The 57,671-nt window shown below is 32.3% G+C and carries 42 protein-coding genes and 1 pseudogene (2 of these 43 running past the window's edge); 14 read left to right on the top strand and 29 right to left on the bottom strand.

Features of this window, described 5'->3' with window-relative positions; genetic code table 11:
- From ACXAG4_RS10595 to ACXAG4_RS10560, 8 genes and pseudogenes are all read right to left on the bottom strand, one after another.
- A pseudogene (locus ACXAG4_RS10595) lies at window positions 1–167 on the bottom strand (YifB family Mg chelatase-like AAA ATPase) (its annotated part extends 1,411 nt beyond the left edge of the window); the annotation flags it as partial.
- Window positions 168–338: 171 nt separating this feature from the next.
- Window positions 339–1,601: an alginate export family protein gene (locus ACXAG4_RS10590; RefSeq protein WP_475296061.1), complete on the bottom strand. Its 1,263-nt coding sequence runs from the start codon at window positions 1,599–1,601 to the stop codon at window positions 339–341.
- Window positions 1,602–1,736: 135 nt separating this feature from the next.
- The gene (locus tag ACXAG4_RS10585; protein ID WP_475296060.1) at window positions 1,737–2,567 is read right to left on the bottom strand and encodes an ABC transporter ATP-binding protein; all 831 of its coding nucleotides are present in this window, start codon (window positions 2,565–2,567) and stop codon (window positions 1,737–1,739) included.
- Window positions 2,568–2,577: 10 nt separating this feature from the next.
- Complete coding sequence (locus ACXAG4_RS10580; protein ID WP_475296059.1) at window positions 2,578–3,420, bottom strand: ABC transporter ATP-binding protein; 843 nt, start codon at window positions 3,418–3,420, stop codon at window positions 2,578–2,580.
- Between the two features lie 180 nt (window positions 3,421–3,600).
- Complete coding sequence (locus tag ACXAG4_RS10575) at window positions 3,601–4,707, bottom strand: ABC transporter permease (RefSeq protein WP_475296058.1); 1,107 nt, start codon at window positions 4,705–4,707, stop codon at window positions 3,601–3,603.
- Between the two features lie 138 nt (window positions 4,708–4,845).
- Window positions 4,846–6,231 carry a CmpA/NrtA family ABC transporter substrate-binding protein gene (locus ACXAG4_RS10570; RefSeq protein ID WP_475296057.1) on the bottom strand — a complete coding sequence of 462 codons (1,386 nt, stop codon included), beginning with the start codon at window positions 6,229–6,231 and terminating at the stop codon, window positions 4,846–4,848.
- Between the two features lie 229 nt (window positions 6,232–6,460).
- Window positions 6,461–6,880, bottom strand: a complete 420-nt coding sequence (locus tag ACXAG4_RS10565; protein ID WP_475296056.1) for a globin domain-containing protein — start codon at window positions 6,878–6,880, stop codon at window positions 6,461–6,463.
- A 100-nt stretch (window positions 6,881–6,980) separates the two neighbouring features.
- Entirely contained in the window at window positions 6,981–7,685 is a 705-nt protein-coding gene (locus ACXAG4_RS10560) for a Crp/Fnr family transcriptional regulator (RefSeq protein ID WP_475296055.1), read from the bottom strand.
- A gap of 238 nt (window positions 7,686–7,923) precedes the next feature.
- On the opposite strand from ACXAG4_RS10560, the gene ACXAG4_RS10555 reads away from it, so the two are divergent.
- The 9 genes from ACXAG4_RS10555 to moaA are packed head-to-tail and all read left to right on the top strand — an operon-like array spanning window position 7,924 to window position 13,865.
- Window positions 7,924–9,102 carry a molybdopterin molybdotransferase MoeA gene (locus tag ACXAG4_RS10555; protein WP_475296054.1) on the top strand — a complete coding sequence of 393 codons (1,179 nt, stop codon included), beginning with the start codon at window positions 7,924–7,926 and terminating at the stop codon, window positions 9,100–9,102.
- A gap of 10 nt (window positions 9,103–9,112) precedes the next feature.
- Complete coding sequence (locus ACXAG4_RS10550) at window positions 9,113–9,451, top strand: winged helix-turn-helix domain-containing protein (RefSeq protein WP_475296053.1); 339 nt, start codon at window positions 9,113–9,115, stop codon at window positions 9,449–9,451.
- Between the two features lie 24 nt (window positions 9,452–9,475).
- Entirely contained in the window at window positions 9,476–10,216 is a 741-nt protein-coding gene (locus ACXAG4_RS10545; RefSeq protein WP_475296052.1) for a sulfite exporter TauE/SafE family protein, read from the top strand.
- A 1-nt stretch (window position 10,217) separates the two neighbouring features.
- Window positions 10,218–10,802 (top strand): molybdenum cofactor guanylyltransferase, encoded by a 585-nt coding sequence (mobA, locus tag ACXAG4_RS10540; RefSeq protein ID WP_475296051.1) that lies wholly within the window; start codon window positions 10,218–10,220, stop codon window positions 10,800–10,802.
- Entirely contained in the window at window positions 10,786–11,019 is a 234-nt protein-coding gene (locus tag ACXAG4_RS10535) for a MoaD/ThiS family protein (RefSeq protein ID WP_475296050.1), read from the top strand. The genes mobA and ACXAG4_RS10535 overlap by 17 nt, the downstream gene beginning before the upstream one ends.
- Window positions 11,020–11,063: 44 nt before the next feature.
- A complete protein-coding gene (locus ACXAG4_RS10530; RefSeq protein WP_475296049.1) occupies window positions 11,064–11,507 on the top strand; it encodes a molybdenum cofactor biosynthesis protein MoaE in 444 nt (147 codons plus the stop codon).
- A 26-nt stretch (window positions 11,508–11,533) separates the two neighbouring features.
- Window positions 11,534–11,881 (top strand): four helix bundle protein, encoded by a 348-nt coding sequence (locus ACXAG4_RS10525; protein ID WP_475296048.1) that lies wholly within the window; start codon window positions 11,534–11,536, stop codon window positions 11,879–11,881.
- Between the two features lie 35 nt (window positions 11,882–11,916).
- Window positions 11,917–12,828 (top strand): bifunctional molybdenum cofactor biosynthesis protein MoaC/MoaB, encoded by a 912-nt coding sequence (gene moaCB, locus ACXAG4_RS10520; protein ID WP_475296047.1) that lies wholly within the window; start codon window positions 11,917–11,919, stop codon window positions 12,826–12,828.
- 29 nt (window positions 12,829–12,857) lie between these two features.
- The gene (moaA, locus tag ACXAG4_RS10515; protein WP_475296046.1) at window positions 12,858–13,865 is read left to right on the top strand and encodes a GTP 3',8-cyclase MoaA; all 1,008 of its coding nucleotides are present in this window, start codon (window positions 12,858–12,860) and stop codon (window positions 13,863–13,865) included.
- 12 nt (window positions 13,866–13,877) lie between these two features.
- On the opposite strand, the gene ACXAG4_RS10510 is transcribed toward moaA, so the two are convergent.
- From ACXAG4_RS10510 to ACXAG4_RS10495, 4 genes are all read right to left on the bottom strand, one after another.
- On the bottom strand, window positions 13,878–14,249 hold the full coding sequence (locus tag ACXAG4_RS10510; protein WP_475296045.1) for an Hsp20/alpha crystallin family protein: 372 nt from the start codon (window positions 14,247–14,249) through the stop codon (window positions 13,878–13,880).
- A 214-nt stretch (window positions 14,250–14,463) separates the two neighbouring features.
- Window positions 14,464–14,856, bottom strand: a complete 393-nt coding sequence (locus tag ACXAG4_RS10505; RefSeq protein WP_475296044.1) for a hypothetical protein — start codon at window positions 14,854–14,856, stop codon at window positions 14,464–14,466.
- A gap of 269 nt (window positions 14,857–15,125) precedes the next feature.
- Window positions 15,126–15,617 carry a glycosyltransferase gene (locus ACXAG4_RS10500; protein ID WP_475296043.1) on the bottom strand — a complete coding sequence of 164 codons (492 nt, stop codon included), beginning with the start codon at window positions 15,615–15,617 and terminating at the stop codon, window positions 15,126–15,128.
- Window positions 15,618–15,631: 14 nt separating this feature from the next.
- Entirely contained in the window at window positions 15,632–16,825 is a 1,194-nt protein-coding gene (locus ACXAG4_RS10495) for a response regulator (RefSeq protein ID WP_475296042.1), read from the bottom strand.
- A gap of 131 nt (window positions 16,826–16,956) precedes the next feature.
- Here ACXAG4_RS10495 and ACXAG4_RS10490 point away from each other — a divergent pair, with 131 nt between their 5' ends.
- From ACXAG4_RS10490 to ACXAG4_RS10480, 3 genes are read left to right on the top strand one after another with little or no spacing between them, the layout of a single operon-like run.
- Window positions 16,957–20,049, top strand: a complete 3,093-nt coding sequence (locus ACXAG4_RS10490) for a hypothetical protein (protein ID WP_475296041.1) — start codon at window positions 16,957–16,959, stop codon at window positions 20,047–20,049.
- A 1-nt stretch (window position 20,050) separates the two neighbouring features.
- A complete protein-coding gene (locus ACXAG4_RS10485; RefSeq protein ID WP_475296040.1) occupies window positions 20,051–21,286 on the top strand; it encodes a hypothetical protein in 1,236 nt (411 codons plus the stop codon).
- Window positions 21,276–22,832: a glycoside hydrolase family 2 TIM barrel-domain containing protein gene (locus tag ACXAG4_RS10480; RefSeq protein ID WP_475296039.1), complete on the top strand. Its 1,557-nt coding sequence runs from the start codon at window positions 21,276–21,278 to the stop codon at window positions 22,830–22,832. Before ACXAG4_RS10485 ends, ACXAG4_RS10480 begins: the two co-directional genes overlap by 11 nt.
- 224 nt (window positions 22,833–23,056) lie before the next feature.
- Here ACXAG4_RS10480 and ACXAG4_RS10475 read toward each other — a convergent pair whose 3' ends face one another.
- From ACXAG4_RS10475 to ACXAG4_RS10450, 6 genes are all read right to left on the bottom strand, one after another.
- Window positions 23,057–24,283, bottom strand: coding sequence for a glycoside hydrolase family 88 protein (locus ACXAG4_RS10475; protein WP_475296038.1), 1,227 nt, complete (start codon window positions 24,281–24,283; stop codon window positions 23,057–23,059).
- Between the two features lie 92 nt (window positions 24,284–24,375).
- Window positions 24,376–27,675, bottom strand: a complete 3,300-nt coding sequence (locus ACXAG4_RS10470) for a DUF5107 domain-containing protein (RefSeq protein ID WP_475296037.1) — start codon at window positions 27,673–27,675, stop codon at window positions 24,376–24,378.
- A gap of 252 nt (window positions 27,676–27,927) precedes the next feature.
- On the bottom strand, window positions 27,928–29,835 hold the full coding sequence (locus ACXAG4_RS10465; protein ID WP_475296036.1) for a glycoside hydrolase family 97 protein: 1,908 nt from the start codon (window positions 29,833–29,835) through the stop codon (window positions 27,928–27,930).
- Window positions 29,836–29,877: 42 nt separating this feature from the next.
- Entirely contained in the window at window positions 29,878–30,666 is a 789-nt protein-coding gene (locus ACXAG4_RS10460) for an SDR family NAD(P)-dependent oxidoreductase (protein WP_475296035.1), read from the bottom strand.
- Window positions 30,667–30,840: 174 nt separating this feature from the next.
- Complete coding sequence (locus ACXAG4_RS10455) at window positions 30,841–32,001, bottom strand: mandelate racemase/muconate lactonizing enzyme family protein (protein ID WP_475296034.1); 1,161 nt, start codon at window positions 31,999–32,001, stop codon at window positions 30,841–30,843.
- A 19-nt stretch (window positions 32,002–32,020) separates the two neighbouring features.
- Window positions 32,021–32,662 carry an RraA family protein gene (locus ACXAG4_RS10450; protein ID WP_475296033.1) on the bottom strand — a complete coding sequence of 214 codons (642 nt, stop codon included), beginning with the start codon at window positions 32,660–32,662 and terminating at the stop codon, window positions 32,021–32,023.
- 187 nt (window positions 32,663–32,849) lie between these two features.
- Here ACXAG4_RS10450 and ACXAG4_RS10445 point away from each other — a divergent pair, with 187 nt between their 5' ends.
- Complete coding sequence (locus ACXAG4_RS10445) at window positions 32,850–33,728, top strand: AraC family transcriptional regulator (protein ID WP_475296032.1); 879 nt, start codon at window positions 32,850–32,852, stop codon at window positions 33,726–33,728.
- Between the two features lie 17 nt (window positions 33,729–33,745).
- On the opposite strand, the gene ACXAG4_RS10440 is transcribed toward ACXAG4_RS10445, so the two are convergent.
- The 6 genes from ACXAG4_RS10440 to ACXAG4_RS10415 all read right to left on the bottom strand — a co-directional run bounded on the left by ACXAG4_RS10440 (window position 33,746) and on the right by ACXAG4_RS10415 (window position 45,073).
- Window positions 33,746–35,995, bottom strand: a complete 2,250-nt coding sequence (locus ACXAG4_RS10440) for a right-handed parallel beta-helix repeat-containing protein (RefSeq protein ID WP_475296031.1) — start codon at window positions 35,993–35,995, stop codon at window positions 33,746–33,748.
- 16 nt (window positions 35,996–36,011) lie between these two features.
- Window positions 36,012–37,112, bottom strand: a complete 1,101-nt coding sequence (locus ACXAG4_RS10435; RefSeq protein ID WP_475296030.1) for an alpha-L-fucosidase — start codon at window positions 37,110–37,112, stop codon at window positions 36,012–36,014.
- Window positions 37,113–37,222: 110 nt separating this feature from the next.
- On the bottom strand, window positions 37,223–38,506 hold the full coding sequence (locus ACXAG4_RS10430; protein WP_475296029.1) for a DUF6786 family protein: 1,284 nt from the start codon (window positions 38,504–38,506) through the stop codon (window positions 37,223–37,225).
- A gap of 183 nt (window positions 38,507–38,689) precedes the next feature.
- Window positions 38,690–40,963: a right-handed parallel beta-helix repeat-containing protein gene (locus ACXAG4_RS10425; RefSeq protein WP_475296028.1), complete on the bottom strand. Its 2,274-nt coding sequence runs from the start codon at window positions 40,961–40,963 to the stop codon at window positions 38,690–38,692.
- 190 nt (window positions 40,964–41,153) lie between these two features.
- Complete coding sequence (locus tag ACXAG4_RS10420; protein WP_475296027.1) at window positions 41,154–42,617, bottom strand: alpha-L-fucosidase; 1,464 nt, start codon at window positions 42,615–42,617, stop codon at window positions 41,154–41,156.
- Between the two features lie 32 nt (window positions 42,618–42,649).
- Entirely contained in the window at window positions 42,650–45,073 is a 2,424-nt protein-coding gene (locus ACXAG4_RS10415) for a glycoside hydrolase family 3 N-terminal domain-containing protein (protein ID WP_475296026.1), read from the bottom strand.
- Window positions 45,074–45,625: 552 nt separating this feature from the next.
- Between ACXAG4_RS10415 and ACXAG4_RS10410 the strand changes: the two genes are divergently transcribed.
- On the top strand, window positions 45,626–49,732 hold the full coding sequence (locus ACXAG4_RS10410; RefSeq protein ID WP_475296025.1) for a two-component regulator propeller domain-containing protein: 4,107 nt from the start codon (window positions 45,626–45,628) through the stop codon (window positions 49,730–49,732).
- Window positions 49,733–49,952: 220 nt separating this feature from the next.
- Here the strand turns inward: ACXAG4_RS10410 and ACXAG4_RS10405 are convergent, their stop codons facing one another.
- The 5 genes in view from ACXAG4_RS10405 to ACXAG4_RS10385 are tightly spaced (at most 25 nt apart) and all read right to left on the bottom strand, a layout consistent with a single transcriptional unit that may run on beyond the window.
- Entirely contained in the window at window positions 49,953–50,870 is a 918-nt protein-coding gene (locus ACXAG4_RS10405) for a DUF1735 domain-containing protein (RefSeq protein WP_475296024.1), read from the bottom strand.
- A gap of 25 nt (window positions 50,871–50,895) precedes the next feature.
- Window positions 50,896–52,599, bottom strand: coding sequence for a RagB/SusD family nutrient uptake outer membrane protein (locus ACXAG4_RS10400; RefSeq protein ID WP_475296023.1), 1,704 nt, complete (start codon window positions 52,597–52,599; stop codon window positions 50,896–50,898).
- A 13-nt stretch (window positions 52,600–52,612) separates the two neighbouring features.
- Window positions 52,613–55,594: a SusC/RagA family TonB-linked outer membrane protein gene (locus tag ACXAG4_RS10395; RefSeq protein WP_475296022.1), complete on the bottom strand. Its 2,982-nt coding sequence runs from the start codon at window positions 55,592–55,594 to the stop codon at window positions 52,613–52,615.
- 25 nt (window positions 55,595–55,619) lie between these two features.
- Window positions 55,620–57,404 (bottom strand): RagB/SusD family nutrient uptake outer membrane protein, encoded by a 1,785-nt coding sequence (locus tag ACXAG4_RS10390; protein ID WP_475296020.1) that lies wholly within the window; start codon window positions 57,402–57,404, stop codon window positions 55,620–55,622.
- Window positions 57,405–57,414: 10 nt separating this feature from the next.
- Window positions 57,415–57,671 carry the 3' portion of a SusC/RagA family TonB-linked outer membrane protein gene (locus tag ACXAG4_RS10385; RefSeq protein ID WP_475296019.1) on the bottom strand. The gene runs 2,908 nt beyond the window's last position, so 257 of the gene's 3,165 nt are visible here — the last part of the coding sequence; the start codon falls outside the window, past its right edge; it ends in the stop codon at window positions 57,415–57,417.

Below are 57,671 nucleotides of genomic sequence, written 5' to 3'. Positions count from 1 at the left end.
TCTTTTATGGCATTATCTGGCAAACCTACTAAATGATAACCAATACCAGAATCTACATTTACCTCAACGGTAATTGTGGTAGCTTCAACACCAAAAACGGCACTACCAAAAACTTTTTTAAGCATATTCGTTCTTTTCTGCTTAAATGTAAGAAATGTAGTTTTATTTTGAAATGAATTTAGTAGCTGTAATTAAACTTTTTTACCATAAAACAAAAAAAACAGTTTATATATATTTAGATTTCTAATTTATAACATAAAAAGTCTCACTGAAAAGTGAGACTTTTAAAATGAAATAGTCATGATTAACCTGAAAAATATCAGATTATATTTTCAATTTTAATTACCTGTATTTAAGAACTTAGGCTTAATAACTAACATAGCCCATGCCCAGTTTTGTCCGCTTGCAGCAGCATCTTCACTTATTCCTTTTAACTCATACATACCATCTGCGGCAAACATGTGTGAGTACCCCATTACCAAAGCGTATCCTTTAAAGGCTTTTTTGTATACAATATCAATTTCAGTTCCTAAAGCTTTATCGCCATTAGGTAATTCTTGCTCTCCGCTAAAATTAAGTGCTTTAACTAATAAGCTAGATTTGTTTCCTAAATCAAAATTAGCACTCACGTGAATATCAGATAAACCAATTGAATTGGCATGGTTACCTACATAAAAGTAATCCATAAAACCATTAAACTTGTGGTTTGTACCATATAACGGGAAGAATGCTTCAGTTTCAGCAGTATCAGCTTTATCACCACTAATTATTTCAATACCAGCACCAAGTGTTACTTTATCAGACGCTTTATAAGTGGCATCTAAACCAAGTAAAAACGCTGTTTTTCTATCATCACCAAACTGTAAATAACCATTACCAGCAAGACCAAAACTACCTGCTTTATAAGTTAAATGCGTACCAAATGTTTGCATATTATTTACACCATCAGGAGCGCTAGCATCGTCAAATTTTTGAAAACCATTATTTAATAATAATAAGCTACCTGTAAATTTTTCCCAAGCCTGTTTCATATATAACATTTGCATGGTTTTATATGAAAAAAAACCTGAAGTATTATAGCCTGTACCTACAGATACAAAACCGGTTGGATTAGAATAGTCTTGATTGAAAGCCAAAGCAAAATCTAACATAAATTTACCTTTTTTATGCTTTATCATGGCTGCATCATGGTTACGCCCTTGTTGTGCCCAATCTAAACCGCCTAAAATTCTTTGATCATCATATGATAATACTTGACGACCAATTTTAGTAGACCAACTTTCGGCTAATTTAATTTCAGCCCAAGCTTCAAAAACTGCAAATGAATTGTTTTGATCCCAAGGTAATATTTGACGGTTTTCACCCCAAACCATAACATCTTGCAAGCTTAAATACACTTTATAAGCATCGGTAGTCCAACCAGCATTTAAACGCGCTCTTGTTGAAATTCCAAAACCAGCATCGGCATCATCTGCAATTAAGTTTCCAAATCCGTGGCGGTATTCTGTACGTGGTCTAAACTCACCGTCTAATGTAAATTGCGCTTGTGCAAACTGTATTGCTAAGGCAAAAACTGCTAATAATGCGTATTGGTTTTTCATATTGTTAAATTTTAATTTTAGCATTTTTAATTGTTGTTTTTTGTAGTTATTTTTAATTAATTGGTAAGCAAATATACTTACGTACAAGCGGTTGAATTATGATAAAACTCATGTTTAAAACCACTTTATGTTTTTTTAATGCTCTAAAAAATCTATTAAATGTTTTCTGTATTTGTAGTAATCGTTGTGTTCTAAAACTGCTTTACGCGTGCGTGGGCGTTCAAAATCTATACTAAGCACATCGCCAATTTTAGCACGTGGTCCGCTAGTCATCATCACCACTCTGTCTGCTAAAAATATAGCTTCATCAACATCATGTGTAATCATAACCGCCGTAATTTTTTCTTTATTCCAAATTTCAATTAAAATATCCTGTAATTCTCCTCTGGTTAGAGAATCTAACATTCCAAAAGGCTCATCTAACAGTAATACTTTAGGCTTAATGGCAAATGCACGAGCAATACCAACGCGTTGTTGCATACCTTGCGATAAATCTGCTGCTTTTTTATGAAATGAATCTTCTAAACCTACTTTTTGAAGGTAATACTTAGCAATATCATTACGTTGCGCTTTTGTAGCATGCGGAAATACTTGGTTTACACCCAACAAAACATTTTGAAGTGATGTCATCCAAGGCATTAAACTTGGTGCCTGAAAAATAACTCCTCTATCTGGTCCTGGCCCTTTTATGTGCTTTCCTAAAACTGAAATATTACCACCTGAAATTTCGTTTAAACCCGCTATCATAGATAACATGGTAGTTTTACCACAACCTGAATGCCCAATAATGGTAACAAACTCTTCTTTTCTTATTTGAAGGTTTAGGTTTTCTAAAACCACATAATCACCTTTTGGCGTTGGGTATACTTTTTTTAAGTTTTTTAAATCTAACATGACATCATTTGATGGAAAAATGCCATTTTCAACATAACTTTTTTGTGCTGTATTTGTTGTAATTGTACTCATAATGTTCATGTTATTTAAATTGGTTCACAAAATCTTTAGGCGCTAAGTCTGGTAAAGCATAGGCTGTATTTGCTTCGGCCTTACGTTCATTACCTATATCCATTAAATATTCAATAATGGCGTTACGAGTTTGCTTAAAGTTTTCATTATCATTTAAAGCGGTTTTATCACGTGGGCGTTCAATATCAATTTTAAACTCTGGCCCTAAAGTGGCGTTTGGCCCTGGGCGTAACGGAATAATTCTATCGGCCATATAAATACCTTCATCAACATCATTAGTTATAAGTAGTGCGGTACGCTTATCTTTTCCCCAAATGTTTAAAATTTCATCTTGTAAATTACCCCTAGTTAAAGCATCTAAAGCACCTAAAGGTTCATCCATAATAATCATTTCGGGCTTCATAGCTAAAGCTCTAGCAACGGCAACACGCTGGCGCATACCACCCGATAGCTCTCTTGGCAATTTGTTAATAGCAGGTGTTAAACTTACCATATCAACATAATTTGCTACCATTTGGTTTAATTCTTTTTTTGGTGTTTTTGGAAACGCTTCTTTTACTGCCATAAACACGTTTTGCCCTACTGTTAACCATGGTAATAATGAGTAATTTTGAAAAATTACACCTCTTTCGTGGCTTGTTCCTACTACAGGTTCTCCTTTAAATAAAACCTCACCTCTTGTGGGTTGTAGCAAACCGTTTATTAAGTTTACTAATGTTGTTTTACCACTTCCTGTAAAGCCAACAATAGCCACAAACTCGCCTTCTTCAATAGAAAGGTTGATGTTAGAAAGCACTTCATCTTCGCCTTCAGTATATGTTTTGTGTACGTTATTTAATTCTAAATATGCCATTTTCGTTTTTGTTTTTATGGTGTTCCCCAAGGGTCGGGCTTTCTGCTATATCTTTTTTTTTTGTTTTCGCTACGTTTTTCTCATGCTTCGCAAAACACTCAAACTGACATAAAAAAGGATGCCGCTTCAATCCCTAACACATATTAAACTTCTGTCTTCATTCTTTGTTATTTTGTTATTTTAAATAGCATCTGTTTTAACGAAAGACACTGAGTTTTGAATGGTTAACATTAACCTATCTAACAAAAAACCAATAATACCAATAACAAACATGGCTACAATAATTTTGGCATTAGAATCATTAGCGCCATTTTGAAATTCTTCCCAAACAAAAGTTCCTAAACCAGGACTTTGTGCTAATAATTCAATAGCAATTAACACCATCCAACCTACAGAGATTGTAATTTTTAATCCAGTAAAAATTAATGGTAACGATGATGGTAAAATAACTTTAAATATTTTTTGAAACGTACCTAACTTCAATACTTTAGCTACATTAATATAATCTTTATCAACCGATGAAACACCCATGGCTGTATTTACTAATGTTGCCCACATTGAACATAAACCAACACTAATAAATGAAATAGTGAATGAGCTATCTTCACTAGAATCTATTAATAATGTTTTCACAATCATAAAAACTAATAAGTACCAAACTACTGGCGATACAGGTTTAAAAATTTGAATAAACCAGTTAAAAGCACTTTTTAATGTAGGACTCAAGCCAATAAAAATACCTAATGGCACAGCAATTACTAAAGCAAGTAAAAAGCCTGCAAATACAGTTTTTAAACTTCTAAAAATTTGATCAACAAACGATGGACGCCCAGTATAAACAATAGGTTCTTTGCCTTCAGCTATACGTTTTTCATTTAAAGCTGCTGTTTTTTCTTTAAAAGCGGCTTTATCTGCGCTAATAGCACTGTGGTCTTTTAGGAGTGATTTATAAGAATCCCAAACCTGTGCTGGTGAAGGTAAAGAGTTAGGTTGACATGTTACATTGCCTGATGCAATACAAGCCGCTTCAGCATCAGCTGCTGCTTGCCCGCGCTCTTCTAAGGCTTTATTTATTTTAAAATCTGCTTCAATATTATACAGTGCTTTTGCACCCATATGCCACAACCCAACAAATAATAATATGGATACAATTGGCACTATTACTTTGCGCAAAAAGCTTTTAAAATCTTCTTTATCTAATTTACCTGTAAACAAATCTTTAAGCGTGGTTAAAAAACCTAAGCCCATAAATTTTGTTACTTTCCCTAATGTTATACTTTGTTTCATGACTACGTTTGTTACTATTTATTCTATTTCATATTTTTTAAATACCGTTTTACTAAATGAAGTATGAGAAACCTCACGGTTTTGTTTATGAGATTTCTCATGAAACTTCACACTAGGAACGACATAAAAAAATTAATCTTAATCTTTATTACCTATTTTAAAGCTATTTATGTATGCTATTGGATCTTTAGCATCATAAGCGTTACCATCTATAAAATCTGTTGTTGATGGTTTGTAACCATCTGTTTCAGGAATATCAGCAGCAGGAATATTACCTTCGGCTACTAACAATTCGGCAGCTTTTTTCCAGATATCTGGTCTGTAAATATCTTTTATAGTTTCTGCGTACCATTCAGCTGGTTTGGCTTCAGGAATTTGCCCCCAACGTCTCATTTGAGTTAAAAACCAAATACCATCAGAGTAAAATGGGTAGGTTGCGTTGTATTTGTAGAATACGTTAAAATCTGGCATTGAACGCTTATCGCCTTTTTCAAACTCAAAAGTACCCGTCATTGAGTTAGCTAAAACAGCTTCATCTGCGCCTACGTATTGCGACATAGATAATATTTTAACAGCTTCGGCTCTATTTCCTGGTTCGTCTAACCATTTACCAGCTCTAATTAATGCTTTTGTTACAGCAATAGCAGTATTAGGATTTTCATCTACAAACTTTTTAGTCATAACAAAAACCTTTTCTGGGTTGTTTTTCCAAATGTCGTAATTAGTAGTTACAGGTACACCAATACCTTTAAATACCGCTTGTTGATTCCAAGGTTCACCAACACAATACCCGTAAATAGTTCCTGCCTCTAAAGTAGCTGGCATTTGTGGTGGTGGTGTTACAGAAAGTAAAACCTCGGCATCAATTTGCCCTTGTACATTTTCAGCAGTGTACATACCCGGGTGAATGCCTGCTGCGGCTAACCAATATCTAATTTCATAGTTATGTGTAGATACTGGAAAAACCATTCCCATTTTAAAAGCTTTACCGGCATTTTTATAATCTGTAATTACAGGTTTTAAGGCGTCGGCTTTTATAGGATGTATAGGTTTACCATCGGCATCTTTTGGTACATTAGCTTTCATTTTGCTCCAAACATCATTTGAAACTGTTATACCGTTACCATTTAAATCCATTGAAAAAGGCGTGACTAATTCTGCTTGACGCCCAAAACCTGCGCCTGCAGCAATTGGCTGACCTGCTAACATGTGTGAACCATCTAATTGACCATCAATAACACGATCTAAAACGTTTTTCCAGTTAGATTGTGCCTCAACAGACACAAATAAACCTTCATCTTCAAAAAAGCCTTTTTCTTTTGCAATGGCTAATGGCGCCATATCTGTTAGCTTTATAAAACCAAAAGTTAATTGAGGCTTTTCAATTTCTAATTGTTTTGTTTTAGAAACTTCGGCAGCTGCTTTTTCTACTTCAGCTTCTTTCTTTTTTTCTTTTCCTCCGCAGGCAAATAATAAAACCGCTACCGGTAGTAAAAGAATTGTTTTTTTGATTAGTGTTTTCATATTAGAGATGTTAATTAATTTTCTAAGTATTTATACTTAATTTTAAAACAAATATATAAGTAGTTTATAATACTTAGCATGATAAACACCATAGATAAAACACTTTTTCATCCACAAAAAAACCTGCCGTTTGGCAGGTTTAAAAAGCAACTAACTAATCTTTAAATCTTTAAAATGTGCTTTTTAGAAAAATTCTTTAGATATACTTCTACAAAAATTACGTATTTACTTAGTTTTTATACGCTGCTTTAATCATAAAATTAGCTACTGTTGTATAAGTTTGCTCCCAAGCATGTTGTACTTCACTTGTAAAATCTTCTTTTAAGTCTTCTTTTAAAGTAGCCATTAATGCTTCACCTATTATATTGTAATGAAATGCTTCTACTTTATATTCTAAATGCCTTTTTGCTAAATCTTCTAATGCTGGTTTTAAAGTATCTAAATCTTTCAAGCTGGTTATAGCTACCCCTAACATAGACATTAATTTACTACTTTGCTGTTGCATATCTGAATCATTTGTTGGGAATAATGCTTTTAAAGGCGGATCTAACTGAAATAATTTATTATAAAACAATTGAGATACAGCCAAAGCATTAGGACTTACTTTTTTAAACGATTCTTGCACTAAAGTGATTGTTTTTGTTTCCATAACCTTTGCATTTGCAACAAAGCTAAAACGGTTTTAATGCAAATACTATAGACTGCGGCAGGTAAAAAGCTGTTTTTACACCATGTTTTGTGAATAAACACTAACTACCTAAAAAGAAATTATGATCGCTAATCTCTTTTTTAAGCACGTTAACATCAACAATACCAACCTTTTTACCGCTGGCAACAATGAGTCCTTCTTTTTTTAAAGCTGAAAAAACTCTAATAACTTGTTCTTCTGAAGTGCCGGCATAATCGGCATATTCTTTTCTACTTAACGGTAAATTTAAAAAGTCTTTTAACGTACCAAACTTTCGGTATATATATAATAAAGTATCTACCACACGCTCTCTAACCGTCATTTGTGAAAGTGATTTTACTTTAGATTCGCTTCTATTTAACTCATTGGCGTAAAAAAGCATCATATCATAAGTAAAGTCTGGATTGTCTTTAAGTGCATTTTGTAAATCGTCTTTTGAAAAGTAGCATAAATCTGCATTTTGCAGAGCAATTGCACCAATAGAATAATATTCTTCAGTACCAAAACCTCTATGCCCAATAATTTCACCAGCTTTAGCAAACCTTACTATTTGCTCTTTGCCGTTAATACCCGTTCTAAAAACTTTAACTGTTCCTTTTAAAATGAAAAACAAACCATTAACTGGCGCGCCTTCAATTATAAACTGCTGCCCTTTTTTACAGAATATTTCGCTTTTATTGTTTAAAAAATCTGAATTTTCTAATACCGAAGTATTCCTACTTATTAAGCAGTTTTTGTTTTCACAATTTGTACAGGCTACTTTCATTTAGTTGGATTTCTTTAAATTATTGGCAAGAATGTATAAATATACAACTCAAACAAATATACGTAACAATACTTAGTTTTATGTTTTCACATCAATTTTTATGAGTATCACAAAAAATAAATACTTTTTTTTAAAGATGAGAATTATACGCCTTTAAAAATTCACAATAATCATGAAAATAAATAATGATGTTAGCTTTCTTAATCGTTATATTTGTAAAAACATAACGAAATACATAATGATTACCATATTAGAAGCTATTTCTACTGCAAAAAAACACACAACAAAACTTGTTAAATCAACAATAAAACCTGTTGAAAAAGCCAATGGATATTTGCTTTTTGAAGACATAAAATCACCTATAAACATGCCTCCTTTTAGGCAATCTGCCATGGATGGTTATGCTATAAACTTACACGAAAGCTTAACATACACTTTAACAGGTGAAATAAAAGCGGGTGACAACCACATACCGGTATTAAAACCCGGTGAAGCTGTTAGAATTTTCACTGGCGCCCCTGTACCAGATACTGCCAATGCAGTTATGATGCAAGAAAAAGTGGTAGCAAATGATACTAAAATTGAACTTGCACACAAAATTGATTTAGAACAAAACATCCGCCCTTTAGGAGAACAAGTTAGACAAGGAGACGTTGCCTTAAAAAAAGGCACTAAACTTACGCCTGCTGGCATTGGCTACCTGTTATCATTAGGTATTACAGAAGTTACCGTTTATAAAAAGCCTACTATTGCCATTGTAACTACTGGTAACGAACTTATAGAACCAGGACAAACACTAACTCACGGAAAAATTTATGAAAGCAACTCTAAAATGCTTTTAAGTGCATTATATAGCTTAAAGTTTTATGACATTACACTTTATAAAGTTGAAGATAATTATAAGCAAACTGTAAGCACTTTAACATCTGCCGTAAAAACTCATGATTTAGTATTAATTACTGGAGGTATTTCGGTTGGCGATTATGATTTTGTTGGAAAAGCACTAAAAGAAATACAAGTTAAAGAAGTGTTTTATAAAGTGAAACAAAAACCTGGCAAACCATTATTTTTTGGTAAAAAAGAAAACACATCTGTTTTTGCTTTACCCGGAAATCCTGCTGCAGCCCTGTCTTGTTTTTACGTGTATGTTTACATTGTTTTACAAAAAATGATGGGTTTTGATACTGATGAATTACCTAGAATTAAAGCAACATCTACTTCAAAATTTATAAAAAAAGGCGACAGACCGCAGTTTTTAAAAGCTATTTTTAATGATGGAAACGTTACACTTTTAGAAGGACAAAACTCATCAATGCTACAAACTTTTGCGCTTTCAAACGCCTTAGTTTTTATTCCAGAAAGTATTGTTGAAGTAAATATTGGTGATAACGTAGAAACTATTTTGCTACCCGTTTAAACTAGTAAATATGAGCTATAAAATTAAAAGCAGAATTTGGATTGAAGCTAATAATAACGTGTTATTAGGCGAAGGACGTGTGCATTTATTAAAAGCCATTCATAAAACAGGGTCTTTATCTAAAGCTGCAAAAAGTTTAAATATTTCCTATAAAAAAGCATGGACCCTTTTAGATTCAGTAAACAAATCTGCTAAAAAGCCTGTAACCATAAACAGCATTGGTGGCAAAGGCGGTGGCGGAGCAAAATTGACAGAATATGGAGAAGCCCTTGTAAATGCTTTTGATGAAATTAATAAAAATTGTTGGGCGTTTTTAGATGAGCAGCTAAAAAAGGTAACTAATTTATAAGTGATTAAATACTTAAAAATTAACATGCTACAAACAGAAAACATATATCTATTTTTACTCATACTTCCAATAGTATCATTTTTATATGCTAGCGTTGGTCATGGTGGTGCTAGTGGTTACTTAGCTTTAATGGCTCTATTTTCATTTGCGCCCGAAACCATGAAACCTACCGCCCTATTACTCAATTTATTTGTTGCTGGCATATCATTTTACTACTACTATAAAGAAGGATATTTTAATAAAAGGCTATTCATTTCGTTTGCTGCAGCCTCCATTCCACTAGCTTTTTTAGGTGGTACCATTGAAATTGATGCTTCAGTTTACAAAAAAATATTAGCCATTTTACTCATTTTTGCCATTTTAAAAATGCTGAATGTTTTTGGTAAAGAAAGTAGCACTGTTAAACAAGTTAAACTTTATCAAGGACTTGTTGTTGGCGGTATTATTGGCTTCTTTTCTGGGCTTATTGGTATTGGTGGTGGCATAATTTTAAGTCCCGTTATCCTACTCTTACATTGGGGTAAAATGAAAGAAGCAGCCGCAGTATCGGCGCTTTTTATTTGGGTAAATTCTGCTTCCGGATTAATTGGTCAAATTAGTAGCGGTGTGGTTCTAGAAAAAACATCTTTTATATTGGTTGCCATTGCCATAATTGGCGGTATTTTAGGTGGTTACTACGGAAGTAAAAAACTAAATAACAATAGTTTACGATATATTTTAGCCTTTGTTTTAATTATAGCCTGTGTTAAACTATTTCTTACTTAAAATGAAACAACAAAACAACATAACGGGTATAATTTTAGCTGGTGGAAAAAGCGCTAGAATGGGTACAGACAAAGGTTTTGTAACATTCAACAACAAACAATTTGTTCAATATAGCATAGACGCCTTAAAGCCTTTAGTTTCAAATATTTTAATTGTTACAGACAATAAAAACTACAACGTGTTTGGTTATCAATTAGTTGCAGATACTTTTAAAAACCAAGGACCTGTTGCTGGTATTTATTCAGGACTTACAACTTCAAAAACTGAAAATAATTTAATACTAAGTTGTGATATTCCGTTGATAAAAACTGAAATTCTCAAAAAACTCATTTCTGTAATTGATAATGATTCTGAAGTTATTCAAGTTGAAAGCAACGGCAAAACAATGCCATTAATTGCGCTTTATAAAAAAAGTACTGCAACAACTTTTAAAAACGCTTTATTAAATGACGAAAGACGCTTAAGACACGTGCTTAAAACACTAAAAACCAAACATATAAAATTAGAAGAAGCTTCACAAAAAGCTACTGTAAATATAAACACAAAAGAAGACCTAAAAACTATTCAAAATGATTATAACTATTAAATATTTTGGACAAATAGCCGAGGTTACAAAAACCAACGAAGAAACCCTTGAGGTTAATGGCTCTCAAATTTCTGATGTTTTACAACTGTTACACAAAAAATATAACTTACTTAAAACCAAAGATTTCAAAATAGCGCAAAACAAAAAATTAGTGCCTTTAAACACACCACTAAATGGCACTGAAATAGCTTTATTACCTCCTTTTTCTGGCGGATAATTTATTATAAAAAAAGGTTTTCAAGTAAAAATAAAAAAAATAAAATGAGCGATAAAAAAATAAAAAACGTATTTAAACAAGGAGCTATTTCTTCTGAATTTATAGGAAATTCAATTTATAAACACCAAACAAAAACTAGCATTGGAGCACACAACATATTTTTAGGACAAGTACGCGCCGATGATATTGAAGGTAAAGTAGTTTCGGCCATTGAATATACAGCCTATGAAGATATGGCCAATAAAAAATTTCATGAAATTAGAGAAACTGCTTTTAAAAAATTCAACTTAACATGCATGCACATTTATCACAGTTTAGGCACTGTTAAAGCTGGTGAAATTTGTCTGTTTGTTTTTGTATCATCACCAAGAAGAAAAGAGGTTTTTAAGGCTTTAGAATTTATTGTTGAAGCTATTAAAGCAGATGTTCCTGTTTTTGGAAAAGAAATTTTTGAAGATAAAACACATCAATGGAAAGTTAATAATTGATTATTGACTAATTATTATTTATTACTATGAAGGAGGCTTTAAAAAAAAGAACCAAAACTTTTGCTCATAATTGTATTAAAATTACCGGGTTATTTCCAAATAATTATTTAGCTAATCACATAAAAGCTCAGTTAATTAGATGCTCAACATCAGTGGCAGCAAATTACAGAGCTACTTGCATTGCACAATCGAAGCCTAGTTTCATTTCTAAAATAAGTATTGTTATTGAAGAAGTTGATGAATCAAATTTTTGGCTTGAATTTGCTTTAGATGAAAGCTTAATTCCAAAGGATAAAATAGAATTTCTTTTAAAAAAATCTAGTGAATTAACTGCAATCTTTATGGCTTCAAGAAAGACAGCAAGCAAGAAATAATCAATTTTAAATAATAAATAATCAATCTGAAAAATATGGTAGATATTACATTTAAAAACACAACATTAAGAACTGCCATTGCTCAGGCGGTAGTTGTTGTTAGCAAACCTGAAACTATTGAGGCTATTAAAAATGATACGGTACCCAAAGGCAACGTGTTTGCTATGAGTAAAGCAGCAGGATTGTTGGGTGTAAAACGTACACCTGATATTTTACCAGATTGCCATCCGCTACCCATTGAATTTACAGGCGTTGAATACAAAATTAACGGACTAGAAATAACCGTACTTTTTACCGTAAAAACCATTTATAAAACCGGCGTTGAAGTTGAAGCTATGCATGGTGCTAGTGTGGTGGCTTTAAACATGTACGATATGCTAAAACCAATAGATAAAGGCATTGAAATACACGCTATAAAACTTCTAAAAAAGAAAGGTGGAAAATCTGATTTTAAAGACACTTTTAGAAACAATTTAACTGCAGCTGTTGTTGTTTGCAGTGATAGTATTTCGGCAGGAAACAAAGAAGACAGAGCAGGAAAAGCCATCATTGAAAAACTAAAATCTTGCAAGGTGTCAATTTCAGAATACGTTATAATTCCTGATGAGATTAAAGCTATACAAAACAAAGTTAAAACCTATGAAAACGAAGGTATAGACATGGTTATTTATACAGGTGGCACAGGGCTTTCTGAAAGAGATAATACACCCGAAGCTTTACTGCCATTATTAGACAGAAGAATTCCTGGTATTGAAGAAGCCATTAGAAATTTTGGGCAACAACGTATGCCATTTGCAATGCTTTCTCGTAGTGTTGCTGGCACAATAAATAACACCTTAGTTTTGGCGTTACCAGGTTCTACAAACGGCGCCAAAGAATCTATGGATGCTATTTTTCCTTCGGTATTACATGTATTTAGAATATTAAAAGGCGCCAGACATGATTAATTTTTAATATTGATTTTGAAAAATTTAATATGACCAAAAATTCAAAAATATTACAAGATTCCTTTGGTAGAATGCATACCTATTTGCGTATTTCATTAACCGAAAGGTGTAATTTACGCTGCACCTATTGTATGCCTGCAGAAGGTGTACAATTATCTCCAAAAAGTCATTTAATGACCTATGAAGAAGTTTTTGAAATAGCAAAAACCTTTGTTGACAATGGTGTTACAAAAATTAGACTAACAGGTGGCGAACCCTTTGTTAGAAAAGATATACCCGTAATTTTAGAAAAATTAGCATCACTACCCGTTGAGCTATCAATTACTTCAAACGCTGTGATTATTGATAAGTTTATTGATGTTTTAAAAGCTAATAACATATATAAAATAAATGTTAGTTTAGATTCTTTAAACAAAGAAAAATTTAGCCACATAACCCTTAGAAATCAGTTTGAAAAAGTTTACAACAACATTCATCTTTTAGTTGAACAAGGTTTTACCGTTAAAGTAAATGCTGTTTTAATTAAAGGTTTTAATGATAATGAAATTATTGATTTTATTGAATTCACCAAAGATTTACCTATTTCTATAAGGTTTATTGAATTTATGCCTTTTGATGGTAATAAATGGGATTTAAGTAAAATGGTATCATATGCCGAGGTTATGCAAAACGTAAACAACACCTACAAAAATAACGATCTTATAAAACTTAAAGATGCCGCTAATGATACTGCTAAAAACTATAAAATAAAAGGTTACAAAGGTAGTTTTGCCATTATAAGCTCTGTAACCAACCCGTTTTGCGATAGCTGTAATAGGCTACGCTTAACTGCTAACGGACAAATAAAAAACTGTTTGTTTTCAGCAAAAGAATCAGATTTACTTACAACGCTACGCAGTGGTAAAACTATTGAACCTATTATAAAAAAAGCGGTTCTTGCAAAACTTAAAGTTCGTGGCGGAATGGATACCCTTAAAAAACTACAAGAACCGCAATTACACGGTAAAAACAGAAGTATGATTACTATTGGTGGATAATTCTTAATTATCTCATTTCTTATACAAATTAAAACTTAAAGTTTCGTTATTATAATCTACCGAAATTTCATTTTTAATAGACTTTTTTGGTAAAGGAATATGCATTTTAAACAAAGCAGAAGGATAACAATACGCATGCTTTTTGCTATTAGATGTTTGTGTTTTTAATGTCTCTTTTTGTGTGGTAACAACCAAATCTTTTTTTGTAACATAAAACCTAAAATCGTCTTTAATGTATCCGGGAATTTTAAGTTTATACTGAAAACCAAAATCTGTTTCTAATACGTTTAATGGGTTTTTAGTTTGTTGTTTTGTGTTGTGAATGGTAATGGAACTTTTTCTTTTTTGTGGTTTTTGAATTGTTAAACTAGATGCAGGTGTCATAATTGTTAGGAATTACAGGTTTTTTGTGCGTTTTATAGAAAATAGAATAGAAAAGGATATCTATCTAGCTGAAGATCAAGACTAAATATAACACAAAAAACACACAAATACAATTACTCAACCAAATTTCATGAAAAAACTATCCGCCCAATATAAATGCATAAGTGCAAAAATAATGAACGGATAGCAAAATAAAACGCTATTAATTAGGCTGCTATACTACCATATAATTCTTAATGATATGGTCATAAACCGCTTGTTCTTTTTGATATTCTTTAATTCTTAAGAAATAAGTAGATCCATGAAATGAAATCCTTCTTAAACTATTTAAAACTGGTAAATCTTTAATATTAGTTCCGTTAATTTCTATGCCATGATTTAACAGGAACGCTACTTCATCGGCATGACTAATACCACTTTCATCAGCCAAAAATCTTGTTTGTTTCTCTCTTAAAGCTGTTTTTTTAGCATGCTTATCTTTAAAAAAATTCTTTATATTTTCTAATAAATTATTGTCCACAAAATCAAATTCTAAATTCTCTAAATATTCTTTAATGCCCACTGACATTTTTACATCGCCTGTATCTGTTGCAAAGTTCTTTTTCATAGCATTTTATTATTTACGTTTTATATTACAAAGATACAGTACAACAAAGGGCTGCCTTTATGTTTTTAGGTGAATGAAACTAATGTGTAGACGAGCTGTTAAAAACTAAGGAAAATACGTTTGAGCATGCATTTCATCGATTATTGAAAATGAAACTGGAATGCTTATAATAGTAAAAAAAAAAGAGGCCTCACATTTTTGTAAGGCCTCAGTGGTTGTCAATTGATTTAAAAAAATCAACTTACCAATAAACAAAAAACACCATGCTATTAATTCTCTATTTGATTAAAACTATAATCATTAACTTTTATATGTAATACATTTAGGTATTGTAACACTGAAAAAATATTTTTTACTGTAACCCTTGTATTTTGATTGCTTTTTAACACGCTTAAATTATGCATTATAACGCGTTGTTTATTTTTATTTAAAGCTGCTAATATTTTATTTAAATGCTGTATATTACTTAAATTATTCACATTTATATAACCTATATGCTTTAAAGTACCTGTATTTAACAAATACCTTGCGCCTGCTTTATTTGCTGCTTCTAGAGCTTGCTTTTTCTTTATATCAACAACTGTTATTTGAGACTCAAACACATCTTTTAAATCTAACAGTTTTTCTAAAGTTGCATCTTCACTTCCGTTATTTACTAAGCACAACTCAAAACTATTTGCTATACTTAATAAGTCATTAAAAAATGAATTATTTAAGTTGGTTTCGTTGTTATTAAAAATAATTATTACACCTATTTTCATTTCCTCTTTTTAAATTAAGAGTGCATCGTAGTGTATTCAACTTGTTGGTTTTTATATTTTTTTAAGTTTTTTTTACGGTACACCCAAGCTATTTGCCCTAACTGCATTACTATTTTAATTGAATCTTTCATTGATAGCTTTGATCCATCGGCATGTATCCAACGTTTTAAAGGTTGTTCGCATATTAGGCTTTTTGCCTTTTCAGTACCAAAATAGCCTGCCATTCTTTTAAATATTTCTACATCAAAAATCCATTGCGTTACAAATTTTTCTTTGAATGAAATTTGAATAACATCTTTACTAAAAATTTTGGCGCCACATTGCGTGTCTTTAAAATTCATACCTAAAATTTTTCTTATTATATAGTTAATGGTCATACTAATAATTTTACGAGCAGATTCTTTGGTAATGTTTGCTCCCATTCTACTAATTCTAGAGCCACTAACTATTTTAAAGTTTGAATTCTCAATGGTTGTTACTAAATCATCAAAATCTGATAAATCTGTAGACAAATCGGCATCAAGAAAACCTATATAATCTAAATCTTCTTTTTTAGCCATATGTAACATGCCTAGTCTAACCGCTTCGGCTTTACCACCATTTTTTTCACAATCATACACGGTAATAAAATCTTCTCGCCCTTTGCGTAGGTTGTTTAAAACTTCTAACGTACCATCTTTACTTCCGTCATTAACAAAACACAAATGGTAACCTGTGTGTTTTTGTATATAATCTGTAAATTCTTTACTTAATAAACGTTCTTCTTCATTATAACAAGGTATTACTACCCCAACACAACGTTGTTGTATTACTGCGTTTGACGAAACATTATTAGCCACCACAACATCTGGTTGCCCTATTAAACGTTTTATTCTTGCTGTAATTTCGTTTAAACTTAAAGGCTTTTTCATGTAATCACTTATACCTAAATCAAAACCTTCAGTTATAATATCATCTTGCGTATTACCTGATAATACCATAATTTGAGTATCAGGATTTTTAGAACTTCTTATGTATTTTACAATTTCTAAACCAGAAACATAAGGCATATTTATATCAACAATTACTAGGTCTGGATTAAAAGAATCAAAGGTAGAAAGCCCTTTTTTGGCTTCGGTTTCTATCTTTACATCATAACCTAATTCTTTTAATCTTTTTTCTAGTGGTAGTAGCACTAGTTGCTGATCATCAATTGCTAAAATTTTCATGACTTGGGGGTTTTGTTGTTTACGGTGTAAAAATACTATGCGAAGTCTCAGAAAAATTTTAATTTAGCTAAAGTCTAGATTTAGTTTAGACGAATGACCGATTTGTGTAGATAAACAAAATTTTATTACTATTGAAAACCGAAAAAACCAATACGCTTTTAATTCTTGCTTTAATTGTAGGTATTGCGTTTCATGGGTCGGCAATCTTTTTTACTTTAGAATATACTTACGACGCTTTAATACATTTATTTTTTGCTGATAGCTACGCCGATAGTTGGTTTGACCCTTGGGAATACCGATGGTACACGGGGTTTACAGTACAATCTTACCCGCCATTAGTGCACCAGTCAATTGCCTTATTATCATATATTGGCGGCCTTAAATTTGGAATGTACACAGTAGCCTTGGTAGGTATTGTACTCTTTATTACGGGTGCTTATAGGTATACTTTATTAATGACTGGTAGCCGCCGAATTGCTGGTTACGGCTCTGTTTTAGCCGTGTTTTCATCTACTTTTGTTGAAACACTTCATATTTTTGGTCAATTACCCAGCATTGTAGCCCTATCTGTATTAATGCACTCTATGGTAGAAATTTACCTATATATAAAAACAGGTAAACTAAAATACTTTTTAACATCGGTTTCAATGCTGGCTGTTACTGTTACTTGCCACCATGTTACGCCTATTTTTGGTATGGTTTTCTTTTTAGCGCCACTTATTGGTATGGTAGTAATGGATGCCTCTAGAGAACAAGTAAACTCATATAAAGAGCTCACTTTTAAAGTATTTTGGCGTACTACACTTAAACACTTTTGGCGTATTGCCACCTTTGGCGGTAGCGGTTTGTTTTTAATTATATTTTGTATTTTTCCATATTGGTACAACTCAAAACGTAACCCCATTACTCAGGTACCAATACCACATGGCTCTAGAGATAATTTTTTAGAAGTAACCTCTTCGGGCTTAGTATTTTTTATGATTCCTTGGGGTGTATTACTCTTTATTCTACCCTACTTTTTTTATAGATATTATAGTAAACGTTACCTTTTCTTTGGTTTGTCATTCACTATGCTAACCATTTTAGGAACTGGCGGTACTACTCCTGTACCTTTAATGCTTTTAGGCGAAACCGCTTTTAATATTTTAACTTTAGATAGATTTACGCTTTGGGCAACCATTATGGCTTTGCCTATTTTTGCCGAATTTGGTTATCGTATGGTTGAAGGCGATTTAAAAACCTTGGTGCAAAAAAAGTTTGGTGAAGTTTATCATAGAGTATTGGGTGGTTTAATTGCAGGCGGCATGCTTTTTATGGTGCTATTCACCATGACTTTGGGCTACTTTAGGCCATCGCAACCGGCACAAATTAATATGCTACCTATTGTTAACTTTTTAGGCGCCGATTCTCACGACTCTTGGCGGTATTTACCTTTAGGCTTTGGCGATCAAATGGCGTGGTTATCTGCCCAAACTAATGCTATGACAGTAGATGGAAACTACCATTCTGCAAGACGCCTACCCGAACTTACCACACGTGCCATTGAACGTATTGAAAACTCAAAATTTAGAGGTGTTGAAGGCATAGGCTCTTTACAACAATTTTTAACCGTTCCCGAAAAATATAATTTAAAATACATTTTTTCAAACGATAAGTTTTATGATCCTATTTTATACTACTGCGGTTGGCAACGGTTGCAACAATTAGAAAATGGTATTATGGTTTGGGAAAAACTTAATGTGGCGCCAATACCACAAATAATGCCTAAACAAGATGTTCCAACTGTTATGAAAATTATGTGGGGCATTATTCCTATTTCAACTGTGTTGATTGCCTTTTTTATTAACATTCAAATGATTTGGATTCGCCTATTAAAATCTAAAAAAGTTGAAAAATCGCCGTTTAAATCTTTTGAACTTCAGTATAAAAAATTCCCATATAAACTTTTAATATTCTCGCATTTTTGGGCCGTTATTGTATTAGCATGCATTGGTTATGGCATGTATTTGTTTTACGTAAAAAACACCACACAACTATCTCCTAAAAATGTTTTAACCGCTTATTATGACGCCTTAGATTTTAAAGAGTTTAACCGCGCCCACTCTTATTTAGATCCCGATAGCAATGTTACCATTGCGCAATATATGCTTGAAGTATCTGTAACCGATGGTATTTTAAGCTCGTATGCAAAAATGGATTCTCTTGGTATTGAAGTGTTTGATGTTACTAAAAATAGTGCCAAAGCTAAAGTTGCAACAAACTGGATAACGCCTTTAGAAAAAGTACAGCACACCAATTACCACGAACTTGTTAAACAAAAAGGCAAATGGTATATTAAACCTTCAAAATTTGATAATGATATTCCTCCAGATCAATTATTTACACAAAACACAACCACTTTTTACAACCACGGAAGACGCAAAATAACCACGCAAGAAACCTACCATGAAGATGTGTTAAAACAACCTGTTTTAGAAATTCTGACGGCTAAATTAGTTAAAAATAAAGGGCAATACAGTATTATTGGCGAGCTTCAAAATGTAGATAACTCTCCTGCCGATGTTGTTATAAAAGCCACTTTGTACAATGATAACAATAAAGAATTGGCAAATTACAACGCTAAACACCATATTAAGCACAAATTAATGCCAAAAGAAACCACAACTTTTAAAATTAATTTTGAAGGTATTGCGTGGTCATCAACTAAAGATACCATACCACCAACGTTTAATCCTGATGAGTTTACACCATTAAATTTTGAAGAACAGCCCACAAAGTTTAACCTTCAATCTGCCGGAAATACTGCCAATACGGATTTATATAAACAAGTAGCCTTACAAAGTTTAGAATTTACAAACCAAGGCATTAATGGTGTTTTGTTTAATCATGGCGTGCAAGAAGTTACTATTCCGCAATTAATTGTATCGTATTACAATGAAAATGCCGAATTACTTTGGGTAGACCACAAGTTTATTCCAGAAGGCGTGCGTATTCAACGCAAACAATTTTTTAATTATAAACCTGTAAGTTTAGATAGTTTAACCGTAATTAATAGTAGTTTAGAAAACTGCTACGTTAACGGCTTACCCAATAAAGCAGTGGCCGAAAAAGTACTGCCACAAAGAATTTATGACCATGGCCCTAGCCAAATGCAACCATACAAAGGCAATGGTTATGCTTTTATAAAATTTGAAATTAACAGTTATATTGGCAACCCAAAATAGTATGAAATTAGGTTTTATTATAGCGCTATTTTTGTGTATTGGTTGTTCTTCAAAAGAAGAACAATTAACTGAAAGTGTGCAAAATCCTGAAGTTTCATTACAAACAACTCAAACAAACTTTATTGCAGGAAATCCCATTAATTTAAAATTTAAAACTTCAAATAATAAAGCACCATTAAAACTTCAACTTAAAAATGCTTTTGGTAATGTTATTATAAAAAAAGACACTACCAATACAGCATTTGTTTCTTTTAACATTCCGAAGAATTACTGCCGATTAGCAGGTAATTTACATTGGAAATTATTACACCAAAACACAATACTTCAAAAAGGTAAATTATTTATTGAAACCAATAAAAAAAACAAAACGCATGTAGAAACCTATTTTGGGCCACGAAGTATAACTGCAGGCTATGATGACTACTCTATGCTAACCATTGCACCAACCGATATTTATGACAACCCAGTTGATGACGGCACGCCAGTAACTGTAAAATATCAGTTTCAAAAAAATATAAACCAAACTAACATTAAAACAAACAATTTTATTGCCTGGTACAACGTAAGGTCTACTACAAAATCGGGCAGAATTTTAGTAACTTCAGAAAGTAACGGTACAACATCAAAAGAATTAACAACTATTGTATTTCCTTCAAACGCTAAGAACTTTAAAATTTCGGCAGTAAGCGCCCATAATTATGCCGATGGTAATCAAATTGTAACATTTAAATCTGATATTATAAAAGATAAATACGGTAATATTGTTAGTGATGGCACCTTAGTAAATTTCGTTATAAAAGATGAAAAAGGTGCTTATTTAAATACCGTTGGCACCACAATTAGTGGTATAGCCGAAGCTAGAACGCTTCACCCAGATGATGCTGCTAAATGGACTATTAAAGCCTTTATAACAGGCGCCGCTGAAAGCAACACTATACATTTTAATTTTGAAGCAGCTATAAAAGATTTTCCCGTACATTTTTATGAAAATAACAGAAAACTAGTTATTGGCCCTTTTAAAAGCTTTATGAAACAGTTGGTACCCGATGGTATTTTAGTACAAATTGATATTTACAATAAAAACGGTAACTTTATTGAAACGAAAAAAACAACAACTAAAAATGGAGTAAGTAGTTTGTTTTTTGAAACACAATTTTTACCCAATAACACGTATGTTTTTAAAATAAAAGCAGCAGGTATTACTAAAGAATACTCAAAAACTTTACATGGCAATTAAATTAAACAAAACACTTTACAGAACTGTTTTAATAGCAACATTTGTTGCTGTAAATGCCCTTATTATTGCGGGTATTGGATCTATTTTAGCCTTTATGAATACTGGTGCAGACCGCACATCTATGCTTCACTTAGAAGTACCCATGGCCGATGTTTACAAACCAAACTTAACTTGGATTGACACCATAAACCCTGGCAGACCCATGGATAAACAAGCTTTGGGTGAAATTACAAATGATTATATGAATGCGTGGCATGTTAGAAATATTGCTTACAAAAAAAATGACCCTTACGGCGTTAATGATTTTTACACCGATAGCGCTAGAGTTAGAATTTTTGAAAACATACACCTTAACAAAGCCAATAACAATTGGTACAAAAGAACCACTTTAAAACACAATACAGATTTAGATTTTTACAGTGCCGATGGTACCATGGTTGTGTTTAAAGATTATGGCGTTGAACAATACCAAGAAATTTATGAAAATGAAAATTTAATTTTAAGCGAAAAAGACACAACAAGCTACCAAGTAATGATGTTGTTAGAAGATGGTTTTTGGCGTATAAGGCATTTAAAAGAAATACCAACACCAACAACCGATACAACACAAACAGAACATAGAAATATTGCTAAAAAGTTAGCTAAAACAAAACATATTAAAGGCCTAAATTATTACCCAAAAGATTCTCCTTGGGACACGTTTGGAAAAAAATTTAACGACAGTATTATTAATGCCGATTTTAAAATAATTAATAAAATGGGATTAAATACTATTAGAATTTTTATTCAATATGAAGATTTTGGTAAAAATAATGTTGAACCCAAAAAACTAGAGCTTCTAAAACAGTTATTAGATATTGCACAAAATAACAAAATAGATGTATTAATTACTTTGTTTGATTTTTATGGTGATTATGATGTATCTAACTGGACACTAACACATAGGCATGCTGAAGCTATTGTTAATGCCGTAAAAAATCATCCGGCGTTATTAGGTTGGGATATTAAAAACGAACCCGATTTAGATTTTGATTCTAGAGGAAAACAACGCGTTTTAGCTTGGTTAGAACAAATGCTAATTAATATAAAACAATGGGACAAAACACATCCTGTTACCATAGGTTGGTCTGCCCCAGAAGCTGCTACAAATCTATTACCTCATGTAGATTTTGTATCATACCACTACTACCGCAATATTGATGATTTTTTAGTGGCACATAATACTTTAGCAAAAAGCATTAATAACAAACCTTTAGTTTTACAAGAATACGGTGTTTCATCATACAAAGGATTATGGAATCCGTTTGGAAATAATGATGAAGACCAAGCTGAGTTTCATAAAAAAACTCAAAACATTTTTAAAGAAGAAAACATACAGTTTATGTTTTGGACACTTTATGACTTTAATAAAATACCAAAGGAAGTCGTGGGCAGACTTCCTTGGCGTAAAAAAGTGCAAGAGCACTTTGGTTGCATTGATAAAGATGGAAACCTTAAACCATCTTTCCAACATTTAACGACACTATCACAAAAAGTGAATAAATAAAATTTACAGAGGGTTATACTTATTTAAATCTAAAACTTTTTTAATGATTTGGAAATTGGTATATAATAAATAAATTTCAACTATTTTTTAAAACTTCATAAAAAAATAAGAGTTTTACTTTTAAGTATGATTTTTTTTTAACTCTAGAGATTAACCCATTAGAAAGTTATATACGCTTCAAGTTGCCCCATATTTTTTTTAAAATTTCATGTACTTTTTATCCATTAGTTTTCAGAAGCTATCATTATCCTATCATCAAGTCTTTTTTTTCGGTTTAAAGCTTCTAAAAAATAATAATCTGCATAAACAATTGGTTTATTTATTTCAGAGTTTTTTGGCCAATTTCCGGTAGACTGTAATAACAGAAATCCAAATTCATCACCAACATTATTTAAATATTTTTTATTTGATAAAGACTTCAAAATAGCGTCTGCATTCATTAAATAATCTTTACCAAATTCAGAATATCCAGCGAGCTCATATAAACCAGAAGCAATTATAGCTGCTGCTGAAGCATCTCTTGGCTCATTTGGAAGGTTAGGAGCATTAAAATCCCAATAAGGTACTTTATCTTCTGGTAAGTTTTTATGAGTTATTATAAAATTTGCAATACGCTGAGCTTGTTCAAGGTAGGCTTCATCCTTTGTTTCACGATACATTACGGTAAACCCATATAAACCCCAAGCCTGCCCACGAGACCAAGCCGTTTCATTAGCGTAACCTTGGTTTGTTACTTTTTTTAAAACCTCACCCGTTTCTGGTGAATAATCTACAACATGATAGGAAGAATTATCGGGTCTGAAATGATTCTTCAAGGTAGTATTAGCATGCTCTATTGCAATATTTTTAAACTTTGAATCTCCTGTTTCACGACTTGCCCACAACAATAACTCTAAATTCATCATGTTATCAATTATTACCGGAAAAGTATACAAACTATTACTATGGTCCCAAGAACGTATGCATTTTACTTTATTATCATAACGGCTTGCCAACGATTTAGCTGCTTCAATAAGAACATCTCTGTAAACAGGGTTGCCCGTTACTTTATAACCATGCCCATAGCTATTATACATCATAAAACCTACATCATGGGTTCCTTTATTAAACTGTTCGTTTTCTAAATAGGCGGTATATTCTTTAGCTCTTTTTTTCCATATAGGATTATTTGTTAAATCATACATCATCCAAAGCTCTCCAGGAAAAAAACCACTAGTCCAATCGCTTGAAGGCACCATAACAATGTTTTTTTGATGTACTGATCTTGGAAACACCTTATTACCCTGTTTATGTTTTACAACAACCTCGTAATGATACTCTAATTGCTTTTCAATATTTTGAATAATAGGTTTTAGTTTAAATTGATTAATGGACTTATTTTTGCAACTAAATGTAAAAACAAAAAATAGTAGCATTATTGGCAATACTGGTTTGTTTTTAAGGTGAATCATAGTAATTTAATTTTGTAAACCATTTGGAGGTAGTGAAAAAGGAATATCATTATTATAAAAAGTATTAACTTCTAATTTTATATTTCACAATATCAATAATTAAGTTCTTCTTTTAAAAATTTAGTATTAACACCTCCTAAGTGATGGTTTTCAATGTCCCTGAGCAAATCGAAATACTTATTAGACTTAGCATCATTTTTACCTTTATATCCTAGCGCCATCATGTAATAACAATGTACTTTATTCTTTAGGTTTAAATTTTCCTCCCACACCATTAAATCGGGTAAGGAAACAGCAAAATAATCAACTTTAACAGTATCGTTTAAATGTTTTTTTCCAAACGCCACTAATTTATCAAATCTAGCATGAGCCTCTGTTGTTTTTCCAAGTTTCAATAATGCTAAACCTTGGTAATAAATAGTGTCTGGTTGTTGGTCGTTATAAAACCAAGCTATGGCAGGCTCACTCAATCCTTTGGATGCTTTTATCCAGTATTGCTTAGCTTTATTATCTACTCCTTTAGCTTCATAGGCGCAACCTAGCCAATAATCAATTTCGTTTTCTTGGGCTCCATCTAATTTTCCTTCTCCCAAATTGTGTGGAAATTTTTTTGAATTTTCTAATAAATCAATGGCTTTATCGTAGTATTTATTATATAGGGCTTCTTTTGCTAGTTGCACCAAAATAGTTACATAAGCCGTTGTTACTTTACCTTCTCCTCCTTCCCATGGATGAAAAATTCTTTTACCAATGTCTTCATATGCTTTTTGAAAATTTCCTTTTAAAATATTTAAGTACACCCACTCTATATATAGGTCATCACGTTTGTCTTTCAATGTTAGGTTTTCATTATAAAAATTAAACCTATAATCTATGGATTTGTTTATTCTTTTATACAATTGATCTAACTCCATAAACACCCTAGCATCATTTGTGTTTAAACCAAAAGCGTTTTCCATAAATTTTACAGCTTTATCAGGGCTATTTTGCTTATTAAAATAGGCTAATGCCAAATTTCTATAAACGGTAGCAAAAGAATTGTCATTTGAAGCTGAAAGCTCCCAACAATGTATTGCATCTTGATATTGCTTTGAATTATACCAGAGATTTCCTAAATAATACGGTGCTTTGGCACAATTAGGTACTAACTCAATAGCCTTAGTTAGTGCGTGGATGGCTTCCAGTCTATTTGGAAAACAATAGTCTGGAATACACGTTTCTGCTTTTAGAACCTCTTCTGTAGCCTTTGCTTCTGCCCCATTTAAACTTAAAAACCATGCTTTAAAGTACCTAGCCATAGGGTATACCTCATTTTGTTGAGCTATTCCTAAATTGATTAGTTGGATTGCTTCTTCGTAAATTCCAGCATCTGCATAATCTAAAGAAATTTCTATATAGTTCTGGATATCACCTCGACTTAGCTCTATTAAAGTCTCTTTCGCCTTTTCATCTCCTAATAAAAACTTCTCAAAATAAATTCCGTAATTGAAAGTATCAATATTCAAAGAATCTTCAATAAGACTTTTAGCTTCTGCATCCCTTCCTAATTTTCTTAATATTGCTACTTTTAGATGTCTTGCTTTTTGATGGTTCCAATTGCGCACTAAAGATCTTTGTATTGTATCTAAAGCCAAATTCCAGTCTTTTCTTTTAGCATCAATCAAGGCTATTTGAAAATATCCTGCATCCATATAGGCTGCATTCCATACAGATTTATAAAAGGCATCATAAGCCTCAGTTTCTTTTCCTTGATGTAGCAAAGAAAGCCCTAAGTTAAACAATGGCTCTCCATCGTATGGATTTGGATTTCTTAAGGTTTGTCGTTCATAAGCTTTTTTAAAATAAGCTTCTGACTCTTTAAATTTCCCGTTTCTTAACAACCATAATCCCATGGCGTTATTACAACGTATATCGGCTGGGTCCCTTTTTAAAGCTTCTTCATAATAAGGTACCGGACTGTAAGTTGCATGTCTATATTGCTCTAAATGCTGTCCATTTAAGTAGAGTTCTTCATTTGTCTCGATCTCATGAGGGTCTTTGGCTGCTTTGGCTGCTTCAGGAATTTCATTTTCATTCTCTTTTGGAACTCTCCAGTTTATTAATGTTCTTCCTTCTTCTGAAATAATAAAAACCTCAAAATCCGAATTCTCATAATGCACACCTAGATCAAGCTCTCTTGAATAACTAACTCCCGGCGAAAAATCAAACTGCTCCTCAAACAACACCTCCCCATTGTTGGCAACTTTTATAGTTGCATTGGAAAAAACACCCGTGGCGTATCCTTTAATCAATACCTTACCTTTTACAATATCAAGGTTTACCATGGCATCTTTTGATGCGTTTTTTACAACACCAATGTCTTGATATGGCATAAAATATTGGGTAAATTCTTTTTGTTCGTAAGGCATTAACCATGTAAAATCTGGTTGATTATCTGTATATACACCACACATTAGTTCTATGTAAGGCCCGTTTTCATCAGTTAAATTCCTGTCCCATGCTTTACCAAAGTCACCATTTCCCCATGTCCATTGTTTTTTTCCGGGAGACACATGATGATTTGCTACGTGCAATAATCCTCCTTTGGTATCATGTTCATAACCACCAACAAAATTATACTCTGATTTTATAGCCATGTAAGATGTAGGAACAGGTATGTTTTTATACCTAGAGATATCTGTACCTGGTGAATAATCAAATTTATAATAGGTGCCTTTTGCAATTGGAAATTCAGAAACATCTCGCTTCCCGTGATCAAATACTGCATTTACATCTGGTGGAAATACAGATTGATAATTGTCATTAACTGCTACAGCAGGATTAGCCCACCATAAAAACGTTTGAGGCTGAGCGGTACGGTTATATAATTTAACGTTTATTTCTAAATAAGATTTGTCTGGATACAACCTAAACCCAGCCATACCTTTGGTTCTTGACATACGCTCAATTTCATTACACCATACTGTTTTACTTCCATCCTCGTGTGTTTCAATATTGAAATCAACAGGGCTATACGTACTAGGACGGTGATGTTGAGGCCAATTAAACTCAATTCCACCTGAAATCCAAGGGCCAGTAAGACCTACTAATGCGGGTTTTATCACCTCGTTATGGTAAACAAAATGGCGGTTTTTAATTTTATCATAGGCCATTTGTACTCGTCCACCAAGCTCTGGAAGAATCATTATTTTTACAAAGTTATTTTCTAAGTAACATGCGTTCCATTCTTTATCTACTTTTGTATCACTAATTTTTTCAATAACTGGAAATGGATAGACTTTTCCACTACTTCCTTGATAGATTCTTTTTTCTAAGAAAATTGGATTTTTTTCTGCCTCTCCAATTTCATATGTAGGTATAATTACTTTTTCAGTCCAAGCGTTTACTTTCATTTCATTTTAGATTTTATTTTTCAAAAAAAAATTCTATTTCCTTTTTTGAAGAAGTAAAATTACTGTATCACTTAAAAGCACACGCCTATAAAGATTCCATTTAAGGGTGAGAAATTGTTCACGGCTGATAAAACAACACTTCTATTTCCAGTATATTCTAAGTTTAAAAGGAGATTGCATTAATTAAAAAAACATCTAAACAAAACTGTTTAGATGTTTTTTTTGGGATACTATTATATAAAAAAATCTATGTTAGTTAATTTTTTTAATATGAATAGCTAAACCATTATTTTTGAAAATGTCTCGAGTAATTTCAGATTTGTTATTCACGTTTAATTTTTCAACCCCAACCCTAGTTACCGTGTTCACAGACTCATCATCATAATAAATTGTAGCTTCATACTCTACACCACGGTCTAAAAAGTTTAAAGGTATTGTTAAAAACCTATCTGTAGTACCGTTAACTGTACCTATAAACCAATCATCGCCCGATTTTCTCGCAATGGTTCCTAAAACGCCCACTTCTGAGTGAATTACTTTGGTTTTATCCCATACAGTAGGCAAGTTATCAAAAAACTCTAACTCTGGTACTTCTTCAATAATAGATTTAGAACCTCCAGCGCCGCCACTATTTCCTGCAGTTACAGGCCTATCATACCAATACAGCCACAATAATGGACTATACAAGCACACACTTTTGGCTAATTGTGATGCATGAGATCCCATTTCGTCTACACGCGGTGCAAAATAACAAATGGTGTTATCTCCTGCCCCGGCAATCATTCGCGTAAACATTGTTTTAAGGGTATGCTCATTTGATGGTGTTTCTTCATCTCCTCTTATACCTTCTTGTGTCATGAGGTTAGGGTAAGTACGTGTATAACCAACAGGACGGTAATCATCATGAATACTTAATACCATTTTATGTTCTGCTGCTTTTCTTACAGCTTCATGCATCCAACTAGACCATTTTTGGTCTCCGGTTCTAACAAAACCATATTTAATACCCTTTATCCCCCAGTTTTGGTATAAGTCTAATATCTCATCAAGTTGTTTTTCCAACTGATTTCTATTCACATAGACTAGAATATCAATACCTTTTTCTTTACCATAGCGTATTACTTCTTCCATGTTCAAAGGTCCCGTTGACCTTTTAGGGTCTACCGTTACCGTAGAAGCATCTGCTTCTTCTGTAAATTCATCGCCATACCATCCTGCACTTTCTATAACGTATTGTAAGTTATGCTCTACTGCAAAGTCAATGTAAGCCTTTGCTCCTTTTGTGGTTAATGTTAAATCACGAATTACTTTACCTGGCTTTAGCCATGTTGTATCTTCAATTTTATTGGGTTCATTTAAGTTCAATATCAAGTAATTATTCTCTAAAATATCCCCTGCACTTTTTCCTGCCATAACAAATCTCCATGGAGTAGAAAAAGCCCCTTTTTCAACCACCTCACTCTCTATTGACACCCCTATTGCTCCTGATTCATTTTTTGAAAACAGCTTCATTCTAGCATAGTCAATTTGAGCCGCTTCACCAATGGCTAAATAAAGTGATTCTGATTTTTCAATCAACAATGGGCGTTCACTAGGGTCTTCCAGTTCAGATACCATTACCTTGGAAATTGTTCCTTGCGATAAGCGCGAAGCCCATGTATAATCGTCTGGGTTTACCGTAAATTCGGTTAGCTCCTCCTCGATGACAATTTGTTCTTCTCTTAAAAAATTATACCTAAAAGCAACTCCTTCGTTATAAGCCCTGAACTGAACTTGTAAATCTTTCTCTCCTGTTTCAAGGTTCTCTAAGGTTATCAATGCTTCGTTATAATTTTCAGGATATTCGTTACACTCACCATACGGTGGTTTCCAACTTTGTTTGACGCTGTTATTTTCTACATTTGCTACCTTATAATTTGATGAAATTTTTTTCGAATTTTCTAATTGAAATCCAAGATTTGATGGTTTTATTAATTCTTCTTTATTATAGGTAACCCAGTAGGTTAAACTCTTTAAATCATTTTCGTTTGAATAAACGATATTATATTTTCCGTTAGGGCTTTTTACGCTAACTTGATTTATTTGTTTATCGTCTGTGCAAGATGTTAAAGCCAACACTACAACGGCTGATAAGAGAAAAATTCTTTTATTTATTTTCATTTTTTATAATTAGTTTAATTGGATGTTTATTCTTTTTTTAGCTTAAGGATCTTGCATTAAAGCGGAACGTCCTCCATCTATTAAATAGGTTGTACCTGTTATAAATTGAGCATAATTGCTACACAAAAATGCACACAACCCGCCTACTTCTTCAGGAGTGCCAATTCTTCCAACAGGATGAAGTTTATTTGTTCTTTGTCTTTCTGCTTCTGGAGCAGAGAACGAATCTAACCAAGTTTCATTTCCAGGTGTTTGAATAAAACCAGGCGCTATTCCTACAGCTCTTATTTTTGGGCCCCACTCTATTGCTATAGACTGTACAAGCCCTTTTATTGCTGTTTTTGACATACTATATGGAAAACACCCTGGAATGGTGGCATAGGCATGGTTAGAACTCATTATTAAAATGGTTCCATTGTCACTCATTTCCAAATATGGTTTACAAAGTTGACTTAACTTCCAATGAGAGCGGAGGTTTAAATTTATGTTTTTCTCAAAATCATCATTTGAACAATTCAATACTCCTTTAAAAATATTCTCACCTGCATTGGATATTAAAAAATCTATTTTGCCAAAATAATTAATTGTATTTGCAACCAACTGTAACAAATCATTTTCTTTAGTAACATTTGCCTTTGTATATAATGCCTTTACACCTTCCTGCTTTGAGTTTTGAAGAAAACTTATAACTCCTTTATTAGTTTCATCTTCAATTCCACAGCCAGAAACATGGCAACCTGCCTTTGAAAACATGGTTGATATGCCAGCACCAATACCACTAGTAACTCCAGTTATTATGGCAACCTTATTTTTTAAATTTATATTTAACATGAAAAGAACATTTTTTTTAAAAGCAAAAATTTAGTTGTATAAATTGACATTTTAAAATATTGAGTACTAAAAATTGTTTTTTACACAATTCTTTTATTCAAAATCTGTATAATTGATTGTACATTTTTTTACCATTATTGCTTTTTGACTCAAAAACTATACTAGTTGCTGTTTTTAAATATAATACCCTTCTTTGTGATTGCGAATTCCTGGATGTTTTTCCATTATTTCCTCAATTAAATCTACTCCCATCCCCGGCTTGTTTGATAGTACAATTTTACCGTTTACAATATTTAAAGGTTCTGAGATTACTTTATCTCTCCACGGTACATCATTAAAAATAAATTCTTGTTTAAAAAAGTTTGGTATTGCTGCACAAACATGTGCACTTGCTAATGTAGATAATGGACCATTAGGATTATGAGGCGCTATCAAAACATTATAAGCTTCTGCCATTGTTGCCATACGTTTCATCTCACTAGGGCCACCGCAACGGGTAATATCTGGCATGATAATATCTGAAATATAGCTTTCAAGAACATCTCTAATACCATGCCTAGTGTAATGTCGTTCACCCACACAAATAGACACCTTAGGACTAATACGTTCTCTAAAAGCTCTTAATGTTTTTGCGCTTTCAGGACCTGCTGGCTCTTCAAACCAAGTTATATCTAATTCTGCTAAACGTTCTGCCATGGCAATAGCTACTTTAAAATTTAGCATAGCATGAGTTTCAATCATAATATCCATGTCTTGACCAACAGCTTCTCTTACTGATTTACTAATTTCAAAGGCTAAATCTTGTTGTGATTTAGTTAGTGTTAGCTCTGTACTTAAATCTTCTCCATAAAAATAATTTGTATGAGCAAAAGGATCGAATTTTAACCCTGTAAAACCAGCATCTTTTACTTTTTTAGCTTGTTTTGCATAATCATTAGCATTGTGCCCTCCTCCAGTAAACCAATAATTTGCATACAAAGGAATTTCAGTTCTATATTGCCCCCCCAACAATTCATACATAGGTACTTTTAGTACTTTCGCTTTTAAATCTAAAAGCGCCATATTTATACCGCTAATTGCACACATGCTTGCTCCATATGGCCCAACCCAATTTAAGTCTCGATATAATTTTGTCCATATAAAATCTGTACGCATAGGGTCCATACCTATTATGCGTTTTCCTACCTCTTTTGTGGCAGATTCTATTATTTGGCTCCCTGGCCAATTTGTTGACTCTCCTACACCTGTATGCCCCGTATCAGTATATATTTTAAGCATGGTCCAGTTATACTTAACTCCTTCAACTAACCAAACTTTTACTTCTGTTATTTTCATCTATTTTATCATTAATTGATTACATTATTCCATATTTAGTCCAAGCTTCTACGGCACTCATACCAGACTGAACCGCTTTAAGAACTTTTTTTTCACCCTGGGCTTTTTCAAAAGCTCTTTCAAAAACTTCTACTTCATGTTCTTTGGGCACAACACAAACACCATCTATATCTCCCACAACAATATCTCCTGGGTTTACCCGTACACCTTCTATTTCAATAGGCACCCTATAATCAATAACTTTTCCTCTAGGGGCTTGATCTTGCGCATAATTTCCAAATGAAAAAAATGGCATATCTAATTCTAGCAAACCAAAAGTATCTCTTGAATAGCCATTGCAAACTGCACCAGCTGCCCCGAGTACTTTTGCCCTTGTCATCATAATCTCTCCAATAAGAGCGTAATTATCTGAGGCTCCAGTACATATGTACACTTCATTTTTCTTTAGGTCGTCTAATGCCTCTAACATTAACCCAAAAGGTTTTTGCATTATTGGGTTGTTGGAAAACTCTGGCGTTTCTTCAAAAGTATCTGCTTCAAGTACAGTCATAGCCCTACCAACAAGAAGCATATCTGGCTTTAAAGGCTGTATTCTAGCTGGTAAAAATTGATGGAACAAACCCATTTTATCCATTATATCTCCAATAACCGCTGAGAACAATTTTTCTCTACAAGCACTGAATAACTCATCATCTGAAAGTTTTGAAACATTCATTTATTTATGTTTTAATTTATAATTCAAATTTAAACACAACATATACTAAAAGCATCTACTCAATATCCAATAAGATGTACTATATTTACATTTTTACACTAGCACTCTTTTATATTGTTTAAATTACACATAAATGAAAGCCAAATCACATAAAATAGCGCTACCTAGCAATAGAGCCTTTGAAATAAGAAAAGACACGTTACCTCATTTTCATAATTCTTGGCACTTTCATGAAGAAATAGAACTCACGCTTATATTAAAAAGTACGGGAAGACGATTTATTGGCGACCATATTGCCCAATTTACTGAAGGAGATTTGGTTCTTATTGGTTCTAACCTTCCGCATTTATGGCAAAATGAAACTGCTTATTACGATACCACACAGCCATCTGGTTTAGAGGCTGAGGCTATTATTATTCATTTTTCCAAATCATTTTGGAACAGCCAATTCTTAGATTTGGAAGAATTAAATCATATAAAAACGCTGCTTGAAAAGTCTCGCTATGGCATTAAAATAGAAGAATCATCTAAAGAAATAATTTCAAAAAAAATAAAAAAACTCCTCAAGCTACAAGGTTTTGATAAACTTGTTTTATGCTTAGATATATTAAACACTATTGCCAATATTAAATCCCCCCTTTTACTAGCCAGCCCGGGTTTTGTTAATTCATTTAAAAAAGAGAGTGATGAAAGACTAGAGTATGTTTATGAGTATATCATGGAGCATTTTACACAAAAAATAGAATTGAGTGAGGTTTCTAAACTTATTCATTTATCAAATAGTGCTTTCTGCCGTTTTTTTAAAAATAAAACTAGAACTACTTTTTCTCATTTTGTTAACCAAGCAAGAATAGGCTATGCCTGTAGACTGCTACAAGAAAGTGAATTATCTACCTTAAGAATTTGTTATGAATGTGGTTTTGAAAACTACTCTTATTTTTGTAGAACTTTTAAAAAATTCACAAAAAAGAATCCTACAAACTACCGAAAACACTATAATTTCAAAGAGTAAAAAACTAATTATCACATTTACTTTATTGATTCTCTATATTCATCTTTATACAAACCCATTTTATCAAAAGGTACAGGTTTAAACTCTGGAATTTTTTTAAACACTTCTGCATCTTCTTTTAGCAAAAAGTTTTCATTTTCCATGTTAACAAAACCTGGGTCTTGTTGAGTATTATAATTATTAATACTAGTAAAAACACCTGGATCAGTTTTTTTATTTCTGCGAATTTGTACAGGGTTCTTTTTACCTCCTAAAATCAGGTTTTTTGCAAACACATTTCTTCTGGCATGCATACCTTCCCACTCCTCTCCTTCTTTAATAACATCCATATAATTATGAAGCTCTGGATAATGTGTGCTGTAAGGAGGCTGGAGAATATTTAAATCTTTAAACAATCTTGTTTCAAATAATTTTCCTTTATCAAATACATTTGGTGCGTTTCCTTTATACCAAGTATAGTAATGCGGACTTAACACCACAGAGTATGAGTGCGGATTAACTATAATATTATTTTCCATTGTTAAATCCCAGCCTGTATTACTATAAAGAACGCCATGAGCTGTTTGCATATTATAAAACACGTTTCCAAAAACAGTAACACCAGTAGTAGAATCATCGCAATAAATACCCATGTTCATGCGGTTTTTGTTACCACAATCATGAAAATAATTATACCGTATTATATTTCCTCTATCACTAGGATCTCGCCCTAAGTACCACACCGATACGTCATCTGAGTGTTGTGTAACATGGTGAATGTGGTTATACTCATAAATATGCTCATTTCCATGTGCATATATTGCCTGAAAATCAGAATTAAAAATTTCGCAGTGTCTTATTTTGTTCCCTACTCCGTCTATATTAATTCCAGACCATAAAAATTTATTACGTCTATTGTAATCATGCACTATACAATTTTCTACTATATTATTTCCTGGCGTTAATGTTTTTTTATCTCCACCGCTTAAATAAATTCCACCACTACCTGTATTGTAAACATCGCAACTTAATATTTTGTGATTTGTTCCAGCTTTTCTATTCCATGTTGTATTTTTATAAATATGGCCTTGTAGGTTTCCAATTTTTCTTGAAACCGGTACACCTTCATAATCATCATGTGTTATATGGGGAAAAGTTTGTTGGGCTCCTTGCCCCATAAATATACCACTAGTTCCTAAGTTTCGCACTTTACAACCAGCAACCAAGTTACCATTTCCGCCTTCTATATAAATTCCTATGCCTCGTCCTACTTCAACGGTAAAATCTCGAAAAACTACATGATTTACATCCTCTAGGGCTACAATAGGCTCCTCTAACACTGACACAGATATCTTAGCTTTTTTAATATCTGTTTTTGGCCATAAATATAGAATACCAGAATCTCTATCTACGTACCATTCTCCGGGTTCATCTAATTCTTCTAAAACATTTAAAGCTACATAGTGGGTATAATGTTTTCCTCCTCTAACACCATACATATGAGGCGTGGCAAGTTTTACTATTTTTTGAATTGTATCAATTTTTTCAACACGTATTTTGTCATCTGCATAACCATTCCAAAACGTACCTTGAAACCAAACATCATTTTGTTCTACCCATTTTTTATGGCGCTGGTCTGTATATTTAAATGTAGCTCCCCTCTCTGAATAATCTACTTTTCTTGGTTTTGAGCCACTATCAATGGTTTGGCCTATGGGAATAAAACCTTTGTTTGGATACCTTGCTAAGGTCATGGGTTTATTATTTACAAAAAGCTCAAAAGGAGCCTCGGTAACTGATATGGCATGTCCGTACTGCGTGTGCTTTCCAAAATTAGAAATTCCGTTTTCTTTCAAATTTATCTGAAACACATGTCTAGCAACTCCCTTATTTAAACGTGCTATTATAGCTTTATCATTGAGGTGACTAAAATCTTCACCATTAAGTGATATTCCTCCTAACAAACTTACCGTTTCTCCCTCCACAGCACGCCATGTTATGGGCGCTTTTGAGGTACCTGAATCTAAATCTGATAAAGAAAATGTTTCCTGCTGTATATATTCGCCTCCTTTTACCCAAACCGTTATACCATTCTCTGGAATTTTATTTGAGCTTTTAAAAGTGCGTATTAACTCCTGAGCTGCTTTTAACGTGGCTAAAGGTTGTTTTTTTGTACCAGAGTTCTTATCGTTACCCATAGGAGACACAAAATACTCAACTTTACTACTTTTACATCCGAAGATGCATATTAAGAAGACATAAAGTACCAAAGTATAATTTTTTATCATAATAAATATATTTTTCCTATTCTGTTAACCTATGTCCTACTCTGTTTTTCAACTCCATTAGTGGTTTTATCCATTTCGCTGGAATTTGTCCAGACCTATCTGGCGGTACGTTTAAAAGGAAGTTTACCCTGTTATCTAAATTCCCATTAAAGATTCTCACTAAATCTTCCATAGGTTTTACTTTATCATCATCTTCCCAAAACCATTCGTTTCCTATTGGCAAGTTTGACTCAGCCGGAAAGTACATTTTTTCACCTTTAATAGTCCATACTGGATTATATGCTCTATCGGAATAGTACCTTTCTAAGGTTAGAGCGTCACTAGGCCATGCCTTGTCCTCTAAGAACACTAACTCGCCGTCTTTTTGTTTTTTTCCGTGATTCATGATTACCAACATATTGGGATACTTTTCTGTTATGTGCCGATATATGAATTCTCTATATCCATTACCTAAAATAATAGGGATGTCTACCCAAAATTGCACTAACGGACCATAATTCTCCAACAACTCATCAATTTGAGCAGTCATAAAATTTTGATAGAGTGATGTTGTATAAGGTGGCGGAGCCACATATAAATCCTTTTCTTTTGGTGTTATTAAGGCACCCGCATAGTTTTCACTTTTATCTGGCATTAAACTAAAAAAATCATGATGATTATCCCAAGCGCAATAATAAATACCAGGTGCTATACCTTGTTTGCGGCATTCTTTAACAAATTCTCCCACAACATCGGTGTTATTTTTATTATTTTCAATATCGTAGTCTGTATATTTTGAAGGCCAAAGACAATGTCCGGCAACATGTTTTGCTGTTAATACGGCATAATTCATACCTGCATCTTTTGCTACTTTAATCCATTGAGACACGTCTAAGTTTGTTGGAGCGTAAGCGTTAAGAGGTGCTTTACCATCTGGCAATTCTTCGCCTAAAAAAGTACTCATGCCATAGTGAATAAACATACCATATTTTAAGTCTTGCCATGCTTTTAATTTTTCCTCTGAAAGTCTTTGGGCGTATTTATGCTTATTCTCTTTTTTTACTGTAACCTTTGTTTGAGAATAGCACGGATTAAACATTAAAACAAGAATTACCAAAACTAAACAGTTAATTTTCATTAGTTTCATTTTTTTAATTTAATATTATAAAAGCAGTTGAAGGTTTATTTTTTATTATACTTTTTGTTTTGTTACACCTAAAAACATTAAAGATTTATTTTAAGAGATGATTATTGAAATGCTGTTTTAATATCATTGATACTCACACCAAAAAGCTCCTCAATAACAGGATTCAGTGTGGTTTCATCTCCTTCTATATGAAATGTTGTTTGTATATGATTTCTACTCTCACCTGCTTTTAAAGCCAAAGCAGGTGATGATGTTTCTAACTCATAAAAAGGCCCCAAAGGCTTAGCCCCTGGTTTTGGTGCTCCGTCATTATAAGCATTAATAACATCTCCTTGAAATGGTTCTTCTTGAATTTCCCACATTGAATTTACGTAATCTGTAACACCTTTAGGTTGATTGTATTTTACTATGGTTAGAATACCATTTTTAGAATCATAAGAGCCTGCAATATTTTTGGCCCTTTTTGGTGACAAACCAATTTTACTACGGTATTCTCCATCACCTTTAAAGAAAATGGCATTTTCTTTCACTACCAATCTATCCGATGGGACTTTTCCAAAATAAGTATCATTTACCACCCTACCTAATTTAGTTTCATCACCTTTTAAATAAGGAATAACAATGGTTGTATTTGGTGAATGATTAAACATACCCAACAACCAAATAGACAATAAACCTGTATTTTTTTTCCAATCTTTATTTCCAATATTAGTTAAGGTGTTGGTAGTTTTATAAGCCACCGATTTTAAATTATTAGACAATTCTGAAAGTCCCAATGCATTTTGTATTTCTGCCTTGGACAAAATGGCTACTTCTCTTTCAATTCCTAAATCAAACTGAAAACCTGAATAATTTTTTAATGAGGCTTCTTTGGTAAAAGTTGCTGAAGTAAATGATACATTTTTCACTTCAAAATGCTCTAAATCTATCAATTTAGGTGTGTACCAATCGTCTAAAGTAAACTCGCTACCTTTTTCAAAAAAGATAGAATATTGTCCACCCTCAGGGCCTAACCAAAAACGCTCTTCACCTCCAAATACATTAATATGCTCTAAAGTATCTTTAGATTTGAATAGTAATTTATTAATCCATCCGTAACTTCTACCTACATTTCCAAAAGCCGAACTTGTCATTACCCTACCTTGTAAGGCAGCAGAAACTGCTACTTTAGATTGATTTGCTTTATCTGTTAGTTCAATAATATCAATGTAGTCTTTTAAAAAAGCAACATCCTCTTCATAAGTAGCACCTTCAGCTTTTAAGGTTTGTTGGTTTGGTACATCAATATTCTTGTTTTCTTTTCTAGACTTATTTTTTAAATTACATGACACTAAAGTTCCTAGTAAAAAGACTAAAAACCCCATACATTTTACTACTATTTTCATCTTTTATTTTTTTATAATCTTATTTTATAGATAGCTTATCTTTAACTGCTAAAAATTAAAATATCAGTTATAAATAAGACAAAATTATTAAACACATTTCTTCAACTTTTAAACCTTTTAATGTATTTGTTTTATTGATTGGTAAACAATATTTAATTACACTTTATAAAATATTGTTATATTTTATTTAAACATTCTAATTAGGCCAACATCATCAAAAAACACCTCACTTTGGCTTTCACCAGTATTTTGTAAACTTAAGTGCAATGACTTTATTGATTCTTTAGCGTAAAAATCAAATTTTACAAATTCCCATCCTTTAGTATTTTTTATTTCTATATTTTTATTAAAATCACCAAATTGAACCGTAATTAAACCAATTCCTTCTTTTTTCGTTTTTATCCAAGCTGAAACTGTATAATGATTATTTGCTTTTAAACCTGAAATTCTTTGACTGATTTCTGCTGAATTTCCTTTTAACATTACTGCATGTGATTGCATTCTTGTTTCTGCAGTTTCCACACCCCAGGAGTCTTGATTGATTAGTTTTATTAATTTGGGGTTTAATAGTTTCCAGCTTTTAAAACCATCTTCAAACCCATTGTTCTGTACTAAATTCATGAAATCTGTTTTAAATTCATAGAATTCTAAATGTGGTTCAGTATTAAAATCATGTCCTGCTTTCCACGGTGTGCGTCCAAATTCATAGGCTCCATAATCTGCACTTTCTCCTGTAAAAACTTGAGTTACTCCCTTTAAAGTATGAGCTCTATCTATTGCTTCAGAATTACTTTTTAATGTAAAACGGTACGCTTCTGGATTTTCAAAACTTGGTGAATCAGTATTCCCTAAATTAGGCCCCACAGTAGCAGAATTGGTTACACGCCATCCTTCGGGAAAGATGTTATTAATGATATGACCTCCATACATATCTCGTTCAAAATTCCGCCCCCAATACCCTAAACCTGGCCCTCCGTAGGCTGTGTTGTTGTATACCAAATTAAAGTTGCTAGGTGTATTTAACCGAATGGCATCGTACGCACCAATATCGAGAAAAGATGCAGGAGGAGTAGACAGAACATATTGCCATCCGCAATTCCAAACTACATTGTGATGTATGGTATAATTACTCGTACTATTATCTAAATAAATACCAATTCCATATATATTATAAACTTTATTATAAGAAATCACTGTACCACCTCCATCGTTATTAGCTATGTAAAACCCTCCGATATCATGACGAATTAAACCTGCGTCTTTAACTTCATTGTACTGAAACCGCATATTACGTCCACCAGGTCCAATACACCCACCTCCTGAACGCGCCACTGTGTTGTGACTTACTAAATGACCATCTCCTTTTGTATTTAATATTTCTCCCCAGCTTCCTGTATAATTACCATCATGAATATAATTATTAATTATACGATTGCCCGTACCTAACACATTTACAATTCCTTTCTTACAGTAAGCAAATTCACTGTTACTCAATTCATTATTATAACCATTTATAAAAACGCCTGGTTCAACATACTGGCCTTTAATATTTTTAAGTCTACAATTTTTTGTTTCAGAATTAGAAATAATGCCCGCACCTAAAATAGAAACCCCAAAAATATCAACATTTGATACCCCCGAAATATCAATAGCGTAATCTCTAGATTTTACTGCTATTTTTTGTGATTTGATTGGAAACTTATTATCTGCATATACGTACAGAATATTTAATTCATCATTGTAATACCATTCTCCATTAGTATCCATTAAATTATAATGTCCTTTGATGTAATACCTGTTACCATCTCTGGGTCCATAATTCTGCATCCATTTATCAACTCCTCCGTAATAATTTTTTCGTCTAGTGGGCTCTAAAAAGGTAACAGTTTTAGTTTTTGAATTGTAGCTAGAAATTTTCATGGTTTGTAGTGCCCACTCCTTACCAAAATAACCGTATAAGGTAGCACCAGTTAAATTGATGTTATCTGGTAAATCTTCTGCCCGCATGGTTCTAAACGTTCCTCCTTCTACCTTACCATAATTTGGTTTGAGCAAATCTCCAGAGCTATTTGGCCAACTTGCCTCTTCAAGTAATGTTTCTTGAACAAAAACCATCATATTCGCTGATTTTGCATTAAATGGCATTTTGTAAATAAATTCGCTATTGTTTTCCCATTTACCCTTAAGTAAGTCTGTACCAGAAATAACAACGTGCTCATTCTTATAATTTGAAAAAGTAATTCTTTCTGAAACCGTTCCTGAATGCATTGGTTTTAATGTTTCTCGATATATACCTTCTCTAACAAAACAAGCTCCTCCCTGCATCAAACTACTTGATGCTTTTGCCAAGGTTAAAAGTGGGCCATCAGTACCTTCTGCATTTGGTTTAGGCAATGTACCTGACCACGCATCATTTCCATCTTTTGAAACATAAATAACCTGTTTTCGTGTTTGCAATTTTTTACATTGTATACATACCAACATTAATACCACGCACAAGGTAAAACTTACAAAGCAAGCTAAATATTTTGACTTTTTAAATAGCATTTTTAAACAAAAAAAATTCTCAATAATGAAAAACCATGCATACCTTTTGTTAATCAAGGTTTGCATGGCATTTTAAATTAATTATCAATTTATACTAATATTATTTTACCCCACTAATTTTAAAGGTCCACGCAAAATTACAAGGAGCTTCAGATGGTGTTAAAGCAGGTACTTGTATTACTATATCTTTTCCTTTTTGCTTCCATTTTAATTTTTTATTATGACCTAGAAGTTCCACTTTAGCGTTAGGTTTCAACGTAACATCTTTCACAACCAAATCATTCTTAGGGTATATTGGGCATATACTGTAAAGTGCATCATCTTTTTTAGTAAAAAATATTTCTTTGGTAGCATACCCTTTGTCTGGGGCTACGGTAAGTTTCATAACATCGTACTTTACTTTATATCTTCCACGGTCGGCATCTCTAATTTTACCTTTAGTCCATTGGCAAGTATTCTTCCATAAAGTAGTACCATAAATTGCTTCTCCGTTAACTTTTAGCCAATCTCCCATTTCAATTAGACGTTCTTGCATAATTACAGGAATTCTACCATCTGCTGTTGGTCCAATATCTAATAAAAAATTGCCACCTCTACTCACAATATCAACTAACATATACACCAATTGTTGAGTAGAATTATAATCTTTTAAATTTTCGGTTTTACTAAACCCAAAAGAATGAGCCATTCCTCTATTTTCTTCCCAAGGAACATCGGCGTTTGGCATTCCTGAACCATACTCTGTGGTATAATATCCTCCATGGTGATGACGGGTATTTTCACCCCAACGATCATTAATTACTACGTCATCTTTACTTGGCGAATCATTGTACAACCAAGACAACAACTCTGTAGACCTCCATGTTGTATGTGGATGATCCCATTCTCCATCTGTAAAAATTAACGAAGGTGAGTAATTGGTTACTAAATCTTTAAACTGAGGTATCATATGTTTATCAACATAAAGATCTACATCATTTGTATACAATGGGTTATACCACTCATATAAAGAATAATAAAGTCCCATTTTAAGTCCTGCTTCTCTAACCGATTTTGTTAACTCGCCTACAAGATCTTTTCCCGGTCCAGAATTGGTAGAACTCCATGGGCGTCCCCAAGATTTATCAGATTCTTTACTTGGCCAAAGTGTATACCCATCGTGATGTTTAGATGTAAGTACTACATATTTTGCACCAGAATTTTTAAATACATCTGCCCATTGATTAGCATCGAACAAATCGGCAGTAAACAATGGCACAAAATCTGGATAAGTAAAGTTTTCTCCATACACACGATTATGGAACTCGTTGGTTTCATTATAACCGTTTTTTACTCTACTAGAATTAACTAAGTTTTCCCAATACCACTCAGAATAGGATCCTACTTTTGAAAATGCTGGCACAGAATATGGCCCCCAATGTATGAAAATACCAAACTTAGCATCTGTATACCATGTTGGTACTGGTCTACTATCTATAGACTCCCAATTAGCTTCATACTTTTTTTGAGCTATACCTTTAAAAGATGCTATTGCTATTAAAGCAATTCCAATTTTTTTTATCATTTTTTTATTATTATTTTTTTGAGAAATTATTTTTATTTTGATGTAGACATCTTTATTTGCTTACTAATTAAGGCTGTCTCTGTTATGTTTATTTTTTTATTTAGCTTAATATCTTCAGAAGAACTTCCAATCATTATATTAAACTCTCCACTTTCCAATACAAAATCCATATTTTGGTTATATAACGCAAAATCTTCAGGTGTTAAGGTAAACGACACCGTTTTAGTTTCGCCAGGATTTAAAGAAACACGTTCAAAGCCTCTTAATTGCTTTTCATAAACTGTTACAGATGAATACAAATCTGAAAAATATAACTGTACCACTTCATCTCCTTTTCTTTTTCCTGTATTCTTAATGTCTGTAGTTACCACTACCTTTCCTTTACCTGAGGTTATATCTGATTTAACAGTTATATTACTATAATTAAATGTAGTATAACTTAAACCATAACCAAAAGGATATAAAAAGCCCCCAACACGTGTTTTACCAGAACCATTAGGCCCGTGAGATGGTTGGTTTGCTTGAGCACCTGGTTTAGATGGGAAGTTCATAGGTATTTGACCTACTGTTTTTGGAAACGATATAGGTAACTTCCCTCCTGGGTTGTAATTACCCAACAACACATCTGCAATAGCCGATCCTCCGTATTGGCCTTGAAACCATCCTTCAACCACAGCAGGTACATATTTATTTATCCAGTTTATAGATAACGGTCTTCCATTAATCAAAACTACTACAACTGGTGTTCCTGTATTGTAAATAGCTTCAACCAATTGCTGTTGATTACCAGGTAGATTTAACGAGGTTCTTGACCTAGACTCACCAACTGTTTCTTCGTCATCACCAACTACAACAATAGCTAAACCTACTTCTTTTGCCATTTGTACTGCTTTGTCAATCTCCTTTTGATCTGATTCACTTGGTGGCAAATTCATTAATTCACTATCTGGCCAGTTTTCATCAAAAAAACCACAACCTTTAGTGTATTTAATATCAATATTTTTGGGAAACTTATTTTTGATACCTTCATAAACAGACACGACATCAATATTAGAAGGGCCATAGCGACTTACAGAATGGTCTACCGCTTTTGCATTAGGTCCTGCTACTAAAATAGATTTATACTTATTTAAATCTAAAGGCAACATGTTGTCATTATTTTTTAAGAGTACTATTGATTCTAAAGAAGCTTGATATGACACTTTTTGGTGTAAATTATTAGCCACGGTTTTATCGGCTACCTCTAAATCATTTCCGTAAGGAGAATCAAAAAGACCTTGCCAAAACTTAACCCTTAAAATATCTCTAACACGATTATTAACAACCTCTATACTTAAAGTTCCTTCATTAACTAACTCTCTAATAGGTAAAATATAATCTTCTGGCATTGTAAAGTCTGTTCTTATATTAAGCCCTGCATTTATGGCTTTTAATACTGCTTCTTTCCTATTTTTTGCTACGTTATGTTTATCTGCTATAAACTCAACCGCACGACTATCAGATACTATATACCCTTTAAAACCCCATGTTTTACGTAAAATCTCATTTAAAAAGTAGTTAGAGGCAGTTACGGGTACTCCATTATAATCGTTATATGAACTCATAATGCCTAATGCACCTGCATCTTTTACAGCGCGTTTAAACGGATGAAGGTATAGCGAAAACAATTCTCTTTCTGTAACATGTGGGTCTGTACGCGCATCACCATCTCTTCCTCCTTTAGGTGTACTATATATAGCAAAATGTTTAGGTGTTGAAACTACTTTTTCTTCTTGAATAGATTTTACCATGTTGTAACCTAGCTCTCCTACTAGAAAGGGATCTTCTCCGTAACACTCTACTGTTCTACCCCAACGCGGATCGCGAGCAATATCTAAAATTGGAGAGTATACATTAGTATAACCTAACAACCGCGCTTCTTTTCCTGTTATATGGCCAATTTGACTTACTAAGTTTTTGTTCCAGGTTGAGCCTATTCCAATTTGAGATGGGAAGCTAGTTGACTTTTCATGGCACAAGCCCCTAATTCCTTCGTTAGTAAAATCTACAGGAATACCTAGTCTTGTTTTCTCAATGAAGAATCTTTGAATTTCGTTTAACGCTTTTACATGATTTGATGGTGGCCAAGATTTATTTGTTACTGCTGTTGGATGATATGCTAAGTTATTGAGTTGTTCATCAATATTGCCAATACCGTCTTTCCATATTTTATTTTTCCATTCTGGAGTAGGTAATTCATCTTTTAAAACTCTACCGAAACCATAAAGGGTAGCCATTTGACAGCTTTTTTCTTCTAATGTCATTAAAGACAACAGGTTTTCTACACGTTTCTCTATTGCTATAGCACTATCTTCATAAAGATCTTTAACTCCATTTTTATTAAAATCTATCCATCCCTTATGATAAATTGTATTAGGATTTACTTTTGTAATTTCCTTTTTTAATAGTCCTGTCATTGCTAAAAAAACAGGAAACAAACAAATAAGTAACCAACAGAAAAACTTATAACTCTTCATTTAAAAAATTGTATTTCTTAATATTTTACACATAATATTTGCAAATAATACTTTTATTACTTTCTTGAATAGCATAATGTAATTAAAGCATCTTCTACAAAAAATCAATAGATAATATTGATATTATTGTAAATACAAATAACACGAAAAAAGCATATAATTAAGTAGACACATATTTTTAAATGGTATAAAATTTGTTCAAAGTTTATATCATTTAAAAAAACTATTAATAGTTAATTCAATTTTAAAACAAACTTTTATTTAACAGAAATTCATTGATTTTCAATACTTAACAACTATAAGTCTAGTAACAAAACTTAATTACAAACACCATAATTTAGATTTTATTACAATAAACTAGTTAGTTTAGTAGTACCCGTTGTTTTAATTCACAAATAATAGATTAAATTTAATTTGTATTTTTGTTTAGTTATCATGCTGTTTTATTGCTAATTCTTTCTGGATAACTTCTTTTTAAATAATCTCTTAAAAATGTCCAACTACAACTACCATTACCTTTATTTTTTTATTTTAATTTTTGCGCAAGCCTTAAACGCCCAATATATTGCTGACCAATCTGAATTTAATTTTAATAGTATTACAACTGCTGATGGGTTATCTCAAAATACAGTAAATACAATTTTAGAAGATAAATCTGGTTTTATTTGGTTTGGAACAGATGATGGTTTAAATAGGTATAATAGTTATGATATTAATATTATTAATACATCTGGTAAAACTTCAAACATTTTAAGTGGAAATAAAATTTTATCGCTTTATGAAGATGCTCAAAATATTATATGGATTGGTACTGACAACGGACTTAAGTCTTTTAACTCAATAACCGAAAAATTAACAGCCCATAATTTATTTCAAAACTTTAGTGCTCCTATAAGAGTTAATAGTATAGCCTTTGAGAGTGATTCTAATATTTGGCTAGGAACTTCAGAGGGGCTTATTTTATATAATAAAAACGAAGGTATAACACAACATTACCGATATAACTCAAGCAAAACAAACACAATATCAGACTCTGATGTACTTTCATTAGTTACTTTTAATGGTAATTTATGGATAGGAACCAAAAACGGATTAAATTTTTTTAATTCACAAACTAAAAAATTTACAAATTATTTTCACAAAAAAAACTCAATAAATTGTGTAGCAGGAAATACAATTAAGGCATTGTCTGTAGATAATAATGGTAATTTATGGATAGGTACGCTGCAAGGCGGGGTTTCATTCTTAAATGTTAATAGTAATAAATTTATATCATACAATACCCAAAATAGCCCACTTAGGCATAATGAAATTTTTGATATTTCACTGTCATCTAATAACGAAATTTGGATTGCTACTAACGGTGGTGGTTTAACTAAAATAAACCCAGAATCAAAAACTTTTACCAACTACCTTTATAACTCTAATCATTTACACAGTATAGCTTCAAACGCCGTATACTCTATTCTTGAAGATACAAATGGTATTTTATGGGTTGGTACTTATGCAGAAGGTGTTAGCTACAATACCTCAAAAAGAAGTTTATTTAAAATAGTTAAGCACCAAACGCATGACGCGAATAGTATTATAGAAAATAGGGTAAGAAGTATATATTTAGATAAAAGCCAACAATTATGGTTTGGTACCTTAGGCGGCATAAGCGTATATAATCCCCAAAAAAAATTATATACTTCTTATTACCACAACGCAAAAAAACCAAACTCACTAAGTTTTAACACAGTAACATCTATACTACAAGATTACAAAGGCCGTATGTGGTTTGGAACATACTCTGGTGGTTTAAACCGTTTATCTAAAAACAATTCTAATTTTATTCATTATACCTATAGTACTAGCAGACAAAATAGTATAAGCGATGATAAGATTTACTGTTTAATTGAAGATAATGCTAATAACTTATGGATTGGAACTCAACGTGGCTTAAACCTTTACAATGAAGAAGAAGATAATTTTACTACTTATGGAAATATTGAAGTTAGAGATATTAAACTAGATCATAAAGGTAATTTAGTTATTGCAACCATGGGGGGAATTGTAATTTTTAACCCCAAAACAGAAATATTTGAGGATTATTATACCGATGAACTCATATCTACACCTATAAGTGAAACTTATATAGATAATACTGAAAATTTAATTTGGTTTTGCTCACAAGGAAAAGGCATGGGATATTTAGATTTAAAAACAAAAACATTTTCTTTTTTCACTAAAAAAGATGGCCTTTCTAGTAATTTTGTTGCTAGCTTTCAACCTTATGAAGATGTGCTATGGGTAAGCACATTTAACGGGCTTAATAAATTCAATACTAACACTAAATCTTTTGATAATTTTACGCATGAAAACAAATTATCTTCAAAACATTTCCACCCAAGAGCTTCTGCAGTTTTGCCTGATGGAACTTTTGGATTTGGAGCTTCAGATGGCTTAATTGTATTTAATCCTAAACACTTAGACACCCCAAAAAACTACGCACCAATTATCTTTTCTTCCTTAAAAATAAATAACAAAATAGTAGATATTTCAAGTAAAAACTCTCCTCTAAAAAAAAGCATTAATAAAACAAAATTATTGAACTTAAAATCTCATGAAAAAGATTTTACTATAGAATTTGCAGCATTAGATTTTTTTAACAATGGAAACAATAAATACGCCTACACTCTAGAAGGCTATATGGATAAATGGGTTGATATTGGTAATTCTAGATCTGTAAGCTTTACCAACCTTAATCACGGCAACTATGTTTTTAAAGTAAAAAACACTAATAATAGTAGTATTAATGAGGTAAAATCACTAAAAATTAGTATTGCCCCACCTTTTTATTCTACTTGGTGGTTTAAACTACTCATTCTAATTTTAATTGCAATTATTCTTTATTATTATAATAAATATACAATAATAAGCACTAAGCAAAAAAACGAAAACGAATTACAGCGTATAAAGCTTAAAAATGAAGAAGATTTCAACCAAATGAGGTTTAGGTTTTTCACATACGTATCACACGAATTACGCACACCTTTAACCCTTATTTCTGATCCTGTAATGCAATTAATGAAGAATTATAATGACAAAAACCATTATGATTATAAATTATTAAGTTTAATAAATAAAAACTCAAACAGGCTTCTTAGGTTGGTTGATCAAATACTAGATATTAGTAAAATAGAAGGAGACACATTAAGCTTACAAGTAGCTAAACAAAACATAGTAAAATGTATTGATGATACAACAGCTGCTTTTCATGAATTTGCTTTAAAAAATAATATAAAATTTAAATTTTTTAAGGAAAATGATGTTATGAAAGGATGGGTAGATGAAGATAAATTAGAAAAAATAATATATAACCTACTATCTAACGCTTTTAAATTCACCTTACAAGAGGGTACTATAAGTATTTCATTACATTATTTTGATGAAGCAAAAGATAAAGTAATTATAAGTATTGAAGACAGTGGTATTGGTATTCCAGAAGATAAATTATCTAAAATTTTTGAAGGCTTTTATCAAGTTAGATCAGCTAAATCTCTAAACCCAAATGGGGCTGGTATTGGTCTTGACTATGTTAACAGATTAACAAAACTACATAAAGGCACTATTACTGTTGAAAGTGAAATAAACAAAGGCTCTAAATTCACCATAACAATTCCTATTAAAAAAAGAGCATATGATGCTAAAAACATTAGAAATTATGTTGCTAAGCGCCCTACTTTAAAGCCAATAGTTTTAAATAAAAATGAAAATAATGAAATTCCTAAAAACTTAAAAAAGCATCATAAAAACACACCAACTATACTTGTGGTTGAAGATGATTTTGATATTAGATCATATATTGTAGAATCTTTATCACATAAATTTCAAGTTGTAGATGCTCCAAATGGAAAAGAAGGACTAGTTAAAGCTAAAGAAGTAATACCTAACTTAATATTAAGTGATACTTTAATGCCTGTAATGGATGGGTTAGAATTTTGTAAAGAAGTAAAAAAAGACGACACCATAAACCACATTCCGTTCATGTTTTTAAGTGCTTGGTCTTCAGACGAATTTAAATTAAATGGCTTAAGTATTGGTGCTATAGATTACATAAAAAAGCCTTTTAACTATGAAATTCTAGAGTCTAGAATTTCAAATATTATTGAAACTAACAAAAAAATATCTGAAAATTCAAAGACAAAAGTTAACTTTATTCCTGAAAATAAAAGTTTAGATTCTATAGACGATTCTTTTGTTAGAAAAGCTTACGATGTTTTAGATAAAAATTTTAGCAACCCAGAGTTTACTGCTGCTGCTTTTAAAGACGAAATGAATATGAGCCATTCTGGTCTTTACCGAAAATTAACACAACTTACAGGAAAATCATCTAATGAATTTATAAGAGATTATAGGCTAAAACGTGCTACTCAAATAATTAAACAAAATTCTGGTTTATTAATTTCTGAAATCTGTATTATGACAGGATTTAATGATCCAAAATATTTTAGTAAATGTTTTAAACAAGCTTACAAAATTTCACCAACAGAGTTTGCTAAAAAGTATAAAAATAGCTCTAATACTGAAGTAGATGAAGATGATAAAAACATTTAGACAATAAATATTTCTACCTATTTCAATTCTTTGTTTATTATGAATAGGTAAAACAAATTACTACTAAAACCCACAATATAAACACCATTTACTTTAAAAATAAATGATTAGCATAAAATAATTTATTATCATACTATTTAATAATGAACAATAAAAAGGCTGCCTTAAAAATAAAAGACAGCCTTTTGCACATAAAACTAAAACAACGTAAAACTAACGTTTAATTTCCTGGAAATCCTTCCCATCTCCATTCATTAATTCCGTCTCTAATTCTATTACGAAATGTTAACGTTTCTTCAACTTCAAAGTCTTTATCTCCAAAGCTATATTTATACTTTAAATTAAACACTCTTTTTACAGGGTCCCATGTACTTGTACCGTTGGGTTCTACTTGATAATCAGATGTATCTACTGGAAGAATTTCAACCGTGTTATTACTAGGGTTTACTCTTAATTGCATAGCGTAATCATCACCTCCTCTATTTGCAACTCCATCAACAGTAACTGTATTCATCATATCAGAACTTAATACTCTTATTGGTGTACTTGGTCCATCTTCAAAATCTCCATATACATACGCAGTATCTAATACTTTGCTTGCGGTAAAAAACTCTTTTAAACTCCCTACTTGGTAAAAATTACCTTCATAAGTATTCATAAGTTTTATTGGAAAAATAGCCTGTTCTTTACCTTCAAGAATAGAATCGGTTGTAGATGTTAATAACTTTAAAGGTATTGCATAGTTAAAATCCCTCATGTTAGTATCATTAGCTAACTTTAATGAATCAAATTTCACTGATAATAAACCTAAATACTCATCTTTTGGAATTGTTATTTTTGAATTATTTTCTAACTCATAATAATCACTTGGTAGTAAGGTGTATGATGTACCATCTAAAAGACTTTCATCAATTTCAAAGGTTACTTCTTCATTTTTAGTGTTCTCTCTTACGCCTCCTATAAATACACCAAGTTTAATTTCTAAACCTTCACCTGACACTGCAGATCGTTCTAGTTCTTGGTAAGGAAAATATACTGTTTTATAGCCAACTGTATTTTCTATATAATCATCATATGGATCACAAGAAAACATAAATGACGCTATTAGTAATATCAATAAACAATTTTTATATTTCATAATTTTATATTTTAAATGCTATTTATTATTCCCATCCTGCGTTTTGTGTTAACGCCTCAGATTTTAAAATTTCATTTCTTGGAATTGGATTATAATACATACGATTTGTAAAGTTTCTAGGCTCAACCTCTTTACTTTCATAAGTAAACATATCATCTCCAACTTTATTTACTGTTACTCCGTTTACTGATGCATTTAATTCTTCCATAGGAAGTTTCCAACGCCTTACATCGTAAAAATATTCTCCTTCAAAAGCAAATTCTAGGCGGCGTTCGTTTCTAATTAACTCTCTAAATGTATTTAGAAAATCATCAGCTTCATCAATGTATAAATCGTTAGTTATGCCTGTTCCAGGCCTGTTTCTTACTTTAGATAAAGCATCTTTAGCAGAAAACATCATTGTACCAGATTTGCCATTAATACCGTAAGCTTCTGTTGCAGCTTCAGCAAAATCTAAATATAAACCAGCTCTAGTAAATATACTGTATACTTTGTAGTCTGAATTAGATTCTGAAGTTTGATCACTATCTAAATTAACATTTTCACTTAAGTATTTCTTCATGTAATAACCAGTTCTTGTAGCTCTCTTTCTTACACCTCCGTTAGCATCTTGACCTCCAGAAAACATTTCTAGATAGGCATTTCTGTAACTATTTAAACCGTTATAAAAAATGAAACGTTCAAATCGGCCATCTCTATTTTGGTATGGGTTAATACCGTTATAAATTGAGTTTGGATGATTAATAGGGTAACCGTTACTATCTGGAAAAGCATCAACCAAGTTTTGACTTGGATTAGCTGTACCTTTACCAAACATTGATGGCGGATAATACTCATTTTCTAAATTTCCGTTTTGGCTAAAACTTCTTCTCCATAGGTGGTCTCTATTTTCGGTATTATTAAAATTACCATATGCTTGTAAATCTGTTAAAACACCTTGATCTATTTCAACTATTGCATTATACGCTACTTCTGCAGCCTCTTCCCAAGAGATCTGATTAAACGCAGGACTTGCTGCAAAAAGAGCTATTCTAGCTTTAAGTGCTAAAATGGCCTCACGTGAAATTCTACTAGTTTCTCTAACACCATCTAAATCGCCGTTACCAGAATACCTCATAACATTTATGTAGGTATAAGCGCTATCTAAATCTTTTTGAATACTTTCATAACAATCTAAATAACTACTTCTAGGCACATTATTAACTTCATTTTCTGTTAATAAACTATCAACAATTGGAAAGCCTAACATGGTACCGTCTTCAGATGATGGTCCTGCAAAGTTTTTTAATAACAGCCATTTATAATAAGCTCTTAACCCAAAGGCTTCACCTCTTAAACGTTGTTTTAAACCGTTACTGTATTCTTCACTAAAAGTATCATATATAACATTAAAACCAGATTTAAAATATTCGTTTATTTTAAAAATTTGGTTCATGGCTCTTCCCCATTCTCCAGCTACTGGAGATGATTCTGGGGTTGGCCCAGAAACAGCTGCTCTTTCAGCCCCTGTTACATTAACAGCATTATTTGTATAATACTCTAAAGACACCCATGGTGAGCTTCTAACACCAGAATATGCTGGGTTTAAAAAAGAAGAAACACGCCTAACATCACTAAAAATCTCGTCTTCCAACAAATCACTTGTTGGTATTATTTGATCAAATTCATCAGAACATGAACTTCCTATAATCGATATTATTACTAAAAAAAGTATTTTATATTTTTTCATCTTCTATTTTTTATTAAAATGATACTTCTAAACCTAATTCAAACGCCTTTAAAATTGGGTGTTGTGTATATCCTCTGCTTCTACTAGGCATATACCTATCATTATTTGAAGAAATAACAAAAAGATTTTTACCAGAAGCTGAAAATCTGAATGTTTCTACTCCTATTCCTTTTAAAAATGACTGTGGTAAAGAATACGACAACATAATACTTCTTACATTAAAATATCCTGCATCTTTTATCCAAAATGATGAATTTCTATAGTTATTAGTATTATCAAGCGTTGTAAGCCTAGGCAAGCTATTGCTTACAGGCCAGCTATTTGCTAAAGAATTTGTGTAGTTACTAGTTCCTGGATTCCAGTTTAAAGACTCTATGTAGCTACCTCCTAAAACACCATCTCCGTGTATACTAAAGCTCCAGTTTTTATAGCTCATAAAGTAATTAACACCATAAAAAATTCGTGATGCATTACCAATTTCATGATAATCTTTTTCGTCTATTACACCATCATTATTATAGTCTCTATAACGTATATCTCCAGGTTTAACCTCGCCAAATAATTGAGGTGCTGCATTGGCTATTTCTGTTTCATTTTGAAAAATTCCAATAGCATCTAATCCAATAATACGGCCTCCATTATTTCCCATACTGTTACGTTGTGCTTCTGCTTCAGGGTATAGCACCGTATTAGATTTTGTATTATAACTTAAACTGTATGTTGCATTTAACCCTAATTTATATTTAAGGTCTCCAATGGTATTTTTATATGAAATATTTCCATCAACGCCTCTTATCCTTGTGTCTTCATAATTATCTAACTCCATATAACTTGATGGTAGTAAAGCATATAAATTTGTTGGTGCAACAATTTGGTCATAATTACGTATATTAAAATAGTTTATTTGACCGTTAACCTTTGAGTTAAACATTTGAAAATCTGCCCCTAAACTTAAATATTCTTGCTTAGGAGAAACTAAACTTGAAGCCGTAAATATTCTGTTTACACCTCCTGCTCCAATACTTTCATTACGAATACCAAAAGTACCAGCTCCAGAGCCTCCGTATAAATTTTCAGAAAAAAAGAATTGACTAACTGGTCTAAACTGCACTCCAAAGTTTCCCCTTAACTTTAAAAAATTAATCCAATTAGCTTTGTTTAAAAAATTCTCTTTATGAACTAACCAAGCTACACCTGCGTCATAATTTATTTTATCTCTTTCATCTTGTGATAATTGACGAATAGGAGAGTTTAGTAACTTACCTTCAAATACATATTTGTTTTTAAAGAAATAGTTTACTGTTAAACCTAAATTTCTAAATATTGTATTTTGATCTAAGTTACTTCCTGTAATTTTTTGATTAGAATATACTAAATCTGCAATAACTTTATGGTTATCTGAGAAATCACGGTTATAATGTAAATTTGCATTTATAAACTGTGTTCTATCAACACGATCACCGGATTTAGACCATTTAGCACTTACGTTTCCTCTACTGTAATTTCTAAACGTTGTTGTATATGAACCATCATTATTTAAGGTATGAATTGGTTCTGCCATATTAACAGAGTAATTTCTTGTTTGAGAAATAACATTAAAAGTGTAAAGACCAACTAAACTATTAAACGAAAGTCCTTTAGTAATTTCACTTAAATCTAAATCTAAACCTATACGAGCAAAACCATCTCTTCTGGTATCTTCAAATTCAGCGGCATTATCTCCTAAACGAGCAAGCAAATTTGTACCAAACTCTGCAGTTCTACCATATATAGAATCATTTATTTTATAAGGCAAAGCATTAGCCGGATAATTATACATTGTATTAAAGGCCCCATCTGCACTTAAAGTTGGTTCATTGCGTTTACTAAAACTACCACCAATTCCAAGGTTAACACTACCAGTTTCACTAAATTTAATCTGTACATTATTGTTTAGTCTTAAGCGAGATAAAGTTCTACCTTGCCCAACACTTTCAATACCGTTAGTATTGTAATATCCTAAATGAGAATAATATTGAACATTTTCATTACCTCCTGAAAAATCTCCAGTTATGTGACTATAATTAGACACACCATTTACAAAATCTTCATAATAATTATTATTAGGATTTTTAACTGCATTTGTACCTGTTATATAGTCATTAATATCACTTTGTGAATAAATAGGTGAAAAACCATCATTAATTAATGCTTTATTATAGTTAACAGCATAATCTTGAGCGTTCATCATATTTGGTAAAAATGTTGGTGTACGAACTCCTGTTCTAGATCTAAATTTTACTGTTTTTTCACCAGGCAAACCTTTTTTAGTGTTTACTATTATTGCTCCTGTAGCACCAAGTGTACCATACATAAAGCTAGAGCCATAATCTTTAGCTATAATAACATCATCAACTTCATTAGGTGTTAACACAATTTCTCCTGTTGGTATACCATCAACATAAACTTGCTCTCCTCCTTGGTTACGAATATTGTTTCCAAAACCTTCTGAAACAGGAGCTCCGTTTCCGTATGAAGAAGAAACTCCTGAAAGTCTTCCTGCTAATGCTTCATGAACTGATGCTGTTGGAAAATCACTTAATTCATCGCCCGTGATACGTTCTACTGAACCTGTTATTCTCTCAAAAGGTAGACTACGTAGTGATATATTAATACTTTCACTTTCATCAATTTCTCCCCACCCTTTTAAAATAATAACGTTACTATCTAAACGCGCGTCATTCACTTTAATAACAGTTTTTTCATAGCCTAATAAAGATATTAATAAAATATCATCATTTTGAGTGCTAATTGTAAACTCTCCGTCATTATTGGTGGTTGTAGACTCTTTAGTTTTAGAGGCAACAACTAATACACCTGGTAACTTATTGCCTGACTTATTTGTAATGGTTGCTGTGATATTATTTAAAACCTTTATCTCCTGGGCATTAGTCCAAAAAGTCATTAAAAAGCACAAAGCAACTATTACTTTATATAATGTTTTTGTTTTTATCATTGTAAAATCATTAATTATTAACATATTACCAGCCTGGGTTCTGGGTTAATTTAGGTATTGCAAATGTTTGCAAATCGCTTTCTTTTATAGGATACCTATAGTTTCTTTCTTCAAAGGTTCTATTTTTATCTATAGGAAACCTTTCATAACGAACTCCTGTTGGCTGTGAAGCGTCATCTATAATTAAAACACCATGAAAAACACGACCATCTAGTTCTTCTTTAGCTGTTCTCCACCTTAGCATATCAAACCATGAATGATATTCAAAGCATAGCTCAATGGCAAATTCATTTCTTACCGTTTTTTGAAATGTTAAATAATCGGCAGCATATTCAGGTCTTACATTTACATGGCCAACTCTATTACGTATTACATTAAGCGCTTCAACCGCTGTTAATGATGCCCCTGGTGCAGTTGCATTTGGGTTTTCATAAGCTTCATTAACAGCCTCGGCATAATTTAAATACATTTCGGCCATTCTAATATAAGGGGCGTTTATATATTTTGTTGTTCTATAAGCCGTTCTATTATATTTTTCTGGCAACATTTTTCTAATTAAATACCCCGTTGCTGAATTGCCATAACCAGAACTATTAGGTGCAGTACGGTCTACGCCCAAAGGGTCTGTTCTTAAATCCATTACATCATTTTCGTTGTTTTTAGGCCAAGGCGCACCATGATAGAGTACATCTAAATAAAATCTTGGATCTCTATTGGCGTAAGGGTTTTGCGGATTATAGGTAGCACCTGCGTCTTCAATACGTAAACCATCAGCTGTTTCAAACTTATCAATTAATTCTTGAGGAGGACTATATCCTGCATCTCCCCCAACATATTTCCATAAATATGTATGTGAAAACACACCTGAAAAGGCATTTTCAGGTTCAAAATACCTAGGCCACAAGCCTTCAATGGTTCCAGGTTCTGTATGGAAAATATGGTTATACTCACCTTGATAAAGACCTACTTTATCAGAATTTTGAGATAATTGAATGACATCCCAAGCAGCAATGGCAGCACGCTCCCATAACTCTTTGTTTTTTTGATTATTTGGTGTGTAATTGGGGCTTGCAGCTGTTGTTAAAACCTTAGATTTTAAAGCCATAGCTGCCGCTTTACCCATTCGCCCCATGTTTTGGGGGTGGTTTAAATAACTTACCTCTGGCAATACTTGTATAGCTTCATCAATATCTGTTATAATATCTTCTGTTAACTCTAAAAATGTTGGTCTGGGTAAATTTAAGTCTGTTTCAGGTACTAATTTTTCTTTTATGTATGGTAATGCTCCCCAACGTTTAGATAGTTCATGATAAGAAAAGGCTCTAAATAATAAAGCTTCTCCTTTTACTTGGTTTCTTTCGTCATCAGTGAAAACAGATAAAGGCACTTCATCTATTCTATCTAATATACTATTGGCTACGTAAATGGCTTCCCAACCATCATACCACATATCATGAAAATCAGGGTTAGCAAAACCTTCATTAATTGCTCTAAGGTAATCTCCTGCTATTACAGCGTTAACAGCCGTTAAAGGCCTGTTATTTAAAACTTCTCCTGAAAATGCCATAACATTCCCGTAATTCTTACCTATACCTGCTGCTTGTCTTCCTGACCAATTATGGCGGGTTTCAAACATCCACTCCATGGTATCGTATAGCCTAAAAGCCATACTATTAATTTTATTTTTATCTTGCCACACCTCATCTTCTGTAGCAAAATTATCATCTGGGTCTTGTTTATCCAAATAGTCTTCACAACCTAGGTACAGTAAGGCTGATAGAAATAATACTATATATTTAGTTTTTATCATAACTTTTTTTTTAAAAATCAACATTTACTCCAAAAATAAATCGTCTCACTAAAGGATATTGACCATAACCTCCAGATACACCGTTTCCGCCTTCAGGATCACCAAAAGGCACTTTAGACCAAGAATATAAATTGAAACCAGAAAGGTTTAGCTTTAACTTTTGTATTCTTAAAAGTTTCTTTAAATATTCTGATTCTATACTATAACCTAATGTTACACTTTGTAGTTTTAAATACGAAGAATTTATAGTTGTAGCGCTACTTCTTT

Source organism: Seonamhaeicola sp. ABD4_175, assembly GCF_056160885.1.
Note: the sequence above shows the minus strand (reverse complement) of the source record. Positions and strands in the feature narration are given on the sequence as shown.

Bases quoted from the DNA above. Each gene is read 5' to 3' on its own strand.
- ACXAG4_RS10580 (WP_475296059.1), bottom strand. From the start codon at position 3,420: ATGGCATATTTAGAATTAAATAACGTACACAAAACATATACTGAAGGC.
- ACXAG4_RS10585 (WP_475296060.1), bottom strand. From the start codon at position 2,567: ATGAGTACAATTACAACAAATACAGCACAAAAAAGTTATGTTGAAAAT.
- ACXAG4_RS10480 (WP_475296039.1), top strand. From the start codon at position 21,276: ATGGCAATTAAATTAAACAAAACACTTTACAGAACTGTTTTAATAGCA.
- ACXAG4_RS10420 (WP_475296027.1), bottom strand. From the start codon at position 42,617: ATGATAAAAAAAATTGGAATTGCTTTAATAGCAATAGCATCTTTTAAA.
- ACXAG4_RS10405 (WP_475296024.1), bottom strand. From the start codon at position 50,870: ATGAAATATAAAAATTGTTTATTGATATTACTAATAGCGTCATTTATG.
- ACXAG4_RS10560 (WP_475296055.1), bottom strand. From the start codon at position 7,685: ATGAAAGTAGCCTGTACAAATTGTGAAAACAAAAACTGCTTAATAAGT.
- ACXAG4_RS10530 (WP_475296049.1), top strand. From the start codon at position 11,064: ATGAGCGATAAAAAAATAAAAAACGTATTTAAACAAGGAGCTATTTCT.
- ACXAG4_RS10550 (WP_475296053.1), top strand. From the start codon at position 9,113: ATGAGCTATAAAATTAAAAGCAGAATTTGGATTGAAGCTAATAATAAC.
- ACXAG4_RS10460 (WP_475296035.1), bottom strand. From the start codon at position 30,666: ATGTTAAATATAAATTTAAAAAATAAGGTTGCCATAATAACTGGAGTT.
- ACXAG4_RS10390 (WP_475296020.1), bottom strand. From the start codon at position 57,404: ATGATAAAAACTAAATATATAGTATTATTTCTATCAGCCTTACTGTAC.
- ACXAG4_RS10525 (WP_475296048.1), top strand. From the start codon at position 11,534: ATGAAGGAGGCTTTAAAAAAAAGAACCAAAACTTTTGCTCATAATTGT.
- ACXAG4_RS10400 (WP_475296023.1), bottom strand. From the start codon at position 52,599: ATGAAAAAATATAAAATACTTTTTTTAGTAATAATATCGATTATAGGA.
- ACXAG4_RS10575 (WP_475296058.1), bottom strand. From the start codon at position 4,707: ATGAAACAAAGTATAACATTAGGGAAAGTAACAAAATTTATGGGCTTA.
- ACXAG4_RS10565 (WP_475296056.1), bottom strand. From the start codon at position 6,880: ATGGAAACAAAAACAATCACTTTAGTGCAAGAATCGTTTAAAAAAGTA.
- moaA (WP_475296046.1), top strand. From the start codon at position 12,858: ATGACCAAAAATTCAAAAATATTACAAGATTCCTTTGGTAGAATGCAT.
- ACXAG4_RS10495 (WP_475296042.1), bottom strand. From the start codon at position 16,825: ATGAAAATTTTAGCAATTGATGATCAGCAACTAGTGCTACTACCACTA.
- ACXAG4_RS10510 (WP_475296045.1), bottom strand. From the start codon at position 14,249: ATGACACCTGCATCTAGTTTAACAATTCAAAAACCACAAAAAAGAAAA.
- ACXAG4_RS10430 (WP_475296029.1), bottom strand. From the start codon at position 38,506: ATGAAAATAGTAGTAAAATGTATGGGGTTTTTAGTCTTTTTACTAGGA.
- ACXAG4_RS10475 (WP_475296038.1), bottom strand. From the start codon at position 24,283: ATGATTCACCTTAAAAACAAACCAGTATTGCCAATAATGCTACTATTT.
- ACXAG4_RS10545 (WP_475296052.1), top strand. From the start codon at position 9,476: ATGCTACAAACAGAAAACATATATCTATTTTTACTCATACTTCCAATA.
- ACXAG4_RS10555 (WP_475296054.1), top strand. From the start codon at position 7,924: ATGATTACCATATTAGAAGCTATTTCTACTGCAAAAAAACACACAACA.
- ACXAG4_RS10590 (WP_475296061.1), bottom strand. From the start codon at position 1,601: ATGAAAAACCAATACGCATTATTAGCAGTTTTTGCCTTAGCAATACAG.
- ACXAG4_RS10415 (WP_475296026.1), bottom strand. From the start codon at position 45,073: ATGACAGGACTATTAAAAAAGGAAATTACAAAAGTAAATCCTAATACA.
- ACXAG4_RS10440 (WP_475296031.1), bottom strand. From the start codon at position 35,995: ATGATAAAAAATTATACTTTGGTACTTTATGTCTTCTTAATATGCATC.
- ACXAG4_RS10500 (WP_475296043.1), bottom strand. From the start codon at position 15,617: ATGAAAATAGGTGTAATAATTATTTTTAATAACAACGAAACCAACTTA.
- mobA (WP_475296051.1), top strand. From the start codon at position 10,218: ATGAAACAACAAAACAACATAACGGGTATAATTTTAGCTGGTGGAAAA.
- ACXAG4_RS10485 (WP_475296040.1), top strand. From the start codon at position 20,051: ATGAAATTAGGTTTTATTATAGCGCTATTTTTGTGTATTGGTTGTTCT.
- ACXAG4_RS10410 (WP_475296025.1), top strand. From the start codon at position 45,626: ATGTCCAACTACAACTACCATTACCTTTATTTTTTTATTTTAATTTTT.
- ACXAG4_RS10470 (WP_475296037.1), bottom strand. From the start codon at position 27,675: ATGAAAGTAAACGCTTGGACTGAAAAAGTAATTATACCTACATATGAA.
- ACXAG4_RS10435 (WP_475296030.1), bottom strand. From the start codon at position 37,112: ATGAAAATTAACTGTTTAGTTTTGGTAATTCTTGTTTTAATGTTTAAT.
- ACXAG4_RS10570 (WP_475296057.1), bottom strand. From the start codon at position 6,231: ATGAAAACACTAATCAAAAAAACAATTCTTTTACTACCGGTAGCGGTT.
- ACXAG4_RS10395 (WP_475296022.1), bottom strand. From the start codon at position 55,594: ATGATAAAAACAAAAACATTATATAAAGTAATAGTTGCTTTGTGCTTT.
- ACXAG4_RS10535 (WP_475296050.1), top strand. From the start codon at position 10,786: ATGATTATAACTATTAAATATTTTGGACAAATAGCCGAGGTTACAAAA.
- moaCB (WP_475296047.1), top strand. From the start codon at position 11,917: ATGGTAGATATTACATTTAAAAACACAACATTAAGAACTGCCATTGCT.
- ACXAG4_RS10505 (WP_475296044.1), bottom strand. From the start codon at position 14,856: ATGAAAAAGAACTTTGCAACAGATACAGGCGATGTAAAAATGTCAGTG.
- ACXAG4_RS10455 (WP_475296034.1), bottom strand. From the start codon at position 32,001: ATGAAAATAACAGAAGTAAAAGTTTGGTTAGTTGAAGGAGTTAAGTAT.
- ACXAG4_RS10465 (WP_475296036.1), bottom strand. From the start codon at position 29,835: ATGAAAATAAATAAAAGAATTTTTCTCTTATCAGCCGTTGTAGTGTTG.
- ACXAG4_RS10445 (WP_475296032.1), top strand. From the start codon at position 32,850: ATGAAAGCCAAATCACATAAAATAGCGCTACCTAGCAATAGAGCCTTT.